Consider the following 55,873-nt stretch of genomic DNA (forward strand, 5'->3'; position numbering starts at 1 on the left):
GGCTTCCTCCTGAGGTCCACGGTGTGTGTCATCACCCTGACGGAAGCCGACCGAACGATGTGACCAGTTCGGCTCAGAGCCGCTCGACGACGTACTCGATGCACGCAGTCAGCGCCGAGATGTCGTCCGGCTCGATGGCCGGGAACATCGCGATCCGCAGCTGGTTGCGCCCGAGCTTGCGGTAGGGCTCGGTGTCGACGACACCGTTGGCGCGCAGCACCTGCGCCAGTCGCGCCGCATCGACCGACTTGTCGAAGTCGATCGTCCCGACAACCAGTGACCGCTCGCTCGGCTCGGTGACGAACGGCGTGGCGTACGACGTCCGCTCGGCCCACGAGTAGAGCCGGCTGCTGCTCTCGGTCGTCCGCGACACCGTCCACGGCAGGCCGCCCTGGTCGTTCATCCAGCGCAGCTGGTCGGCCAGCATGGCGAGTGTCGCTACAGCAGGGGTGTTGAGCGTCTGGTCCTGTCGGGAGTTCTCGATCGCAGTGCGCAGGTCGAAAAATGCTGGTATCCAACGAGATTCGGCCAACTGCATCGCTCGGTCGATAGCTGCGGGGGAGAAGATCGCGAGCCAGAGCCCGCCATCGGCGGCGAAGTTCTTCTGCGGTCCGAAGAAGTAGACGTCGGCCTCCGCGACATCCACCGGCAGCCCACCGGCGCCGGACGTCGCGTCGATGACGACGAGGGCATCGTCGTCGGAGCCGCGCACTCGGTGGACCTGCGCCATCGCACCTGTGGAGGTCTCGTTGTGCGGCCAGGCGTAGACGTCCACACCCGCCTCGGCACTCGCGGTCGCGATCGTGCCGGGCTCAGCTGACCGGATCGACGGCTCGGCCAGGAACGGTGCCGCGGCCGTCGCAGCGGCGAACTTGGCCGAGAACTCCCCGAAGACCAGGTGCTGGGCCTTCTCGCGGATCAGCCCGAAGGTCGCGATGTCCCAGAAGGCCGATGCCCCGCCCAGGCCGAGTACGACCTCGTAGTCCTGCGGGAGGGCGAACAGCGACGTCAGTCCCTCGCGTACCTCGCGGACGAGGCCGCGCACGGGTGCCTGCCGGTGGGAGGTGCCGAGCACGCTGCGGCCGATCGAGCCGAGCAGCTCGACCTGGGCCGGGCGGATCTTGGACGGCCCGGAGCCGAACCGGCCGTCGGCGGGCAGCAGCTCCTGGGGCAGCACGATCTCGCTCACCTGCCGCAGTGTGCCAGCGGTGCCGTACGCCGGTTCGCGCCGTCCGCTACTCGACCGGCTTCGATGCGTGGATCTGGACCGGTTGGCCGTCGGGGTCAGTGACCTCGACGTACGAGACGAACTCGTCCCGCTGGACCTGGGCGTCGCCGTAGCCAGCCTCACGAAGCCGGGACGCCAGTGCATCCAGGTCCTCCGTGGTGCCGAACGTGAGGTGTACGGCCGCTCCCGGGCCGGGCACGATCGGGGCCTCGCCGTCGTCATGGTGCAGACCGACGAGGCCATCACCGGAGTCGTACCCGGCGTACCACTCGTCGGCCGACCCCTTGAGCTGCAGACCGAGGTCGAGGAGGAAGGCGGCGTACGGACCTTGCGGGTCGGTGAAGCGGACCGGCGAGACGATGAGGCGGGAATCGGGGGCCGGTGTGGACGCGACGAATCCGTAGGTGTCATCGGAGTGCTCGTTGACGAGGAAGGTGTCGCCGAGCGGGTCGACCACCGTCATCGAGCGGCCATAGGACTCATCGACGTACGCCGCCTGGTGCCCCGCTGCGACCAGCCGCTCGGTCAAGGCGGCGACGTCGGACGACTCGAGGCTGAGACCGGTCTGTCCTTGGTTTGCGCCGATGTCGCTGTCGGCAGCCGAGTGCAGCCAGACCCGGCCGGCGCCGGCCCGGAGGTCGACCCAGCCACCGCGCTCGCCCTCGATCGCGGTGGAGAGGCCGAGCGTCTCGAGGAATCCCTTCATCGGCGGGATGCCGTCGGTGAATCGGATCGCCGCCACGGTCAGCGTGCTCATTGGTGCTCCTTGGTGTCGGCGTACTCGCTCAGCGCCTGCTCGACCAGAGCGGACAGGCTCTGGCCCTCGTCGATGGCGAGGTGCTTGATCCGCGTGATCAGGTCTCGGGGGAGGTACACGTTGAACTGCGCCTTGTCGTCGCTGGTCAGTCCCATGCTCGGATGCTAGCAACATAGAAAGCGAGCGGCCAGAGTTCTTGCGAGTTGGATCTGAACGATGGGCTACCGGTTCACCGGTTCGCCCAGGTGGCAGGCTCGTCGTATGACCGAGGTGAGCGCGCGGATCGACTACGACGGCGACGGGATCGAGGAGTCCACGCTGCCCCCGGCGCCATGGAGTGCGATCACCTCGTGGCTGGCCGATGCCCGTCAACGGCAGGCCGACTGCGGCGACGTGCCCGAGCCGGACGCACTGGCCCTGGCGACCATCGACGAGACCGGACAGCCGCACGTACGGACGGTCCTGATGCGTTATCTCGAGACCGATGGCCCGGGTTTCTACACCAACCTCGAGTCACGCAAAGGCCTTGACCTGCAAGCGAGCTCGGCTGTTGCAGCCTCCTTGACCTGGCAGGCGATGTACCGCGCGATCCGGTTCGTCGGCCGAGCCGAGCCGCTCCCGCCCGAGGTGGTGGAGCCCTACTTCGCCTCGCGGCCGTGGGGCTCACGCATCAGCGCCTGGACGTCGCTGCAGTCCCAGCCGGTCGCCAGCCGCGACGAGCTCGAGACGACCTATGCGACGTACGCCGCTCGCTGGCCGGACGACGGCAAGCCGGACGACGTACCGGTGCCGCCGTTCTGGGGTGGCTACCGCATCGTCTGCGAGGAGGTCGAGCTGTGGGGCGGCCGGAAGAACCGGCTGCACGACCGGCTGGTCTACGTCCGGGCCGCCGCGGGTGGGCTGGATGCCGCGGCGTCCTGGCGGATCGAGCGCCGCCAGCCGTAGCGCGGGGGAAGTGGGCAGATAACAGCCCGTGGGCTCCCGCCTCCTTCGAGACGGGCACGCGATGGACGAATCGCGTTCCCACGGGCTGCGGTGACTGCATGGAATTGCCACCACGTCCGACGTCGGGCCACTTCGAGGTGTCCGACAGACGATCTGCGCTAGCGCGCAGTCACCTCACGCGTCCTTGAAGAATTCACTCCTGGACCACCTCCTCTCTCGTGTACCCGCACCGTAAGTCGGACGTCCGACAGCGGGCAAGGCCTTTTTCGCGACGTGATCGCGGGAAGGCGTCCAGGGCATAGGAAAGGCCGGTTGACGCGGACAGGGGGGAACGCGCCAACCGGCCGAACGCCCGAAGGCGTCCCTGGCCCCACGAGTGGGGCCCGCGCCGTGGCTCAGGGGGGAGGTCACCACGACGCTCGTTAGGACCAACGGCGAAAGACGCCGAAGGATTCCCTGTTGACCATACCTCTCACCGGGTCGGGTCGGGGAGCGGTTGTGCACCTCGCTTTGTGAGGTAGTCGGTCATCAGCTGGATCTCGCTCTGCTGGCCGCTCACCATGGTCTTGGCCAGGTCGACGACATCGGGCTCGCGGCACACGTCCACGCAGGCCTGCGCCATCTTTACGCCCGACCGGTGGTGAATGATCATCAGCTGCAGGTAGAGGATCTCGGCGGGCTTGCCCCGCAACGCCTGCAGCTGGCGCATCTCGGCAGCTGTCGCCAGGCCGGGCATGCGGCCGTCCGGCATCAGCATCGTGCCGGGCACGGTGCCGGGATGGTTGTGCCCGGTGTTCTTCATCCAGTCCATCGGCTGTCCGCTGCGCGCCTGGGAGAGCTTCCAGGTCACCAGCCAGCCGCGCAGCTGGCCGCGCTGGTTCTCCTGGCTGGTCGCGATGTCGTACGCCAGGGTCGTCACGTCCGTCGCCGAGGTGTGGCTGCGGATGATGAGCGACATGTCGACCGCCTGCGCATGGTGCGCTTGCATGTCGCGCGCGAAGCCGGCGTCCGCGCTGCCGTCGTCTGGGAAGGACGGCTTGCCGATGAGGTAGCCGCCGAAGCCGGCAAGCACGGCGAGCAGGACGGCCCCGAGGCTCAGCAGCAGCGGGCGTCGCGCCTGGTTCATGGTCAGCGGAGCGGCGACGGGGACCTCGTCGAGCACTTCCGGGGCCTCACCCGAGGCTCCGGTGTCCGGAGAGGTGAGCTCCGGCGTACGGCTGTCGGGCTCGCTCACCCCGTCTGACCGGTGTTGGGGTCGTAGGCGCCGGAGCAGGACGCACCCTTCTCACGGGTCTGCGGTCCCTGCAGGAAGTCCTTGATGAACTTGTCGATCTTGGTGTCCTTGGCGCTGGTGACGTGCAGCTGCTTGCCCCAGGCGCTGAGCACGATCGGCGTGGACTGGGTCTTGTCCTGCGACATCAGCATGTAGTCCTGCTGGGCCTTGCCCTTGAGCAGGGCCAGGTCGACGGTCGAGAGGGCGCCCGGCTTGTAAGTGATCCAGACGGCGCCGTGCTCCATCGAGTGGACGGCGTGCTCGTTGGGGATGACCTTGTCGTAGATGCCGCAGTTGGCCCAGGCCGGGTTGTGGTCGCCGCCGACGGGCGGGTTCTGCGGGTACTTCACCTTGGTCTCGACGTGGTTGAACGTGAGCTTGGAGTAGGACTTCACCACCCCGACGTCGGCGCCGGCCGTGTTGTTGTCGTCCTTGTCGCGCTTGATCAGGAAGGCGCCCCCACCGACCAGGGCGATCACGACCAGGCCGACGATCGCTCCGATCAGGAGCCCGCCGCGGCGCTGCTCGCGGCTCTGCTTCTTCTGCATCGATGCGAGCTTGGCGCGCGCGTCGCCACGGACCGAGCTGACCTCGTCGGTCGTGGACTCGTTGTCGTCAGCCATGAAAGGGGCACTCCTGCTACAGGTGGGCGGGCCGCGCCATTATGACCCAGCGGTCTGGGCGGGCGGTCACAAGCGGTCATGCGTGCCGATGTCAGTGACTAATGGCACCCTTAGCGGGTGACTGACCTGATCGATACCACCGAGATGTACCTGCGCACGATCTTCGACCTCGAGGAGGAAGCGATCCTCCCCCTGCGGGCGAGGATCGCCGAGCGCCTGGGTCACTCCGGGCCGACTGTGTCCCAGACCGTCGCCCGCATGGAACGCGACGGTCTGCTCACGCTCGCGGGGGACCGGCACATCGAGCTCACCGACCACGGCCGAACCCTGGCGACCCGGGTGATGCGCAAGCACCGCCTGGCCGAGCGGCTGCTCGTCGACGTCATCGGGCTGGAGCTCGAATACGTCCATGACGAGGCGTGCCGCTGGGAGCACGTGATGAGCGAGCGGGTGGAGCGCAAGATCCTCGCCCTGCTCCAGGAGCACCAGCTCTCGCCCTACGGCAACCCGATCCCGGGCCTCGAAGAGCTGGGTGAGGACATCGAGATCGAGAAGTTCCGCGATGGCGTGGCCTCCCTCATCGAGGTGGCCGTGGCCGAGGATCGAGAGGTTCTCGTACGCCGGATCGGCGAGCCCGCGCAGGCCGACCACGAGGCGCTGATGGTGCTGACGGCGGCCGGCGTACAGCCTGGCGTCCGCATCACGGTGCGCAGCGAGGACGGGCGCGTCATCGCGGTGGCGACCGGTAACAGTGCGGCCGAGGGCGTGTCGCTGCCCGCGGACGTCGCCTCGCACGTGTTCGTGGCCGTTCCGTAACTGGTCTTCGGCGTGTCCCAGGCCCCGTCGGCGATCTCACCGAAGCGACGTTCCGGCCCGGAATACCGCGGAATTCTGGGGGCTCCAACCCTGTGGGTCCAACCCGTTTAGCAGAGATTCGACATTTGTCGTGACCTTAATGTGACGTGGGGCTGCGGGGTGTGTACGGTACTTCTGATCCCCCATCAGGGGGATCCCCGTGCAGGCATCGCCGAGTCCTGCCAGCTGGCACGGGAGCGCACATCCGCCAGGCAGGAGCGGGGGAACCACACCGGGCGTCGTGAGACGTCCTTGGGGTGAAGCCAGACGGCGCGCTCACGGGGATGCGCGTCAGAGGCCGGGTGATCTCCCACCCGAACCCGACAGCTCACCTCGTAGGCGTCAGGAGAGGTTCATTCTGTGATCGAGCAGACCCGTCCCCGCGGTCGTCACCGCGCCCCCAACCGCACGGCCAGCACCGCTGTCCGCGTCTCGGCTGCTGTTGCCGTCTCGGGTGGTCTCGTGGCCACCGTCGCGGCGCCTGCTGATGCCGCAACCGGTGTCGGCACGTTGGCGCCCGAGAAGGCCAGCCACGCCATTGCTGCCCCCAACACCCTCACCCTCCCGGCCGCAGGTAGCGCTGCCGGCGCGGTGTCGGTGAGCCAGGTCCGCCTCCCGGATGTCGTCGAGGCCCGTGACCTGATCAAGCGCGCGTCCCGCTCGGGTGCGCGCACGTCGCCCGTCGACAAGGGCTCTCGCCCGGTCAAGTCCAAGGTCAACCCGAGTCCTTCGCAGGGCTCAGGTGACGAGGACGGTCCGGTCATCGACGGCAGCACTCGTGAGCGCATCATCGCGATCGCGAAGCGCTACATCGGCACCCCGTACTCCTACGGCTCCGCCGGCCCGGGCTCGTTCGACTGCTCCGGTTTCACCAGCTACGTCTTCCGCCAGGTCGGCATCGACCTGCCGCGCAGCTCGCGTGCGCAGCGCGCCGCGGTGGGACGGACCGGCGACCCGCAGCCGGGCGACCTCGTGTTCTCCGGCTCGCCGGTGCACCACGTCGGCATCTACCTGGGCAACGGCATGGTCATCGACGCGCCGAAGCCGGGTGGCACCGTGCAGGTCCACAAGAACTGGGGCGAGAGCCTCAGCTACGGCAACCCGTACTGATCGGGCTGCACTCCCCGCTTGCACAGAAGGCCCTCACCGCACCGCGGTGAGGGCCTTCTGCATGTTCAGGCGGGGCGCGCGACCCGCGTTGGCGTGACGGTCAGGCCGGCATGCGGTCCGACTCGTCGTCGAACCGGCCGAGCACTTCCTCGATCAGGTCCTCCAGCGAGGTTGCGCCCACGACGCGCCCCTCGTCGGCCACCAGCGCGAGATGAGACCGGCGCGAGCGCATCGTCTGGAGCGCGTCGATCAGCGGTACGCCGGCCGGCAGCGTCTCGATGGGCAGCACCAGCTCACGCACGGTCGAGTCCGGCGCGGCGGCCAACAAGTGCCGCAGGTGCACCAGGCCGATCGGTTGTCCGCCCTCAACGACGACCAGCCGTGAGCGACCCGTCGTACGACTGCGTGCGCAGGCCTGGGCCACGGTGGCCGACCGCGGCACGGTGACCACGTCGTCCCAGTCGATCGTGACGTCCGACAGCTGAGCCTGCTCGAGTCGGAGCGCGCCGGACAGCATCGCGTGCTCCTGGTCGGGCAGCGACCCGTGCTCATGGGACTGGGCCAGCAGCATCTGCAGCTCGAGCGGTCCGTGCGCATCGGCGACGGTGTCGACCGGTTCGACCTTGGCGAGACGGACGATCGCGTTGGCCAGCGAGTTGAGTGACTGGAGGGCCCATCGTGACGCCCGGGCAAACCCGCGGAACGGCAGCGCCAGCAGGACCGCCGACCGTTCCGGGTGCGAGATCGCCCAGGACTTCGGCGCCATCTCACCGACGACCATGTGCAGGAACACCACGATGCCCACGGCCAGCACCAGCGCGATCACGCCGGCTGCGCTCTCGGGCAGGCCGGTCGCCTTGAAGAGCGGCGCCAGCAGATCCTTGACCGCCGGTTTGGCGAGCGCGCCGAGGCCGAGAGTGCACAGCGTGATGCCGAGCTGTGCGCCTGCGAGCATCAGCGTCAGCTCGCGTGAGCCGGCCACGGCCGCCTTGGCAGCGCGGCTGCCGGTGGCAGCCATGTCCTGGAGCCGATGCCGGCGGCTGGCGATCAGCGCGAACTCGGCAGCCACGAAGAAGGCGTTGAGCACGAGCAGCAGCCCAGAGATCGTGAGTGCGAGTCCGAGGCTCATCGGGACACCTCCTGGTCGGCCGTACGCCGGTCGGTCGAGTCAGCGTGCACGTCGGACTCGATCGGGCCCAGGTCGACCAGGCGGACCCACTCGGGCACATGGCGACTCACGGTTTGCACGACCAGCTGTGCCGAGCGGCGTACGGCATCGTCGTCGGCCTGCTGCACCCACGGCACGGTGACGATGTCGCCCGTCCGAGCCGTACGACCGAGCTCGGCCAGCACCAGACCTCCGACGGTGTCGTAGTCGTCGGACGTCGGCAGGGCGATGCCGGTCTCGGTGGCTACCTCGTCCAGGCGTCGGCGCGCGGGCAGGCTCCAGCCGTCGTACGACGTTGGCTCGCCTAGGGATTCGCGAGGCTCGTCTCCCTCGTCGAGGATGTCGCCGACGACCTCCTCGGCCACGTCCTCGAACGTGACGATGCCGGCAAAGCCGCCGTACTCATCGACCACGACGGCCAGCTGACGGTGCGTCTGGCGCAGCTGTTCGAGCAGCGCAGGAAGAGGGAGGCTGCTCGGCACGCGTACGGGCTCACTCATGACCTCGGTGACCGCGACCAGCGCCCGGTCAGCAGGGGCGACGTGCAGCAGCTCTTGGGTGCCCGCGACGCCCATGACGTCGTCGATCGACTCACCGGTGACCGGGAAGCGCGAGTGGCCCGTTGCGAGCAGGTCGACGAGGTCAGCGGCCATCGCGGTGGCCGGAAGCGACACGACGTCGATGCGTGGCGTCATGACCTGCTCGGCCGTGAGGTGTCGGAACGCCAGGCCCCGATCGAGGATGTGCGACAGGTCGTCGTCCAGGAGACCGCCCGCATGGGACTCACCGATGATGCGGTGCAGGTCCTCCGGGGTGGCTCCGTGAGGGAGCTCCTCGACGGGTTCGATCCCGACCGAGCGCAGCAGCTTGTTGCTGGCCACGTCGAACAGTCGGATCAGTGGTCCCGCGATCCGCAGGTAGAGCAGTGTCGAGCGGGACAGCGCGCGCGCCAGCGCGACCGGCCGGGCGATGGCGTAGTTCTTGGGAGCCAGCTCGCCGATGACCATCTGGACGACAGTGCTGAGCACGAGAGCGACGATCACCGAGAGGGACAGCGACAGTGCGTGGGGAACCCCTGTCGTACTCGTCAGCAGGTCGGCGAGACCGACGCCGAGGTAGGGCTCGGACACATATCCCACGAGCAGGGCGGTGACAGTGATGCCGAGCTGGGCGCCGGACAGGGCGAAGGACAGGCGGCCGGTGACGATGAGTGCCCGGGCGGCTGCCGCGTCGCCCTCGTCGGCGAGCTGGCTCAGCCGGCCACGGTCGACCGCGACGTAGGCGAACTCTTGAGCAACGAAGTAGGCAGTGGCAAGGGTGAGAACCAGGATGCTGGTCAGGCCGATCGCGATGTTCATCAGCGTGGGCCTGTGGAGAGCCGGGCACGACCCGGCTTGGTACTACAGCACTCTCCGGCGTCTTCTTCTGAAGGCGTCATCGCTTCATTCTACCGGCGGGCGGAGGAGTACGTTGACGCGCGATGAGTGACCACGCCCTGCCCGTCGACCCGGACGAGCCCGCTGCCGTCCCGCGGATGCCTTTGGTCCTGGCGGTGATTGCCCTCGGTGGTGGTCTCGGCGCGCTGGCCCGGGCCGGTGTCGCGGAGCTGCTGCCGCACCCGGCCGATGGACTCGACATCGCCACGCTGGTGACCAACGTGATCGGCAGCTTCTTGCTCGGAGCACTGATGGTCGTGGTGCTGGAGCAGGAGCGTGGACATCCGCTGCTGCGCCCGTTCGTCGGGGTGGGTGTGCTCGGGGGCTTTACGACGTTCTCGACGTTTGCGGTGCACCTGCGCGGTCTCGGTGGCGATCATGCCGCGATCGCCCTGGCTGAGCTGGTCGGCAACGTGCTCCTGTGCCTGGTTGCGGTGGGCGTCGGGGTCGCCGCGGTGCGCTGGTGGGCGCGGTCGTGAGCGCACTGAGCTGGCTGGCCGTCTTCGTCGGTGGCTGCGTGGGCGCGCCGGCGCGCTACCTGCTGGATGCCGTCGTACGCCGATGGGTCGCGGGGCCGTTCCCGGCCGGCACGCTTCTGGTCAACGTCCTCGGCTCGCTGGTCCTGGGTGCCGCGGCTGCGGGACTGGACGGATCGGCGTACGCGCTCGTCGGCACGGGGTTCTGCGGCGCCCTGACGACGTTCAGCACGTTCACGTTCGAGACGTGGCGGCTGGGGGAGTCGGGACGGCTGGAGCTGGCCCTGCTCAACGTCGGCGTGTCACTCGTCGCGGGCGTGCTCGCCGCGGCCCTCGGCTGGTGGCTCGTCGCCTGACGGCTGGGGTCAGCGGTCGCGGGTGAGGCGCTCAGCGACAGCTGGCCAGATGCGTACGGGCGTCATGCGAATCAGCTTGATGGGCAAGGCGATTCGCGATGGGAACGTGATCTCGAGACGTTCGCGCTCGAGGCCGTCGCAGATCGCGCGACCCGCGGAGTCCGCGTCGATGCTGAACGGCAACCGCAGCCGCGACGCGGACGACAGCCGGGTGCGTACGGCCGTGGGAGCGATGGTCGTGACGTGCAGTCCGCGCGGCTGAGCCTGCGCGCGCAGGCCCTCCAGCAGGTTGAGCATGCCGGCCTTGGTGGCGCCGTAGGCCTCGACGGTCGGGAAGCCGCGGTAGCCCGCCGGGGAGGTGATGCCGGCGATCGTGCCGGTCCGTCGGGCGAGCATGCTGGGCAGCACTGCACCGATCGCGTTGCTGGTGCCGATCAGGTTGACCTGCACGGTGTCCGCGAACGCCTGCGTGTCCCAGTCGGCGATATCCATGGAGTTCCAGGCGCCGGCGGCGATGACGACGACGTCGATGGGGCCGACGCGGTGCTCGATGGTGGACGCGCAGTCGACCATGGCGGCGTCATCGGTGACATCCGCGGGGAGCACGAGCATCGCGCCACCAGCGACATCGTCGAGCTCGGGCTTGCGGCGTGCGGTGATGGCGACGCGCGCGCCGCGCGCCTGTGCCTCGCGAGCGACCGCGGCACCGATCCCGCTTGATGCGCCGACCACCCAGACGACCTTGTGCTGCAGATCCACCGTGGACTCCCTTGCCGTGTGGCGCCAACGCTAGCCGAGTCGTCGGGGAGGTCCCACGAAGGGCGGGGCGTCGTACGGTGGCGTCGTGACGAGCGGACCTGAGCTGGTGACGGCGATCCGCGACGTCGTCCGTGCGCACGGGGACCCGGTGCGCGCTGAGGGGCAGCAGCGCTACATGAAGTCGGCCATGCCCTACCGCGGCATCACCTCACCCGAGCTCAAGGCCCTCCTGCGGCCGTTGCTGGCCGAGCGGGTCGAGGACCGGGCGGAGTGGGAGTCGGCTGTGCGCTCGCTCTTCGACGGCGCGACCCACCGCGAGGAGTGGTACGCCGCGCTCGCCCTGCTGCGTCATCGGCACTACCGCTCGTGGCGGGACAGCGAGGTCATGCCGCTCGTGCGGCACCTCATCCGGTCCGGCGCCTGGTGGGACGTGGTCGACGAGGCGTCGCACGTGGTGGCCGAGGTAGGACTGCTGGACCCCGCAGGCGAGGGTCGGCGCCTTCGGGAGTGGTCGCGTGACGACGACATGTGGGTCCGTCGGGCGGCCATCATCGGCCAGCTGGGTGCGAAGGAGCGCACTGATGTCAACCTGCTGGAGGCGGTGATCGTGCCGAACCTCGACAGCCGAGAGTTCTTCATTCGCAAGGCAATTGGCTGGGCGCTGCGTGAGTACGCCAAGACCTCGCCGGACTGGGTGCGAGCCTTTGTCGATGCTCAGGGCGAGCAGATGTCGGGTCTCACCCGTCGCGAGGCCATGAAGCACCTGTGACCACGTAGACGCCGTATCGACCGCGTTCGTCGCTAACGTCGGGCAGGTGAAGCGGCTGACGACGATCACGGTGGGCGCAGTCCTCCTGCTGGCAGCGAGTGGGTGCTCCGACAGCTCCGGCGATGCAGCGTCGAAGGCTGTGAGCCCACCGGCCACGTCGACGGCGACGAGTGCCTCGACCACCGCGGCACCGCCGCCCAAGCTGTCGATGCCACCGGTCGTCCGGCTCACGCCCCAGGCACAACCCGCCATCGACGCCTACGCGGGGTACTGGCAGAGGGCAGAGGGCGGAGACGGCGTACGCCACCCCGGTGGAGCCGGGCACGGCCTATCCGCCGGCCGCCGACTTCACGCAGTACGCCTTCCCGCCGTTCTCGTCGGCCGTGCGCGGCTTCCTCAACGACCTGTACGACGACGGACTCTCGCTGCGAGGGGCTCCGGGCAGCTCGGGTACGCCGCGGCTGGCTGTGAAGTCCGTCGACCTGGCCGCGTCGCCACCCAAGGTGGTGCTGCTGAACTGCCCGACCAAGGACGGCCGCCACCTCTTCGACGTCGACACGGGCAAGGTCTCGGCCAAGCAGCAGCCGGTCGGTTCGGTGCCGACGCCCTACCTGATCACCGTCACGATGGTCCAGAAGGACGGCCACTGGGGCGTTCAGACCAACTCGCCGGACTCCTCCAAGACCTGTACGCCGCCGACGTAGTCACCATGACAAATCGGGTTGTTCGAGTGGTCGGGGACCCGGGACGGCGGCAGGCGTCGTACCGTTGGGCCCGACCCCCGATCGACCATGAAAGGCACCACCCGTGACCCTTGCTGCAACCCTGCTCGAAGAGCAGCGCCGCCCCGCCGTTGTCGCCGACCTGGCCTCGACGATCGACGCCGAGGTGAGTGACAAGAAGGGCCTGTCCGGCGCCGCCGTCAAGGCCGCGTACGCGACCGCGAAGAAGGTCCGCTCGGACATCGCTGCCAGCGCCACCGACCGCATGCTCCCCGACTTCGCCACGGCACTGGAGCCGTTCTGGGCGGACTTCGGCGGGGCCGGCGACTTCGGCTCCTACCTGAGCGGCCGCGGCGACGAGGCCGCCGACGCTCTCCTGTCCGTGACCGACAAGCGCGCCGAGGCGACCAGCCGTGAGGCGCTGCGCAAGGGCTACAAGAGCCTGCGCGGCAAGGCGCACGACAACGTCAAGGCTGCGCTGCCCCGCATCGGCGCGGTCGTGCAGAAGCACGCTGCCTGACGCACTCTCCAACCACGAAGGCCGGCAACCCGCGCGGGTTGCCGGCCTTCGTCGTACGTGCCCGGTTCGGTGTGACTTAGGGAGCGCTCCAGCGCTCGTTAAGCCATACCGGTCAAGAGGTCAGCGGCTGCGGCCGGCGCTGCTGCGGCTGGAGAACGCCGCTGCGCCGCCGGTGCTCGGGCGGTTGCCGCCCTGCGCGCCCTGACCCGGCGTGCTGGCAGTCCGTCCACGTCCGCCACGACCACGGCCGCGTCCGCGAGTGGACTGGCCCTGGCCGTCCTCGCTCTGGACGGCCGGGCGGCCGCTGCGCGAGCGACCTTGGCCCTGTCCGCCGCTGTGTCCCTGCCCGCCGCCCTGGCCACGGCCACGGCCGCCACCGTTGCGACCGGAGCCACCGCCGTTGCGGCCGGGGCCGCCGCCACGACCGGACTGACCGGGCACCTCCAGCATGAGTCCGCCCTCGACATAGGAACGCTCACCGGGAGCGATCTCAAGAAGGAGCGGGTGGCTGGCGTTGACCCGGGTGGTGCGGGGCTTGATGCCGGCAGCCTTGGTGAGCTGGCGGACGTCCTTGACCTGGTCGTCGAGCATCATCGTGATGACGGTGCCCGAGGCGCCGGCACGCGCGGTACGACCAGCGCGGTGCAGGTACGCCTTGTGCTCGACGGGCGGGTCGGCGTGCACGACCAGCGCGACATCGTCCACGTGGATGCCGCGGGCTGCGATGTCTGTGGCGACAAGGGTGGTCGCCTTGCCGCTCTGGAACGCCTCGAGGTTGCGCTGGCGCGCGCCCTGACCGAGGTTGCCGTGCAGCTCCACGGACGGGACGCCCTGGGCGTTGAGCTGCTTCGCGAGCTTCTTGGCGCCGTACTTGGTGCGGGTGAAGACCACGGTGCGACCAGGAGCCGCCGTCAGGTCCTTGAGCACCGTAAGGCGGTCATCGGCCGTCACGTGGAAGACATGGTGATCCATCGTCGACACCGGCGACTGAGCCGAGTCTGCCTCGTGGGTCACAGGACTCGACAGGTAGCGCTTGACGATGACGTTGACGCCGCTGTCGAGCGTGGCCGAGAACAGCATCCGCTGGCCCTGCTTGGGAGTGGCATCCATCAGGCGCTTGACGCCCGGGAGGAAGCCGAGGTCGGCCATGTGGTCGGCCTCGTCCAGCACGGTGATCTCGACGGAGTCGAGGTTGCAGGCGCCCTGGTTGATGAGGTCCTGGAGCCGACCGGGGCAGGCGATCAGGACGTCGACACCGGCGCGCAGGCCGCGGACCTGCGGGTTCTGGCCGACGCCACCGAAGACGGTGAGCGTGGTGAGGCCGGCAGCCTGGGCCATCGGCGCCAGGGCTTCTGCGATCTGGGTGACCAGCTCGCGCGTCGGGGCCAGGATCATCGCGCGGGGCCGGGTCGGCTGGCGACGCTTGCCGGACGCGACCAGACGAGCGACGACGGGCAGCAGGAAGGCGTACGTCTTGCCGGAGCCGGTGCGGCCACGGCCGAGCACGTCGCGGCCGGCAAGAGAGTCAGGGAGAGTCGCGGCCTGGATGGGCGTCGGCTCGGTGATGCCGCGCTCAGCGAGCACGGAGGACAGGTTCGAGGGCACGCCGAGGCGCGCGAAAGCAGTGCTGGGCAAGTGAGATGCTCCGATGTGCGTGTGTCTCGCCCTGCGCGCTCAGCCCGCGGGTCGCAGGCGGCGGCACATGAAATGGGAGTCCACGTCAAGGGAGTCCGAGGCAAGACGGAACGGACTCCGTGGGCACAGTCTAACGGCCCAATGGCAGCGCTCCGACCACCGGGAGCGTGTCATGGCCCACATCGTCGCCGCCGGACCTGCGTACGGTGTGGGCGATGTCTCCCGTCACTCGTGCCCTCGCCGCCGGTGTCCTCCTGCTCAGCCTCGCGGCCTGCAGCGATGACCCCAAGCCCAAAGCCGTGTCGCTGACCAGCGTTGCTGCGTCGCCGAGTTCGGCGACGTCCAGCTCCTCGTCGACGGCTCCAGGCGCGCCGCTCCGTGGTGTCGTCGTCGTGGTCGACCCGGGTCACAACGGTGGCAATGCCAGCCACCCCGCCCAGGTGAACCGGCTCGTCGACTCAGGCTTCGGCGTACGAAAAGCGTGTAACACCACGGGAACTGAGACCAACGCAGGTCTGTCCGAACATGCCCAGGTCTGGGACGTCTCCAACCGACTGGCTCGGCTGCTGCGTCAGCAGGGCGCCACGGTCGTGCTGACGCGTACGTCGGACACCGGTGTCGGGCCGTGCATCGACGAGCGCGGTCGCGCGGGGGGGCGGGCGAAGGCGGACGTGATGCTCTCGATCCACGCGGACGGCAACAACTCGCCAGGTGTGCGGGGCTTCCACGCCATCCACGCGCCTCGGATGGCCGGTGGCGCGCCCGTGCAGCAGGCGTCGGCGAGGTTGGCGGTCGCGGTGCGGGACGCGTTCCACAAGGGGACGGGCATGCCGTACGCCGGTTATCTCGGCGGCGGGTCGGGGCTGGCTCCGCGGACGGACCTCGGCACGCTCAACCTGTCGACGGTGCCGAGCGCGATGATCGAGAGCGGCAACATGCGCAACACCGCGGACGCGCAGCTGCTGGGTGACCCGGCGTTCCGCGAGCGCGAGGCGGCGGCCCTGGTGACGGGCGTACGCGCCTTCCTGAAGCGGTAGACCTCCCAACACAAACGGACTTCGGTAACACGCATGCGTGTTACCGAAGTCCGTTTGTGTTGGGAGGACTAGCCGGCTACGGGTGCCGGCTCGGGCGTCCGCGCGGGCTCGGAGGGTGACTCCGAGAGGCCGATGCGGTCGTGCAGCCTGGCCAGCGGCTTGGGCGCCCACCAGGCGCGGTCACCGAGCAGCCCCATCACAGCCGGCACCAGGATCCCGCGGATCAGCGTGGCGTCGATCAGGATCGCCAGTCCAGCTCCCAGACCGAACATCTGCAGGAAGCTCACCGAGCTCGTCCCGAAGGCGAAGAAGCTCACCGACAGGATCACCGCGGCCATCGACACGATCCGCCCGCTGCGAGCAAGGCCCGAAGTGACTGCCTCCCGCAGCGGGGCCCCGGCCTCGTGCATCTCCTTGATGCGGCTCATCACGAACACCTCGTAGTCCATCGAGAGGCCGAACGTGATGCAGAACATCAGCAGCAGCATGCTCGTGTTGAGCGGCTGCGGGGTGAAGCCCAGCCAGTCCGCGAGGTGCCCGTCCTGGAAGATCCACACCATGGTGCCGAGCGTCGCCGACAGCCCAATCACGTTGAGTACCAACGCTCTCAGCGGCTGCAGCAGGCTTCCCGTGAAGAGGAACAGCAAGATGAACGTGGTGATAGCGATGATCGCTGCGGCCAGCGGGACACGCGACATGATCGCGTCCTGGCCATCGACGAGCCGTGCGGTGGAGCCACCGACCACGAAGGTCGTGCCGGCCGGCTCGGGCAGGTCACGCACCCGGGTGAGCACGTCCTTCGCCTGATCGGACTGGGCGTCGTACGACGTCACGACCGACAGGCGCTGCGCGTCCGGTCGGGCGTTGCGTGCGTCGGTCGGGGAGGTGGCGATCTTGGTGCCGTGCACGAAGGTGCCCGCACTCGAGTCGACCCGCTCGACGCCGCTCAGCCGCGACAGGTCGGTGGCGTACGACGTCACGGCCCCTGCGGACGCCGCCCCGTTGCTGACCGCGGTGATGGCGTCGGTGTCGTCGGACTGGAACTGGCCACGCAGGGCATCGCCGGCGACCCGGCTGGTCGCGCTGTTCGGGAGAACCCGGTCATCCGGCGTACCGAACGTCACGTGGGCCAGGGGAGACGCGATGAGCAGCAGGGCTGCGACGACCGGGAGCGCAGTCAGCGCAGGGCGACGCATCGCGACTCCGGCGAGGCGACCCCAGAACGGTGCGACCGTGGCGGGCGAGCCCTTGACCCAGGGCAGTCGACCGGCGTTGACGCGTGGGCCGAGCACCGTGAGCAGTGCGGGCAGGACCACGAGACCGGCCAGCATGGCGATCAGGATGACGCCGATACCGGCGTAGGCGAACGAGCGCAGGAAGAAGAGTGGGAAGAGCAGGAGAGCGCCGAGGGCCACTGCGACGGTCGAGGCGCTGAAGACGATGGTGCGTCCCGCCGTCTCGACGGTGCGGATCACCGCTTCCTCCGTCGTACGGCCGTGGCCGAGCTCTTCCCGGAATCGGCTGACCATCAAGAGCGCGTAGTCGACCGCGAGGCCGAGACCGAGGCTGGTGGTGAGGTTGATCGCGAAGATCGAGACGTCGGTCATCGAGCCGAGGATCGACAGCTCGGCGAAGGTGCCGAAGATCGCGAAGATGCCGATGCCCAGCGGCAGCAGCGCGGCGACCACGCTGCCGAACGCTAGGCCGAGGAGCACGAGCATCAACGGGATAGCGATCGACTCGGCGAAGGCAAGGTCCTGGGTGACCTGCGAGGTGACGTCGAGGTTGACGCCGCTCTCGCCACCGATCTCGACCTGGAGGCCGCTGCGGTTGCCTCCGTAGGTGTCGGCGACGTCCTGAGCGACCTCGGCCTGATGGTCGAAGTCACCCGGAATCGACGCTACGACAATGGCTTTCGTGCCATCGGCTGACTTCATCGACGGCGATCCGGTGGTCCAGTACGACGCCACGTTGCTCAGGTCGCGGTCCTGGGCAAGTTGCCCCGTGAGCTGGCGCCCTTGGGCGGCGACCTGGTCGACGGGACGTTTGGCATCCACGACGAGGACGAGGTCGGCATCGTCACCGAACCGGTCCGTGACGATGCTCGAGGCCTTGGTGGAGTCGGCGCCCGGGTCGTCGAACCCGCCGCCCTGGAGCTTGCTGAAGGCGCCGACGCCGAGGACGGCGGCGGCAATGAGGACGACCACCGTGGCCGCGAGGACGAGCCGCGCCCGTCTGACGACGAACTGTGCGAGATAGCGAAGCATGACCGGACTCCCGATGTGTGCAGGCGTTAACTTGATGGGTGTTAACTTGCCATCGATGTGTACGGGTGTCAACATCCTTTTCATGAACACCCGAGCCCCCTATCACCACGGAGATCTGCGCAACGCCCTGATCGATGCGGCAGCCCAGCTGGCTGCAGGGGGCGGGCCGGAGGCGGTCACCGTGCGCGCGGCGGCACGGCACGTCGGGGTGACGCCGACGGCGGCGTACCGGCACTTCGCAGGTCATGACGACCTCTTGCTGGCCGCGAAGGAGGAGTCGGTGACCCGGCTCGGGGCCGCGATGCGACGGCGGGTCGACGACCTCGGGCCGGTCGACGAGACGGAGGCGTCAGTGCGCGCCCGCCTCAATGCGATGGGGCGCGGCTACATCGACTTCGCCCTGGGCGAGCCGGGGCTCTACCGGACGGCATTCGGGCAGGAGTCCCATCCGATGGATGAGGACAAGGAGGTGAAGCTCGCCGACGCCAACCACCCGTACAGCATGTTGGTGGGCGTCCTCGCCGACCTGGTCAAGCTCGGCGTCGTCCGCGAGGAGGATCTCGAGGGCACCTGCAACAGCGCGTGGGCGTTCGCGCACGGCCTGTCCCTGCTACTGATCGACGGCCCGTTCACCGGTCTCGGCGAGGATGAGAAGGCGCACATCGTCGAGGACACGCTGCGGGTCTTCGGGCAGACGATCATCCCGCCGGCCGCACCACCGTCGATCGAATCTCCCTGAAGGTCAACGGGTTTCGACTCGACGTCCGCTCGCGCTCCGGTCGGCTCAACCGGCGGGGTTGCTGGCTCAGCCGGTGCGGTTGAGCTTCTTGGCGAGCCGGCGCTGCTGGACCCGCCCCATCTTGTGCACGGCAGGCAGCGCCGCGAGCGCGAACGCCGGCGAGGCCGACCCCACTCGCGCCAGACCACCGCGCCACGACGGAGCACTCGTGATGGGGCGCGGCTTGTCGACCACGCGCTCCACGAGGTCGGCGACCTGGCTCGGCTGCAGCAGCGTTCCGGAGAACGACATGGCGGCCTCGTCCTCCTCGAGCCGGTCGTACAGCATCGGCGTCCACATGCCGTCCGGGCAGATGACGCTGATGTGGATGTCCTTCAGGCCGGCGCGGCGAAGGTCGGCCAGCGTCGAGCCGCTCAGCCCGACCACAGCGTGCTTCGACGCCGCGTAGACCGCCTCGCCCGGCACGGCTGACAGCCCGGCGAGCGAGGCGATGTTGACGATGTGCCCGCGCTTCGTGGGCCGCATCTGCTCCAGGGCCGCACCAACGCCGTGCAGTGTGCCGATGGCATTGACCTCCAGGACCTGCTCCCAGACATCCATCGGGCGGTCCCACATCGGACCGGTGATCAGGATGCCCGCATTGTTGACCCACAGGTCGAGGCGGCCGGCGCGCTCCACGGCTTGCTCTGCTGCCGTGCGGCACCCCTCGTAGTCGCGGACGTCGAGCGCGCTCGCCCACGCTCGCTCGCCGGCGAGATCGACAGTCTCCTTCGCCAGCCTGAGGTCACGGTCGGTGACGTGCACGGCGTACCCGCGCCTGGCCAGCCGCAGCGCGATCTCCCGGCCCAGGCCCTGCCCGGCACCGGTGACGACCGCCCCGCCCAAGGCGCTCACGCGGTCGCCGACGAGCGGTCCGTCGTACGCGCCGCCTGGGCTCTCGCAGCTCCTTGCTTGCGCTCGCGCTGCAGGTCCCAGAGGTAGTGGTCGAAGTCGACCTCCATGGTGTGGCGGGCGGAGGAGTAGAAGCGCTTCTTGTTGGCCTCGTGGTCGTGCACCATCTGCTGGCGGATCTCGGTGTCGGACGGCGGAGCGTACGTGCCGCGCAGCTGCTCGGTGATCCAGACGCTCTGCGCCTCGGCGAGCGGCATGACTGCACCGACCGGCTGGAGCAGGCCGAGGAAGTAGAGGCCGGGCAGGTCGGGGTGGACCGTGCGCTTCCACAGCGGCAGGTCGTTGTCCTTGACCGAGAGCACGTCGGGGTCCAGGAAGGGGAAGGACACGCGGTAGCCGGTGGCCCAGACGATCAGGTCCGCCGGCACGCTGCTGCCGTCCACGAAGACGACTCGATCGCCGTCCAGTCGCTCGATGCCGGGCTTGGGCGTGAGGCGACCGGACTTCAGGGCGCCACGGATGCCTTCGGACTGCACCGGGTGCGACTGTCCGGGCTTGTGCTTGGGCTGGGGCAGGCCGAGCTTGGCGACGTTGCCCGAGGCGAAGGCGCCGACGGCGAGCTTGGCGCTGGTCGCCCACCACGGCAGCCAGGACGGCAGCGCGACCTGGTCGGACGGGCGGCCGAAGAGGAACTTGCGCAGCACCCACTGGCCGCGCCGCTGCGAGATGGTCGCGGTGCGCGCCTTCTCGGTGGCGGCGACAGCAATGTCCATGGCGGAGTTGCCCGCGCCGACCACGACCACGTCGTGGCCCACGAGCTGGTCGCCGTTGCGGTAGTCGTGAGAGTGAATCTGCTTGCCGTTGAACGTTCCTGGGTACGCCGGCTCCGGCCAACGCGCATCCCAGTGGTGGCCGTTGGCGACGAGCACCGCGTCGAAGTCCTCGGTGCGCTGGCCCTCTGGCCCGGTCACCGTCACGAGCCACGTGCCGTCGCCGTTGCGGGTCACGTGATCGACGGACGTCGAGAAGGTGATGCGGTCGCCGAAGCCGAAGTGGTCGACGTACTGCGTGAAGTAGTCGGCGACCTGGTGGTGCTTGGCGTACGCGGGGTAGTCGGCCGGCATGGGGAAGTCGGAGTACGCCATCCGCGGGCAGGAGGTGTTGATCTCCAGGGTCTCGTAACAGGCGGACTGCCCGTTGGGGTTGTCGTAGACCCAGTTGCCGCCGACGACCGTGCCGCGCTCGTAGCACTCGAACGGGATGCCGGCCTCGTGCAGCGCCTTGGCTGCCGCGATACCGCTCGACCCGGCACCGATCACGCAGGCTCGGGGGAGCGAGGGGTCGGGGGCGACCGGCGTCTGCGGTGCGGGTGCCCGATGCTTGTTCTTGACCATGTACGCCACAAGCGACATGGTGACATTGAAAATCTCGCGTTTCAATCGTTTGGAGGAGATTGGGTGGCCCAGACCACATCGCGAGCGGGGCGTCCGTGGCGCGGAGTCGCGCCGCAGGACCGCGACGCACAGCGACGAGCTCGCCTCATCGACGCCGGCCTGGAGGTCTTCGGGACGACCGGCTATCAGGCGAGCACCGTCAGCGGCCTGTGCGCGGCGGCCGGGGTATCGACGCGATCGTTCTACGAGCTGTTCAGCCATCGCAGCGCGCTGCTCGAGGCGGTCTACGTGCAGATCTGCGACGACGTCCAGACACGGATCGTCGGGCTGGGCGCGCCGGGAGACGACGTCAGCGCCTGGATTCGCGCAGCGGTCGAGCAGGTTCTGGGCCCACTCCTGAAGGACGTCCGCACGATCCGGATCATCGAGGTCGAGATGGTCGGGGTCAGCGCGGAGCTGGAGGAGACCCGCCGACGTACGACGAAGTCCATCGCCGAGGCGTTGAGCCTGGTCCAGGTGGCGCTGAGCGGCGAGGGCAGCCTGACGCTGGCGCGGCGTGCGCTGCTCGGGGTCTTCCTCGAGGGCGGGATGTCCGAGGCGCTCGTGGCGTTCGCACGTGACGAGCTGGCAGGACCGGTCACGGCGGAAGACTTCCTCGACGAGCTCAGCACGATCGTGGAGCACCTGCTCGCGGTCTGAGTGGACGTTCAGCCGCCCGGGCTCAGCACCCAGCGCTCGTAGTCGCTGGTCGTGACGTTGCTGCCGCAGATGATGGTGGCCACCCGACGGCCGGCGAACCGTTCGCGGTCCTCGAGGATGGTGGCCAGACCGAGCGCGGCTGAGGGCTCGACGACGAGGCCAGCGTGCTCGTACAGCATCCGCATGCCGGTCTTGATGCTCTGCTCGCTGACGAGCGCGACGTCATCGACCACCACGAGGAGGTCTTCGAGCACCTCAGGGATGGGGCAACGTCCTGCGACCCCATCGGCGATGGTGTCGATCGTGTCGGTCTCCACGACCCGCCTCTGTCGCCAGGACAGCGCCATGGCCGGCGCCCCCTCGGGCTGGACAGCGATCACCCCGACGTCGGGCGCGAGGGACTTCAGGACGTGTCCGACGCCGCTGGCCAGCGCACCGCCGCCGAGCGCGATCAGGACCGAGTCGAGCTCCGATCCGCTGTCCAGCAGCTCGAGGCCGATCGTCCCTGCGCCTTCGCAGGTCCCGAGGTCCTCGCTGTCCTCGACGAGATGCGCGTCGTCCTCCTGAGCAATCGTGCGCGCGACCACACGGGCGTCCTCGATGTCATCGCCCACGAGCCGAACGGTCGCGCCGAGAGCCCGGATGCGTTCAATCTTCAGGGGATTCGCGGTCCGCGCCGCGACCACCGTGACCGGGATGCCTCGCCGCGCACCGCTGTACGCCAGCGCCTGGCCGAGGTTGCCCGCGCTCGCGCAGACGACGGCGGGCCGACCTTCGTGCTCGGCCAACCGTGACAGGACGGTCTCCGTACCGCGGCCCTTGAAGCAGCGCACCGGATTGAGCGTCTCGATCTTGAGGGAGATCGAGCAGCCGAGCTCTTCGCCCAACGAGATGCAGTCGTACAGAGGAGAGTCGAGGAACACCGGATCGATCGCCGTCCGTGCTCGACGGATGCGGTCGAGATCAAGGCGCACCATGAGCGCCGATCGTAGGTCCCGCGCCTTATGCTGCCACCGCCCGGTCGCGGCGCAGCCAGAGCACGACCAGCATGATGGCGAGGCCGACCAGCGCGGCGACGTGGAAACCAGCGGTGAACGCCTCGCGGACGTGGTGCAGCAGCGCATCGTTGCTGCCGGCCTGCCGCAATCCGTCGACCCACGTCCCGTCGGCGTGGCCCGTGCTGGATCGGCGCGATAGGCGATGCTGCCGATGGTGCCCAGGACGACCAGGCCCATGGCGATACCGATCTCGTTCGCCGTCTGAGCCAGCGACGCAGCCGAGCCGGCGCGCTCCGCCGGCGCGCGCGAGATGACCGCGTTCATCAGGTACGGGAAGACCGCGCCGATCCCGGCGGTGGTGAGCAGGCTGGCGGCGGCGAAGACGGGCAGACCTCCGCGTCCCGTGGGCAGGACTATGTACAGCGCGAATCCCACGGTGAGCACCAGCAACGACACCAGAGCGACGCGGTCGGGGCGCAGCCGCTGGCCGAGCCACGGACCCAGGTTCGTCGCGACGATCATGGCCACCATCTGAGGCAGCATCCACAGGGCTGCGTGGAACGGCGAGAGGCCTTGCACGGCCTGCAGGTAGTACGCGACGAACAGCGACGTCCCGCCCATCAGCAGCGCGGTGAGGAAGAGCACGGTGAGGGTGCGCGCGACGCCCGGCGCTCGCAGCAGGCCCAGGTCGAGGAGCGGATCGACGAGCCGGCCCTGTCGGCGTACGAACCCGACGCCGGCGCCAAGACCGACGACAGCCGCGCCCATCGCGAGCGGCGTCCAGCCGTTGTTGACGACGGCCTTCAGGGCGTAGACCACGAGCAGGATCGAGCCGAGACACAGTGCGGCGCTCGCGAGGTCGGGACGAGCGGAGCCGGGCGACCGGTACTCCGGCAGCAGGCGGGGTGCGCCCAGCACCGTCACGACCATGACCGGTACGCCGATCAGGAACACCGAGCCCCACCACCAGTGCTCGATCATGATCCCGCCGAGCAGCGGTGCGGCGGCCATACCGGTGAGGAAGCACGTCATGTACGCGCCCAGGGCGGACACGCTCTGCTTCGGGTCCGGAAAGATCTGTCCGATGAGGGCCATCGAGGCCGGCATGATCGCTGCGCCGGCGACGCCCATCACGGCTCGGGTGGCGATGATCATCCACGGCTCGCTGGAGAACGCGGCGAGCGCTGAGGCGCACGCGAACACCGCGGCGCACCAGACGATCAGGCGGCGTCTGCCGATCCGGTCGCCCAGCGCGCCCATCGCGATCATCGTCCCGCCGACCATGAGGCCGTAGATGTCGTTCATCCAGAGCAGCTCGTTCGGCGAGGGATGCAGATCGGCGCTCATCCGGGGCAGCGCGACGGACAGCACACTGATGTCGATGGCGATCAGCAGGGAGGGCAGTGCGAGCAGGGCCAGCGCGAGGCGCGGCCGTCGGTGCGGGGTTGCCGGAGTGGCGGGGGTGGTCTCGGTCGTGGTCACGACGGGTCTCCTTGGTGAGTGCGGTTGAAGATCAGGCGGGTGACGTCGGCGCCGTCGATGAGGGTGACCGCGCCCTCGGTGGCACCGAGCTCGGTCGCGTGCGCCCCGGCCCAGCGCGCGACGTCCAAGGCGTCGTTACCGGTCGCGGTCGGCGGCAGGGCGAGGACGACGCGCTGAGCTCGCTGGCACAGCAGCCGCGCCGCGCTCGGGTCGAGCAGCGCCACGAGGATCCGCTGTGCGCCTCGGGTGGCTCCGGGCCAGAACACGCGCGTCGTGATCCGGCCGTGTCGGACGCGGAGTCGGAGCGTTGCTGTGGTGGTCATGGATCGATGCTCTGGGAGGTTCGGCAACAACGGAATGACCGGTTCTGCATGGCCTGCTGTCAGCGGATGCATAACCATCTGCGGGGCCGCCTGCCGTCATCGGTGTGAGACTGATCGGCATGGGCGATGCCACCGTGCTGGCCATTCAGCCGGCACCTGATGCGATCGAGCTGCGACACCTGCGGGCCTTCGTGGCCGTTGCCGAGGAGCTGAACTTCAGCCGTGCCGCGGCCCGTCTCTATGTCAGCCAACCGGCCCTGAGCCGGCAGATCAGCGCGCTGGAGCGGCTCGTCGGCTGCGCGCTGCTGCGCCGGTCGACCCACGGGGTGGAGCTGACGCTGGCCGGCGACGCGCTGCTGAGCCGCGCCGGTCGACTGATCAGCGACCTCGATCACGCCGTCGCCGCGACGCGCTCCGTCGGCGGTGAGCTGGCCGAGCAGCTGACTCGGCTCTGGGCGACGTTCGTCGACGTCAACGCCACCGACGGCAACATCCGCGGTGTGCGCGCCGCGGTCGAGGAGCTGCACGCGAAGTTCCCGCCACCGAGCGAGGTGCAGATCGCGCCGACCACCGTGGGCGGCGTACCTGCGCTGCGGTCCATCCCGCCGGATGGGACCGGGGCGCCGATGCTGTTCCTGCACGGCGGCGGTCACATCGCCGGATCGGCGTACGGCTACCGGCATCTCGCGGGGGCCCTTGCGATGGTGGCCCGTCGGCCCGTGCTCACCCCCGACTTCCGGCTCGCGCCGGAGCACCCCTTCCCGGCGGCCCTCGACGACGCCACGAACGCGTACCTCGCGTTGCTCGACGACGAGGCCGTCGACACCGACGACCTCGTGGTGGCCGGTGACTCCTCCGGGGGTGGTCTGCTGATGAGCCTGCTGCTCGCCCTGCGCGGCAGCGGGCGCCCGCTACCGCAGCGCGCGTTGCTCATGTGTCCCTGGCTGGATCTGACAGGTGCCGGCCAGGAGCATCAGGCGACGGACGCTCCGCCCATCGTGACGCCCGAGCAGGTCGCGTGGCTGGCCGGGATGTACGCCGCCGGTCGCCCTGACGATCCGCTGCTCAGTCCGTTGACCGCGGACCTGTCGGGCCTGCCGCCGCTGCTCGTCCAGGGCGGCACCGGCGACAACTTGGTGCACGACGCCAAGCTCTTGGTCCAACGCGCGGTCGAGGCCGGAGTCGATGCCTCACTGGACCTCTACCCGGTGCCGACCCACGACTTCCATCTGTTCTGGACGTTCCTGCCGGAGGCCGTGGACGCCCTGCAGCGAGCGGGCGAGTTCCTCGGTGCAGATGCGGGCCGGGCCCGAGCAGACGCCGGCTGACGGTGTCGCGTGCGCCTCACGCGAGGAAGGCGGCGAGCAGCTCTCCCGTGAGCGCTGGGCTCTCGAGCATCGGCGTGTGGCCGATGCCGGGCAACAGCTCGAGCCGAGCCCCCGCGATGGTCCGGTAGTCCTCGGCCGCACTTGAGCGCCAGCGACGGTCATCCACACCGAAGATGACCAGCGTCGGGACATCGAGATCTGCCAGACGCAACGGGACACTGCGCTCGCCGACGTAGGCGAGCCCCGCCTTCGGTGTCTGTGAAAACGCTTGGTACGTCATCGCTTTCACGTCCGCAACGATCTGATCGGAGAGATCGATGTCGCCGGAGACCGCCCCGGTCAAGCCCTCGCGGATGCTGCTGTCCGACCGCAGGCGCCAGGCCAGCGGTCCGATGCCACGGAGTGCCACCAGCCGGCTCGCACGACCCTGTGCTCGGAAGGCGTCGGGGTGCGGTCCGGTGTCGATGAGAGCGAGGCGGGTGACGAGGTCGGGCCGCTGCTCGGCGAGCGCCGTCGCCACCTGCCCACCGGTGGAGTGGCCGACGACGGCACAGGTCTCGACGCCGAGCGCGTCCGCGACCGCAGCAATACGCCGTGCTTGATCAGCGATGCCGTAGCCGGTGGTCGAGCTGGTCGACCGGCCGTGCCCGAGCAGATCGACCCGGACCACGCGACGGTCAGCCGCGAGCGCTGGGACGAGAGGTTCCCACCAGAGGGTCGAGCCGGCGTACCCATGGATCAGGACGACGACAGAGGCGTCCGACGGCCCGTCCTCGACGACGTACATCTCGCCGCCGTCGACCGGGACGTGCTGGCCGGTCGGCATCGGTCAGGAACGGCCGGGGATCAGTCCGCGGCCGGTGAACACGCGCCCGCAGACCTCGAGCATGCGTAGACCCGAGCGCAGGTGGCTGACCGAGCTCAGCACGGTGCGTACGGTGCTCGTCGAGGGCGCCGGCAGCGGCAGCCCCTCGAACCGGTCGCCCAGCCAGCCGAGGACCGTCGGGCCGGAGAAGATGTGCAGCGTGAAGTGCTCGCTCAGCCCATCGCGCAGGTAGGTGACCTGAGCACCTCGGCGCACGAATCCCTCGACCATCTGGTCGATTCCGGCGACCGGGACGATCTGGTCGCGGACCGCTTGGAGGATGAGCAGCGGCATCGCCGGTGTGCCCATGCCGGGCCGGATGTCGGCGAAGATCTCTTGCATCTCGGGCAGATCAAGGAACGCCTCGACGGGGATGTCGAGGTGCTTGCCGAAGTCGGTGAACGCGAGCTTGGTGACTGCCTGAGCCGTCGACATCTCGGTGGCGCGGTCGATGAGCTCGCGACCTTCGTCGTTGACGTGGGTGTCGACGATCGCTCGCATCGACGGATAGATCCGCACCAGGCTCGCGATCACCAGGCCCGCGAGACCGGCGAACATGTGGCCGTTCGCGCGTCGGAACACGCCCTCCGGGTCACCCACGGGTGAGCCCAGGACGGCGCCGGCGATGTTGAGCTCGGGCGCGTAGTCGTCGGCCATCTCGGCCGCCCACGACGTGCCCCAACCACCACCGGAGTAGCCCCAGAGCGCGACGGGAGACTGCTCCGTCAAGCCGAAGTCGTTGTGCTGCAACGCTGCTCGGATGCCGTCGAGCGCGCAGCTGCCGGACTCGCGGGGGGCACCCCAGTCGCCGTGCTGCCCCTCGTGGTCGGGGACGGAGACCGCCCAACCCTTGGCGAGCGCGTTGGCGATCAGCAAAAGCTCGAGCTGGACGACCTCGCCGGTGATCGGCGCGCCACGTTGCAGTGTGTACGAGGGGAAGGCCTCGCGGGCGAGCGCGTCGATGGCGCACTGGTAGGAGACCAGCGGGCGGTCCTGCTGCGGCTCGGCGCCGTCGGCGAGGAGCACGGTCGTGACCGTCGTGGTGGGCGCCCGGTGCATGTCCTCGGTGCGGTAGAGCAGCTGGACGGCCTTGGCTCGCAGCGGCACCAGGCCGAGGAAGGCGATGCCCACGTCACGGCTGCGCAAGATGCTGCCGTGGGGCGCCGCCTGCCAGCCGAGAGGGGCGTCGTAGAAGGGATCGTTCTCGGGTTCGGCGGGCCGTCCGGGCTCACGCTCCCAGTGCTCGACCGGGGCGGTCCACGTCGACTCGATGGCCGCACTGCCCATGTTCGCGCTCCCTTGCACGTCGCAGGCATCGTTACCTACGGCTTAGTAACCTAACCGCTCGATGCCTTCGGGGGTACAACCCTCGGATGTCAGATGTCCTTTCGTGATGTCGGACCGGACAGCGGCGCCCGCGGTTCCGCCTCAACCTGCATCTCTGGTCTGGTCACGACTGAGGCCAGGCATCGGCGGGGCGTGGTGGGGCAGGGGAGTGCTGGCGGCCGACGGTCGCAGTCCATCGCTGATGACCTGGAGGTAGCGCTCCCACAGGTCGGGGTCCTCGGTGTCGCCGAGGCCGGGCAGGGGCGCCCGGACTGCCGCCACGATCAGGGGCGGCAGGTCGGTCGCCGCGATGTCCGTACGCAGGACGCCGGCTGCGTGGGCGCGCGCCACGATGCCCTCGAGCAGCTCCAGGGCCCGCACCTGTAGTGCGTCGTTGTCCGGCAGCTCGACGACGTGCTCGGCGATGAGCAGCTCGGTCACGGCCCGGTCCGCTGCGACCACCGACCCGAACTCGTGCAGCGCCGTACGAAGGGCTACCTCGGGATCCTCGATGTCGGCGGCGGCCTCGATAGCCTCGATCACCGTCTGGATGCGGTCTGCGAGCACCGCGGTCAGCAACCTGGTGCGATCCGGGAAGTGCCGGTACAGCGTGCCCGAGCCCACGCCAGCAGTGCGCGCGATCTCGTCCATGCTGACGGCCGTGCCCCGCTGCGCGAGCAGTGTGCGCGTCGCGACGAGCAGGCGGTCGCGGTTGCGTCGCGCGTCCGCCCGCAGTGGCTGCTCGGAGGCCATGGAACGAGGTTAACAAGTGAAGCGGCGAGGCCGTCTCCAATCGGGGACCGTGTCCCCGTTTGCTGCTAACCTGGACATTGCCGGCGATCGGCGAGGTCAGCCTCGCCGCGCGCCGGACCAGGCGACCGGCAATGGAGGCGGCGATGGATCGGATTGTGGTGGGCATCCTGGGGGACGAGAGCCCCGCCGACCTCCACGCCCTGATCCGCGCACGGGAGATCGCCCTCTCGTCGGGCGCCGGCGTCACGGTGCTGCGGCTGCGGATGATGCCGGGCTGGGCCCTCTTGCTGTCATCGGCCTGGCCCATGGCGTGCGCCGCGACGAGCACCAACGAGAACCAGGCCGTGACCCGCGCGTACCACCTCGCACGGCAGCAGCTCGACGGCAAGGGCATCCGCTGGGAGACGAAGTTCGCCTCGCCGGTCAACGTGCGCGGCCTCATCAGGTATGCGACGTCGGTGGGCGCCGACCTGATCGTGCAGCCCGGCACGACCGAGCTGCCCTCTCGCCGCGACCACTCGAACGACCCCCGGCCGCCGGTTCTCGAAGTGCTCTGAGCGGGCTGGTCAGGCGAGGCCGTTGCGGAACGCGTAGCTGACGGCCTGGGCTCGATGGGTCACACCCAGCTTCGCGAAGACCCGGTTGACGTGCGTCTTGACGGTTCCTTCGCTGATGACCAGACGTTCGGCGATCTCAGGGTTGGCCAGGCCCTCGGCGATCAGGCGCAGCACCTCGCTCTCGCGCGTCGTCAGAGGCTCGATGAGTACGTCGGGCGTGCCGGCCGCCGGCATCTTCGCCACGGCGTCGATGAGATGGCGCTGCACGGCGAGGTCGAGGGTCGGCTGATCGTCGATCGCGCGGCGCAGTGCTTCCAGGATCTGTACGCCGCCCGCGTCCTTGGTCAGATAGCCGACCGCTCCCGCACGCAGTGCGTCCAGGACGGACCGGTCGTCGGAGTAGGTCGTGAGGATGACCACGGGCAGGCCCGGCCAGCGTTCGGCGATCGCGCGCGTCGCCTCGACGCCGTCGCAGCGCGGCATCCGCAGGTCCATCAGCACCACCTCCGGCGCGTGCCTCTCAACCAGCTCGAGCGCCTCGACACCGTCGGCCGCTTCCGCGACGACCTCGACCTCGAGCAGCTCCAGAACCATGCGCAATCCCTCGCGGACGACACGTTGGTCGTCCGCGAGCAGGACCCGAATCTGCTTGTCGCTCATACGTTCTCCGTCGTCGGCAGCTCGAGGGCGACCCGGAAGCCGACCGCCGTCGTACCCGCGCTCAGCGTGCCGCCGATCAGCTCGGCGCGCTCACGCATGCCGGACAACCCGTATCCGCCGCCCGTGTTGTCCGGTCGCTGGGGGCGACGGCTGGAGACGTCCTCGACCACCAGGCGTACGACCGCGACCGCATAGGTGAAGGTCATGTCGACGCGCTCGGCGGCCGCGTGCTTCGCGACATTGGTGAGGGCCTCCTGGGCGACGCGGTAGATCGCGAGCCGAGCCCCGGGCGGTAACGACCGCGGCTCGCCCGTCGTCGTGAAGGCGCACGAGATCCCGTGCGTGTCGCTGAATCGCGTTGCCAGCGTTGACAACTCGTCCGGGCCGGGCATGACTTCGTCGCGCAGAAGGCCGATGGCGTGACGCGCTTCCTCGAGACCGCCGCGCGCCATGGTCTGGGCGCGCTCGACCGCGGCGACGATGCGAGGGTCGGTGTCCTGGCGCTCGGCGAGGAGGCGCGCACCCTCGAGCTGGAGGGTCAGGCCGGACAGGGAGTGGGCGAGGATGTCGTGCATCTCGCGGGCGAGGCGACTGCGCTCGGCCAGCTCGGCGGCGCGTACGTCATCGTCCCGTCGGTCCTCGAGCTCACGGATCAGCTGTGCCGTCCGCTCGTTGGCAGCGGTGAGCTGACCCGCGAGGACGAGCACGCCGAAGAACGACACGATCGTCAGTACGGTCAGCAGTACCGCGCTGAGTGAGCCGTCCCAGGAGCCGGCGGCGATCGCGATCGCGACCACGCCGATCAGGACGACGGACACGACCAGGCGTTGCCGCAGCAGCAGGATGAGGAACGAGACGCCGAAGAAGACGCCTGCGACGCTGGCGCCCTCCGGCTGAAGCCACATCAGCACGAACGCGGTCGCGATGACCGCGACCACCAGGCCCCACTCCAACGGATCCCGCCGCGGCGCACGGAGCACGACACCGAGCCCGCTGAGCACGAACGTCAGCAGGACCAGGAGCACCGCCGGTGAAGAGGTCGGGGACGGCTCGGCCGTGAAGCTCACGCTGGTGACGATGCCGATGACGACCAGCGGCACGACGCGCAGCATCCGCGTGAGCTGCTGCGAGGGCCGGCCCTGCTCCGTCACATCGAGGGTCACTTCTCGACGGTAATCCTGACCGGCGCGTACAGCGTCCACCCAGGGGTACAGATCGTGCTCGGTCCCTGGGCCATGCCAAGTCCCACCTGTGCGGCGATGTGGGCGAGGGCGTACGCCGGAGACGCTGGGCTGGTCATGTTCGACCTAGCTCTCGAGAAAGCAGGAGCGATGTCTGTTCCCATCTTCTGGTCCATCAGGATCTTCATCAGCGTGTTCGCCGCCGTGAGCGCAGCGACGCTGGTCGTTGCGTACGTCCTGCGCGACCACGCGGACGAGGTCACCTCGACCGTGTGGATCCGTGGGTCCTTGGTGCTGCTCAGCAGCCTGGCCCTGCTGTGGTTCGCCTCACGCGCGGCGGCGGGTCATGAGCGGTCGTTCGTACGCCTGCGTCTCATCTCGGTGGTCGTGCTCGTCGCGCTCGTGGTCATGGCCGCGCTGCCCGGCGTGCTGCCGACCTGGATGCGGGTCGAGCACGTCATCGGCGCCGCGCTGATGCTCGCCGTCGTCATCCGCGTTGCTGAGGTCCAGCGCCGCGGGGGAGTCGTGGCTAAGCGACCGGCCTCGGCACCACGCACGCAGGGGACGTGATGTCGGTCGGCACTCCCTGGCTCGGCACGCCGCGTTCCGACAGGCGATGCGCCTGGACCTGGTTGCCGTAGAGCCCGGCCACGACCATGAGGTCGTCCGCGACAGAGAAGTGCCGAGGATGTGCCGCCGTCGGGACCTCGGCGAGCATCGCGAGCTCGTCTGACGAGGTGTCGAAGACCGTCACCGTGTCTGGGCCGCGGTTCGAGACGTACGCCAGCCGGCGCGCCTCGTCGATGTGCAGGTGGGCCACGTCGTTGGGTCCCGGACGGTCTGAGGCAGGACGCTGCTCGACCACGCGGAACTCGCCGGGGTGTTCCTCGTGCAGGCGCAAGAGCATCCCGGACAGCTCACCCACCACCCAAGCCTCAGCAGTGTCGATCGCGCGCACGAGCTGTCGCGGTCCGGTCCCGGCGGGGAGGGGCGAGATGGCGACCGGCTCGAGCCGTCCGCCTGCCAGCCGGTAGGTGCTGATCTCGTCGCCGCCCAGGTCGACGACACTGATCAGCTCTGAGTCGACGTGCGGTACGACGTGGTGGGCGTGGCTGGAGGTCTGTCGGGGATGGGGGCCAGAGCTCTCGAGCTGAAGTGTCTGAACGAGCTCCTGGGCCACGCCGTTCTCGTCGAGTTCAATGAGGCCGACAGCGCCGTCGCGATAGTTCGCCACCACCAGGTGGACGCCGTCCGGGGTCAGCGCCAGATGGCACGGCCCGGAGCCGCCGCTTGCGACAGACCCGAGCGTCCTCAGCCGAGGACCGTTGTCCTCGTCGCGCGCCTCGAGCGTCGCCACCTGCCCCTCGTCGCCCTCGCAGGCGACGTACAGCCGTTGACCGTCGGGTGACCAGGAGACCCAGCTGGGTGCCAGCAACGACGTGGAGGCGACAGCCGCGCCGAGGCGGCCCTCGGTGTCGAGGGTGTGCAGGGAGACCGTGCCTTGGCCGTCGGGTTGTGGAGTGCTCCCCACGGCCAGTGGTCGAGAGGACGCGGCGTCGGATGCAAGGGATTCAGACACAGCACTCAGAGTACTTGCTAGTTTGTAACCACTAAACGTTTAATCATCAGTAGGAGCGAAGTGACTCAGCCGAACGTCGTCCTGATCTGCGTCGATGAGTGGCGCGGCGACTGTCTCTCCGCGGCTGGACATCCAGCCGTACAGACGCCGTACCTCGATGACCTGGCAGCGGGCGGCACCCTGTTCAGTCGGGCGTACTCCGCCACCCCGACGTGCGTGCCTGCACGGGTCGCGCTGTTCACGGGGCAGTCGCAGGAGGTGCATGGGCGGGTGGGCTACACCGAGGGTGTGCCGTTCGAGCAGGCGCATCCGGTGACCGTGCAGGGTGAGTTCCGCAAGGCCGGCTACCAGACCCAGGCGATCGGCAAGATGCATGTGTGGCCCGAGCGGTCGCGTACCGGCTTCGACGACGTACGCCTGCACGACGGCTTCCTCCACCAGGCCCGCTCGAGCCACCGGCGACAGTTCGAGTTCTTCGACGACTACATCCCGTGGCTGCGCCGCCAGCCCGGCTCGTCTCCGACCGCCGACTACTTCGATCACGGCGTGAACTGCAACTCGGTGGTCGCCCGCCCCTGGGACAAGCCGGAGCAGCTGCACCCGACGAGCTGGATCGGGACGGAGGCCACCGAGTTCCTCTATCGGCGCGACCCGACGAAGCCCTTCTTCCTCTACCTGTCCTTCCACCGACCGCACCCGCCGTACGACCCGCCGGCCTGGGCGTTCGACATGTATATGGACCTACCGCCGTACGAGCCGGTGGTCGGCGACTGGGAGCAGCACTACGACGCGCATCGCCGCGACGGGGCGCACGACGCGTTCGTCGGGCACCTCGACCCGAGGGTCGTTCATCGGGCACGCGCCGGCTACTACGGGCTCATGACCCAGATCGATCACCAGGTCAACCGCTTCCGCGAGACGCTGTACGACTTCGGCCTGGCGGACAACACGGTCGTCGCCTTCACCTCCGATCACGGCGAGATGATGGGCGACCACCACATGTTCCGTAAGGGATTCGGCTATGAGGGCTCCGCGAACGTGCCGTTGATCATCGGTGGCGACACCGGTCGCGCGGCGCACGCCGACCGGGTGGTCGACGAGGTCGTCGAGCTGCGCGACATCATGCCGACCCTGCTCGACCTCGCCGGGATCCCGATCCCGCCGGAGTGCGACGGCCGCAGCCTCAAGCCGTTCCTCGACGGTGAGACGGTCACCGACTGGCGCCCCTACCTGCACGGCGAGCACGTCCTGCTCGGACAGTCGCTGCAGTGGGTGACCGACGGCAAGATCAAGTACTGCTGGGCCTCCGCGGAAGGCACCGAGGAGCTGTTCGACCTGGTTGCCGACCCAGAGGAGCGGCACAACCTCGCGACCTCCGCCGATCATCAAGACCTGCTGCACACCTGGCGCGGCCGACTGATCGAGAGTCTCGATGGTCGTGAGGAGGGCTACGTCCAGGGTGGGGATCTGGTGGCTGGCTGCACCCCGGTCAGCATCCTGCGGCACACCCGCGAGCGGATCGCGGCCGAGGCGAGCTGAGCGGGATGACCTCACCACCCACGATTCGTACGGTCGCGGAGCACGCCGGCGTCTCGGTGGCCACCGTTTCGCAGGTCTTGAGCGGCCGGGCCGGCGCGACCATCCGAGTCGGCGAGCAGACCCGAGAGCGAGTGCTCGCATCGGTCGAGAAGCTGGGTTACGTCCCGAACCAGGCGGCCCGCGGGATGCGGCGAGGGCGTACCGACCAGGTCTGCCTGGTGCTGCACCAGCTGGACACGCCCTGGTCGCGCGCCATGACCCAAGCCGTCGCGGACGCCGTGAGCCCGCACGGCTACAGCACGGTGATCCTCGCCGATGGTGACTGGGAGCGCTATCTCATGCGGCAGGGCGCTGACGCTGCGTTCATCGACGCGGTGGGGCCTGGCGATGCCGATCGGCTGCGTACGCTCGCCGCCCGCGGGGTCTCGATCGTCGCCTACGGCAACGGGATTCGGCCCGAAGGCTTCGACGTCGTACGGACCGAGGGGCGGGCGGCGTGCGAGGAGGCTGTCGCGATGCTGGCGAGCCGGCACGCCCGGATCGCACTACTGCGCAACGGAGGGTCGGCCTCGCTTCGGACGGTGGCGTTCCGGCACACGATGAGGAAGCACGGGCTCACGGTCGACCGCGACCTGGTGCGCGTGACCCACTCGTCCCGAGACATCGCCTATCGGGAGGCGATCAGCCTGCTGCAGATGGCCGATCGTCCGACCGCGATCTTCGCCACCTCCGACCTCGCCGCGATGAGCGCGCTCGCTGCGGCGCACCGCCTCGGCGTCCGGGTGCCGGACGACCTCGAGATCATCGGCGTCGGCAACAGCCCTGAAGGCGAGGCGGCCGACCCGCCACTGACCAGCGTCGGCGCGGACGCGATCTTCACGGACATCGCCCAGATGCTGCTCGAACGGCTCCAGAGCCGGTCCCCGATCACGGGCCGGACGCTGACCTCGACGTGGACCGTCCACCGACGCGGTACGACCCGATAGTTCTTGCCGATCCTTCGCACTACCTCATTTGTGGAAGGTGCGGAAGGAAAGTAAAAGACATACAGAGATGTTGTGCCCTCGGGCAGATTCGAACTGCCGACACCCGCTTTAGGAGAGCGGTGCTCTATCCCCTGAGCTACGAGGGCGGACCGGCGTCTGCCGGACCAGTCGGCAAGCCTACGTGATGCGAGCCGACGTGTCTGACCGCCTCGGGGCGGACTGAACGACCTTGTGAACAAGAACGTGCAATTTCGTGAAACTTTCATAGCCAGGGAGGGCGGAAGGCACCGGTATTGTGCGAACACCATGGGCAGACACAGCGAACATGACGTCGTTCCTCAGGGTGGATCAAGCCGTCGGTCGCTCCTCGCGATCGGCCTTGTTTTATTGCTCGCGCTCGGCGCGCTCGGGTTCGTCAAGTATCTGACCGGTCGGGGGACCGAGGATGCCACGGCGGACGCGAGCCCCAAGGCGTGCGGCAAGACCACCTCCGTCAAAGTGGCGACCACCCCGGAATTCAACGGGCAGGTCGAGGCCGCCGTGCGCGCCCTCGGCGACCCGGCCAAGACGTGCACGAAGTACGACGTCACGAGCGAGCCCGCATCGCAGACCTCCGCCTCGATCCAGCAGAACTCCAACGTCCCCGACGTCTGGATCGCTGACAGCCCGATGCTGATCGATCAGGTCACGGCGGTGCGCGGCCAGGCGGCGGTGACGGTGGGCCCGACCCTCGCGTCGAGCCCCGTGGTGGTGGCCGTGCCCCCGCGTCTCAAGACCAATCCGATGGCCACCGGCCACCCGAGCTGGGTCAAGGTGATCGATGGCACGCTCCCGTTGGCCGTCGACTCCACCAAGTCGACTGCCTCGTTGGTCGCGATCACCACGGCCAGCCAGTTCGTCGCGACTCCCGCGGACAAGCAGTCCCTCGTGCAGTCCTTCGTGGGTCTCAGCCGTACGCCTCCGACGGCGGCAGCGGTCGACCTCACTGCCAAGGACTCGCGGGCCGTCCCGGTCAGTGAGCAGCAGCTGGTCGAGCTGAACAAGAAGGCCTCGGAGCCCGCCACCGCGCTGGTGCCGTCCGAGGGTGCCGGTCAGCTCGTCTACTCGTGGGTGGTGCCGGCCAAGTCGCAGACTGCTCCGACCGCCGCGCTCGAGGCCCTCCAGCAGCAGCTGGTCTCACCGACCATCAAGAAGTCCCTCACGGACGCCGGCTTCCGGGTGACGGGATTGTCCGCCCCGGCCGGCACCGGCGTACCGGCAGACGTGAAGCTCGTGGCCACGCCCTCCAAGGATCAGGCGACGGACGCGCAAAAGCTGTGGACCAACGTCCGCAAGGACTCCCGGATGCTCATCGTCCTCGACGCGTCAGGCTCGATGACGACGCCGGTGCCAGGCGTCGGTAAGCGCGTCGACATCGCGGTCGGCTTCTCGCTCAAGAGCTTCGACACCATGCCGCAGGGCAGCGAGGTCGGACTCTGGGCGTTCTCGACCGACCTCAACGGCAAGGGCACGGACTACAAGAAACTGGCCGATCCCGCCCGCCTCGACGTCAAGGCCAACAAGGACAAGCTGCGCGCGGCAGCGGGACAGGTGCCCGACCTCGTCAAGCGCAACGGCGACACCGGGCTCTACGACTCGATCGCTGCGGCCTATGAGCAGATGTCGATCACCTACGACCCCAACTACGTCAACTCGGTCATCGTCATGACCGACGGCAAGAACGACGACCCGGGCGGCGGGCTCACCCTGGCCCAGCTGACCAGCAAGCTGCGCGGGCTGTACGACCCCAAGAAGCCGGTCAAGATCATCACCATCGCCATGGGCGGAGACTCCGACCCGAAGGAGCTGCAGCAGCTTGCGCAGCTCACGAGGGGTCTGTCCTACGTCGCCAAGACGCCGGCGGAGATGAAGTCGGTCTTCCTGGACGCGTACGCCCACCGGCACGACTCGAGCGGCTAGGGCTACACCTTCGCGGGCAGCGTGCGGACGAAGTCGAGGCTGCGCTCGACCCACTCACGCAGCTCGTCGTCGGACTCGAGCCGGGACTCACCGACCCGCAGCCAGCCGTTCAACGCCTTGCCGCGCATCTCGAACGGCTCGACGTCGACCTCGGTCAGGAGGCCCTCGGCAACGTCAGCGTCGAGCCGCACCATCAGGCCGCCTGTGCGACTCACGGTGACCGACATGTGCCCGTTGACCAGGAACGCCAGCCCTCCGAACATCCGCTTGTCGGTGACATCCAGCTCGTCCACGAGCAGGTCACGGATGCGCTGAGCCAGCCCTTCGTCGTACGTCATGCCCTCATCTTGGCGCGCAGCGCCGCACCTCGGTCTCGATACGCCTCCGCTAGCGCTCCGGCTACTCGACCAGCGGTGGGGTGGTCAGCGGCGCCCGGAGGCCCACTCGCGTGAGACACCCTCCTCGGCCTCGATCGCCTTGATGATCTCCGGCGAGCCCATCTTCTCGATCGTGCGGCCGATGATCGGGATCTTCGCCTTCAGCGCAGCATCGAGGGTGTAGCGGGAGCCGGTGCCGTCCGGGACGATCGTGCTGGTGCCCTTCATGGTGATCGGCTGGCCCTTGAACTGGACGTGCAGGGCGGCGCGTCGGCCGCCATCGGCCTGGCGCGGGCCCCAGGCGAACGTCTCGAACACATCGACCTTGTCACCCACGATCTTCTTGACCAGCGCAGGCACTCCACCTGACGGCATCTGCCGCTGGATGGTGACGACATGCCCACCGTCCTTCTCCGTCACCCGGTTCTCGAACGACAGCGCACCCGCGGCCTCGCACTTCTCGTCCAGGTATGCGACCTGGGTGACATTGGCGTAGGTCTGGTCCGCCGTCGAAGGCACGATCCAGGTGATGGTGATCTGCATGCCGACAAACCTACGCACGAGTACAAGCCGTGTGTGAACGGCGCCGGGGGCCATCGGTAGCGTGCGGACATGACCGGTACCGTGCTCCGACCCGCCCAGGACACCGACGCAGCCGCGGTTGCCGAGATCTGGCGTGAGGGCTGGGTCGACGGTCACTCCGGACACGTGCCCGACGAGCTGGTGGCGTTCCGCACGGAAGACTCGTTTCGCACGAGAGCCGTTGAACGAGTAGGGGATACGACCGTCGCCGAGACCGACGGCGCAGTCGCCGGTTTCATCATGGTGCTCGCGGACGAGGTCGAGCAGGTCTACGTCCGCCGCACCGCCCGGGGGAGCGGCGTCGCCGGAGATCTCCTGGCCGAAGGCGTACGGCAGGTCGGAGCAGCCGGGTACGACCGTGCCTGGCTGGCCGTGGCGACCGGCAACTCCCGCGCGCGACGGTTCTACGAGCGGGAGGGCTGGCAGGACGAGGGTGCGTTCGATCACCCCGTCGAAGGTCCGGACGGGACGATCGACGTGCCGTGCCACCGATGCACGATGGCCACCTCTAGGTAGCGGCCGCTCACTCCTGCGGGGCGGCTGCCTCACCGGACTGCGCGGCGACGAGGCCGTGCGGTGTCACCGCCGTGATGTCGGCCGCCTTCTTGGCGCCGGTGCGCAGGTCGACCTGCTCGCCGAGGTAGCGGATCAGGACCGACAGCAGGGCGACGGTCGGGACGGCCAGGAACGCGCCGATGATGCCGTTGCCGTGCGACCCGACCGCGATACCGAGCAGGACGAGTGCGGGGTGCAGGTTCATCGAGCGCGACTGGAGCGCGGGCTGCAGCACGTGGCCCTCGAGCTGCTGGACCGCGATCACGATGCCGAGCACGATCAGCGCCGTCACCCAGGACTTGGTCACCAGCGCGACCAGCACGGCGAGCGCCCCCGCGACCGTGGCACCGACGATCGGGATGAAGCCACCCAGGAACGTCAGCACCGCCAGCGGCAGTGCGAGCGGCACCCGCAGGATCACCAGACCACCGCCGATCAGAACGGCATCGACGGCGGACACGATCGCCTGGGTGCGGATGAAGCCGCCGAGCGTGTTCCACATGCGGGACAGCAGCTCGGTGAGATGGGCGCCCGGGCCCTCACCGACCACTCCGCGCAGCCAGGGCAGGAACCGCGGGCCGTCCTTGATGAAGAAGAAGGACAGGATCAGTGAGAGCACGAGCGTGACGATCAGGCTGCCCGCGGTCGACACCCCGCTGAAGACGCCGCCGGCGATCGAGGAGCCGCTCTCGCGCAGCTTGTCCGTGATGGCCGCGACGCCGTCGTCGATCTGATCGGGACGGACGTTGAGCGGCGGACCCTGGGCCCAGTCGCGGACCTCGTTGACGCCGGCGATTGCCTTGTTGGCCAGGTCCTCGGACTGGTCGACGACCGACGGCACGATGGCCGCGATGATGCCGCCGATGATCGCGAAGGCGCCGAGGATCGAGCAGGCGGCCGCCAGCGCCGGAGGGAAACCCCGCTGCCGCAGCCACCGGGTCGGCGGCCACAGCACCGTGGACAGGACGAGCGCGAGGATGATCGGCAGGATCGCCACCCACAGCGGTGCGAGGGCACGCTGGAGCAGGTAAAGAGCGAGCAGGATCACGATCGTTCGCAAGGCCCAGCCGGCGCTCCAGCGGAAGCCTCCGCCGATCACATCACCCCGACTTACGGCGCTGGGCGGGGCCGCTGGAGCGGGTGTTTCGTCCGGGTCCAGACGACGGGCCATGTGAACTCTCCTGGAACTGTGGATGCGCGAGGGATTCCTCGGGATGAGTGTGTCGCAGGTACCGTGTATACCCATGGGTAAGCACAACGTGGACGCGCCGACGTCTTCTCGGCGGCGTGTCGCGATTGCTGGCGGCGCCGCCATTGCGCTGGTTGCAGGCGGTTTCGGCGTCAGCAAGGCCGTCTCCTTCATGGGCAAGGACGACGGCTCGTGCGCGACCCCCGCCAGCGTCCGCGTGGTCACCACTCCTGAGATGTACAACACGGTGCTCTCGGCTGCTGAGACGGTCGAGTCCGAGGGTGCCACCTGCGCCTCGTACGACGTCGCCGCCCAGGGTTCTGGTGAGACGGCCAAGGCGATCTCGAGCAACGCGGGCGTGCCCGATGTCTGGATCCCGGACAGCACGATCTGGGCGGACAACATCAACGCCAAGCTCGGCGCCGGCTGGGTGACCCCGGGAGAGACGATCGCGACCAGCCCGGTCGTGCTCGGCGTACCCCCGAGCCTGCACGACAACCCCGACCTGCAGAAGCCGCAGACCTGGGCGAGCGTGCTGGCCACCCAGATCCCACTGACGATGATCGACCCCGACACCTCCTCGCCCACGCTGACCTCAGTGGTTGCGGCCAACCAAGCGGTCTCGGGGCCGGGCCAGAAGGAGAACAAGCAGGACCTGCTGCGCTCCTACCTGCGCCTCAGCCGCTCGCTCAGCACCGAGGAGTCGCTGCAGAGCAAGGCCAAGGGCAGCAAGGACGTCGCGCGCGCCTACCCCCTCAGTGAGCAGCAGCTGACGGCGTACAACAAGCAGAACAACGCCCAGCAGCTCACGCCGTTGATCCCGACGGAGGGCGCCGCGGAGCTCAACTACACCTGGGTGACCCCGGTCCATGGCACCCAGGCGCCGCAGGCAGCGCTCGATGCGCTGCACGAGCAGCTGGTCTCGGCCGAAGGCAAGAAGGCGCTCAGCGCCGCAGGCTTCCGCGTGCCGGGCGCACCGCTGCCGACCGACACCGGCATCCCGGCTGGGGTCAAGATCGTCAAGCGGGCGTCGGCGACCGCGAACCAGAGCGCGCAGCTGGCATGGGAAAACCTCAGCAAGGACGCCCGGATGCTCGTCGTCCTCGACGTGTCCGGCTCGATGCTCGCCGAGGCCCAGCCCAAGGAGACCCGCATCGACCTGCTGGTCAAGATGTGCACCCAGGCGCTGGACGCGCTGCCGCAGACCACCTCGATCGGTGGCTGGGCGTTCTCGACCGACCTCGATGGGAAGGGCAAGGACTACAAGGAGCTCGTCCCGACGATCGAGCCGATCGACGGGAGCAAGCAGGGCCTCGCCCACAAGTCCCAGCTCAAGAAGGCCCTGCAGACCGGTCCGGAGCTGGCCCGGCGCAACGGTGACACCGGCCTCTACGACACGGTGGCGGCGGCGTACCAGCACGTGCACGACACCTACGACCCGCGCTACGTCAACTCGGTCGTCGTGATGACCGACGGGGCCAACGACGACCCAAACGGCGGTCTCAACCTCCAGCAGGTGCTGACCAAGCTGCGCGGCCAGTACGACCCCAAGAAGCCGGTCAAGATCGTCACCATCGGTATCGGCGACAAGACCGACCCGAAGGCGCTCAAGGACATTGCGGCCGCGACCGACGGCCTGTCCTACACGACCAAGACGCCCGACGAGATCACCGGTGTCTTCGTGGACGCGTTCCTGCGACGCGGGCAGTGAGCCTGCCGGGCGCAAGCCTTCCTGGCCAGTAGCCTCACGAGGGTGACGGCTGACCAGACCCCTGGGACTGCGGCCGATGATCGCCTGACCCGGGTCGCTGCGGCCACCCGCATCTGGAGCAAGCACCTGGTCGACCTCGGCGGACGCAACACCTTGCTGTGGTATCGCGACCTGCCCACCGGCACCCTCGACATCGGCTCCGCACACCCCGCGGGTGTGGCCAAGCTGCTCGCCGGTCATCCCGTACGTCTCTCCGAGCTCGTGCGGGAGGACGGCGCGTACGCCGATGCGTTGCGTCGGGCGCGCACCATCCGTGCCAAGACGGTCGAGCTGGCTCAGGAGCGGGGCGTGTCGGCCGGCTTCCTCGCGATGGGGATGGCGACCTGGGACGTGCCTTCGTCGTACAGCCGGGTCCCGAAGGCGCCGGTGTTCCTGCGCCGGCTCTCCCTGCGACCGGTCGTCGGGGCCTCCAGCGACCTGGTCGTCACCGTGGGTGACGAGGTCGAGGTCAACGAGGTCCTGCTGTCCTACCTCGAGTCCGAGTGCGGCATCGGTATCGACCCGGTGAAGTTCGGCAACCTCGCCCATGACGGCGACCGCATCGACCCGCAGCCGGCGTACGACGCGCTGGTCAAGGTCTGTGAGCCGGAGGTCCCGGGCTTCCGGATCGCCTCATCGCTGGTGCTCGGGACCTTCTCGTACGCCAAGCTCCCGATGGTCACCGACCTCACCGCCCAGGGTGACGCCCTGGCAGCCCACGACGTCATCGCGGCCCTGGCCGGCGACCCGGACGCGATCGAGGCCGTGCGGGCCGAGGCGCCCGAGCGCATCGGCGAGAGCATCCTCGACGACGAACGCCTGGTCCTGGACGCCGACACCTCGCAGCAGGCGGTCATCGAGGCCGTCAGCGCCGGCTCGCACCTGGTCGTGAAGGGTCCGCCTGGCACGGGCAAGAGCCAGACCATCGCCAACCTCATCGCCACGCTCGCCGCCCGCGGTCAGCGGGTGCTGTTCGTCGCCGAGAAGCGGGCCGCCATCGACGCCGTCGTCGGTCGGCTGCAGCGACGTGGCCTGGACGAGCTGGTGCTCGACGCGCACGACGGCCGCCCCCACCGCGCCACGCTTGCACAGTCGCTGACGGACACGCTCGACCGAGTGGTGGCCACGGCGGGAGGCACTGGCCCCGCTGTGGACCCGCGGCTCGTCGACCGTCGGGACCGCCTCATCGACCACCGCCGTGCCATGCACGACTCCCGCCTGCCGTGGGGCGTCACCGTCGATGAGGCGCAGACCGCGATCCTGCAGCTCGCGTCACTGCCGCACCCGCCGCGCTCCCACGTGCGACTGATCGGCTCCGACCTGCACGGCATCACGGCTCGCCGCCGCGATGAGCTGTCGCAGGATCTCGAGGACGTGTCGGCGGTGGGCGCCTGGGCCACGGAGGGGGAGCCGGACCCGTGGTTCGGCGCGCGCATCGTCGGCAAGGACCAGACTGACCGCACCCGCGCGTTGGTGATCCAGCTGGCCACCCACGGGATGGCCGAGCATCGCGCCCGCCTCGACGGGCTCGCCGACCAGGTCGGACTGACGCCGCCCCGCACCATCCTGGAGGCCGACGACCAGCTCGAGCTGATGAGCAGGGTCTTCCGGACGCTCGAGACCTTCAAGGTGGACCTGTTCGAGGCGCCGGTGGACGAGCTGGTGGCCGCGACCGGCTCCCGTGCGTACCGCAACGAGCACGGCATCGAGCTCGGCCAGATCGATCGGCGCCGACTGCGGAGCCAGGCGCGCTCGCTGCTGCGCCCCGGCCGTCCGCCCGCCGACGTGCACGGCGTCCTCGTGCGGGCCGCGGCTCAGCGGCGGCAGTGGCGTGAGGCGAGCGGTCCCGGCTCGCGGCCGAGCGCACCGATCGAGGTGCCCGACGTGCAGCGAGCCCACGAGCGTTTTCGCGACCAGCTCGACTGGCTCGCCTCGCGACTCGAAGGCACTGCCGAGGGCAACGATCTCATCCACGCCGACTTCGACGACCTGCACGACCGGTTGCTACGGCTCGCCGACACGTGCGACCGGCTCGCCGTCGTACCCCAGGTCATCAGCCGGGTCGACCGGCTGCGCGCCAACGGCCTCGGCCCGGTCGTGGACGACTTCGCGCGGCGGGGACTGGACGCCGAGCGGGTGCCTGAGGAGTTCGCGTTCGTGTGGTGGAGCTCGGTGCTCGCCGAGATCGCCGACCGCGACACAACCTATGGCGCACACGACGGGCATCAGCTGCGCCGGATCGAGCAGGAGTACGCCGACAACGACCGCGCGCACATCGATGCCGGTGTCGCTCGGGTCCAGGACGCGGTCGACGCGCAGATCCGACGCGTGATGACGGACCTGCCCGAGCAGGCCGACATCGTGCGCGTAGAAGCCGACCGCGCCCGCGGCCACCTCTCGTTGCGTGACCTGCTCGCCCAGGCGCCCGAGCTGATGACCTCGGTGCGCCCCTGCTGGGCGATGTCACCGCTCGTGGTGGCCTCCGTCGTACCGCCCGGTCTGTGGTTCGACGTCGTCGTGTTCGACGAGGCGTCACAGGTGCCGCCGGCGCAGGCGATCTCAGCGATCTCGCGCGCGAGTCAGGTTGTCGTTGCTGGGGATCCGCGTCAGCTGCCGCCGACGCCGTTCTACATCACGGACACTGAGGGCGACACCGCGCCGACCGATCTGCAGGCCGAGGGTGTCGTGTCCGTGCTCGATCTGCTGTCCACGATGCTGCCGACGCAGGAGCTGACCTGGCACTACCGCTCGCACGACGAGCGGCTGATCGCGTTCGCCAACGCGCAGATCTATCGCGGCGGGCTGGTGACGTTCCCGGGCACAGCGACGGACGGCGTCGTACGCCTTGATGTCGTCAGCGGTCGCGGAGACGGCGAGACGTCGACCGTCGAGGTGGACCGGGTCGTGGAGGTGATCCTCGATCACGCGCGCCGCCGGCCCGAGGAGTCGCTCGGTGTCATCACCCTCGGCGTGCGGCACGCGCAGCGGGTCGAGGATGCCGTACGCCGGGCGTTCGCCGAGTCGGCCGACCTCGCCGACTTCATCGCCGACCACGACAAGACCGAGCCGTTCTTCATCAAGCCGCTCGAGCGCGTACAGGGTGACGAGCGGGACGCCGTGGTGCTGTCGATCGGGTTCGGGCGGCAGCCCAATGGTCGGGTGCCTCACAAGTTCGGGCCGCTCAACCTCGAAGGCGGCGAGCGGCGGCTCAACGTCGCGATCACCCGTGCGCGGCGGCGGATGACGGTCGTGTCGTCGTTCTCCGGCGACGAGCTCGAGGTGCCCAAGCTGCGCGCTCGCGGGGCTCAGATGTTGCGCGACTTCCTGCTCTACGCATCCTCGGGTGGCGCGGCGCGTCGGGTGGTCGGCGAGTCTGGCGCCGGCGAGCACGGCCGGTCGAGTGGCCGGACCGCCGGCGGAGGCGTGTCGAGACCCGCTGACCGGCCGAAGCCCACCATCGTGGCCGGCCGCAGACGGCTCACCGCCTCGACCGGGAGCGTGCTCGACCGACCGTTCCTGCCCGAGACGCCGCGGCGGCCGGAGACGCCCGTCGTGGCCGAGCTCGCGCGCCGGCTGCGGGACAAGGGTCTGGTCGTGCACACCAGCCACGGCATCTCGACGCACCCGCTCGACCTGGCCATCGAGGACCCCCTCCGTCCGGGCGAGATGCTCGTGGCGGTCGAGACCGACGGCCCGGTCTATGCCGGAACTCCCGGCGTCCGAGAGCGGGACCGGCTGCGGCTGGAACAGCTTCAGCGGCTCGGCTGGGCGCACGAGCGGGTGTGGGCGGTCGACGTCTTCCGGGACCCGGCACGTGATGTGGCGCGCATCCTCGGCACGGTGCAGTTGGCGTCGCAGCAGCGGGCCGAGCGGCGCCGCCGTCTTGCGGAGGAGGCGCAGCCGCCGCAAGCCCGTCCGGTCGTCGAGACCGAGGACGACGAGCCCGACGACGTCGACGAGGTCGACGACGACGTCGCCGCAGACGCAGCCGCAGACGATGTGACTGACGTGGCCTACGGTGACGATGCGGATGCCCCTGAAGGCGACACGGACGTCGCCGGGGACGACCAGGACGAGGATCCGGGGGACGACGAGCAGGACGATGACGGTCCCGCGGACGACGAAGAGGACGGCGAGGAGCCCGCTGACGAGCAGGACGACGCGGAGCCTGCGGACGCGGATGACATTGCTAGCGAAGAGGATTCGTCTGACGAGGAGTCCGAGTCGGCGCCGCACGAGGAGCGCGGCGCGTGACTGAGGAGGAGCCACCCGGCCTTCCCGATGACCAGGATCCAGTGATGTCGGGCGACGGGACCGAGAGCGCGGACAGGCGGCGCCGTCAAAGCCGCCGGGCGACGCGGAAGGCTACGGGTGGTGTCGATCAGGTCGGCGGCCGACCGGATCAGACCGACGACGATCTCGACCCGGACGAGTCGAACGACCAGAGGAAGGACTCGCCGCAGGACCGCTGGCTGCACGAGCAGCGCCCACCCCACTGGGAGTGACCCGCGCATCGCGCCAGTCCGGGTCCGGCCCACGTTCTGGCGCAGCTAGCCTCGCGGGCCCTTGTTTCCGATCGCAAAGTGTCTCGCGTCTTCGCAGATGTCTCCTCTCGTGGAGAGGCATCTGCGAAGACGCGAGGCACTTTGCAGCTGGGAACCTGGTCCGAACGTCTCCGCGACCGACCTGTCTCCGACCAACGCAACGGATCCGATGGCCGACCGTGCGGCGGGCCCGCGCGGCGCGATGGGGTGTGGAGCTTCTTCACGACTACCCATGCATGCTTGAAGGGGCAGGACCTTGATCAGTCCTGCCCCTTCTTGTGCTCGGCTCGAGGTCCGAGCCGAGAGGTAATCAGCCGCGCGCGCGCAGCTCGTCGCGGATCTCCGTGAGCACATCTACCTCAGTCTTGCCCTGGTCCTCGTTGTCCATACCCAGACGGGTACGCGCGAGCTGGTAGGGCTTGACGACGAAGAAGTAGACCACCGCTGCGAGGATCAAGAAGGCGACCAGCTCGGTCAGCAAGGCGCCGACATGAACATCGCCGGGCGTCCAGTTCGAGAAGTTGGGCGTGCCACCGGCCTTGCCGATCAGGTCCATGATGACCGTCACGAACGCCTTGACGACAAGCCCGAACGCAGCAGCCATGACGAACGCCACAGCAAGCTCGACCAAGTTGCCTCGGAGAATGAAGTCCTTGAAGCCCTTCATGGGGTTCAGTCCTTTGCTTGAGGGGAAATGAATCGGCCCTCAACCTAGCCGAATGACCATGCATCAGGAACGATCCGGACGGGCCAGGCGTTGCGTTCTATTTCACAGTGATCTTGGGGCGCGACGCACTGTTTTCTTGTTCTTGGCCCGGCTGTCACTCACTTCTCCTGGCTGTGTCCACAGATTCTGGAGTTGCTCATGTGGTCGGGCGTAGGGCCAGCAGAACGGCCGTCCCGGGGGACTGGCTGCCGGCCTGGGCCATCGCCAGTGCACCCGCCACCGAACGGTCCACGGCCAGGAGTACGCCGGGCGGCTGGGCGGCCTGAGCCGCGGACAGCCGGCCGCCATCGGCCTGCACGGCGGCGACCGTGCCGACCACGCGAAGGTCGCGTCCCACCTGGCGCCCTGAGGCTGCGGCCCAGGCGTCGACGCGATCGCCCACCCGCACCGTCGAGATCAGCGACTGGTCGCTGATCGGCACGCTCACCACGACCTGGTCGGCTGCGACGGGCGGCAGCGTGTGGGCGCTCCGCAGTCGAGTCGATGTCACCGGCTCGCCTGGACTGAGCGGGGTCACCACCGTCTGCCCGACCAGACGCGCGAGGGGCGGACCAGCAGGCAGCGACGCGCGTAGCGGCCACCGCGTGGTCTCGAGATCGGCCGCGACCAGACGTTGGCCGGCCGGTATGGCGTGCGCAGCCACCACGACGGCTTTCGTGGGCTCGTCAGCAGGACGCACCGCGCCGATCACACCGACGGAGGCCACCGCGACGAGCAGACCGGATGCAGCGCGCCGCCCGCGGGCGCGACGCCAGGCCGACTCACGGCTGTCGCCCTGCCAGGTGTCCGGAAGGAGCCGCTCCCATCGAGGGCGTGCCACCGGACCGGTCGCCTTGTCGTTCACGGCAGCTCGAGCGGCAACGTCAGGCCGTCGAGCGAACGACGGCAGGCGCACGTCGCCTCGTCGTCGGACTCCGGGTCGGGCAGCTGCGAGATCGCCTGCTGCAGAACGGTTTTCAGACCCTCGATGTTGTCGGCGAAGACCCGCAGCACCTCCTCGTGGGTGACGTGCTCGCCCACCTCGACGCCGGCGTCGTGGTCGGTCACCAGGCAGACGCAGGTGAAGCACATCGCCAGCTCGCGAGCGATGGACGCCTCGGGCATGCCGGTCATGCCGACCACGCTCCAGCCGGCTGCCTGGTGCCACTGAGACTCAGCCCGGGAGGAGAAGCGCGGCCCGTTGACGACCACGAGCGTGCCGCCGTCCACCGGTTCGGATCCGCCATTGGACGCGGCCGCGGTCAGGACGGTCTCGCGCCCGCGCGGGCAGTAGGGATCGGCAAAGGCGACGTGAACGACCGGCCCGACGGCGTTGCTGGCCCCTTGCTCGGGCTCCTCCTCCGACGCGGTTCGCAGGCTCCCCGCGGTCGGCATCGTCGCTCCGTCGTACACCGTGTGCTCCCGACCCCAGGTGCGGTCGACGACCTGGTCGGGGACGACGAGGGTGCCTGGACCGAGCTCGGGACGGAGCGAGCCGACGGCGCAGGGCGCGAGGACCTGGCGGACGCCGAGGGATCGCAGCGCCCAGAGGTTGGCGCGGTAGTTGACCCGGTGGGGTGGGAAGCGGTGGCCCTGGCCGTGCCGGGCCAGGAAGGCCACTCGCCGGCCGTCGAGGTCACCGACCGCGACCGCATCACTGGGCTCGCCGAACGGTGTCTCGACCGTCACGTGCTCGACGCCGTCGAGGAAGGAGTAGAAGCCGGATCCGCCGATCACGCCGATGTCGGCACGAGGTGTCTGGGTCATGGCCGCAGGCTAACCAGCGACGGATGGCATGCGGCAGGCCGCCGGTCAGGTCTGTGGACCGCCGGCCGCCTACGAGGAGGGGTGTGGACCGCCGAGGCTCAGGCGGCGCCGGAGGTGCTGCTCGAGGAGGTCGACTTCGAGTCGCTGGAGGAGCTGGACGACGTCTTGGTGTCGGATGACGAGGACGAGGACGAGGACGAGGACGAGGAGCTGGACTCCGAGGACGACTTCTTGTCCGACGAGACGCTCGTCGTGGACGAGGACGACTTGCCCTTGCTGTCGCTACGGCTGTCGTTGCGGTAGAAACCAGAGCCCTTGAACACCACGCCGACCGAGCCCCACACCTTGCGCAGCGCGCCCGAGCACTCAGGGCACTCGGTCAGGGCGTCGTCGCTGAAGGACTGGAACACCTCGAACTGGTGACCGCACTGCGTGCAGGCATAGGGGTACGTGGGCATGTGTCGTCGACCTCTGTGATCCGGTGAACGGGTTGGCACTCTCAATGCTCGACTGCCAAGTGTACGGGCAGTTGTGGACGCTCCCAACCAGCCGCCCAGGTCGTGGGCCGCCGTCAGTCGCCGGGAGAGTCCTCGCTCGTCGTACGCCAGCCGGCCAAGCGGCCCTCGCGCGAGATGTCGCGGATGCGCCGGATCGTCTGCCGTCGGACGGGTTCGGTCGCCACGACCAGCAGCGCGTCGCCCCGCCGCAGGACAGTGCTCGAGGTGGGTACGAAGCCCTCGCCCTCGCGGACCACGAGCGTCACGTTGGCGCCCGGGGGCAGGCGGAGCTCGAAGATCTCGACACCGTGGAGACGGGACTCCTCACCCACCGTGACCTGGACGACCTCGGCACCGAGCTCTTCGAGCGGAGTCGCCTCGATGTCGAGGTCGACGGCGTGCGCAGGCTCGGTGATGCCGAGCTTCTTGGTGATCCAGGGCAGCGTCGGCGCCTGCACGATCGTGAAGATGATCACGAGCACGAAGACCAGGTCGAACAGCCAATCGGTGTCCGGAGTGTCCAGGGTCAGGGGCACCGTGGCCAGCACGACAGGCACGGCTCCGCGCAGCCCCGCCCACGACAGGAACGCCTGCTCCCGCCAGGGCACCTTGAACCACGCCATGCTCGCGACCACCGAGAGGGGGCGGGCGACGAGCAGCAGCACGAGTCCGACCACGATCGCTGGCACGATCTGGTCGCCGAGCCGCTCAGGAGAGGCCAGCAGCCCGAGCATCACGAACAGCCCAATCTGGGCGAGCCAGCCGAGCGCCTGCCCGAACCCACGCACCGCCGACCGGTGCGGGAGGTGCTGGTTGCCGAGGACGAGCGCGCAGACGTACACGGCGATGAAGCCGCTGGTGTGCGCGAAGTCGGCGACGGCGTACGCGAGCACGGTCACCCCGACGACCGCGATCGAGAAGAGACCGGACGAGCCGGCCGCGCTCCAGCGCAGCACGCGACCCAGCAGGAAGCCGAGTGCCACCCCGATGAGCGCTCCACCGACCAGCTCGGCGACCGCCTCGACGCCGACGAACCACCAGGAGTGGTTGCTGCCGTGGGGACTCGACCGCTCGGCGAGCGCCACCACGAGCAGGACGACAGGGGCGTCGTTGAAGCCCGACTCGGCCTCGAGCACACCGCTCAGCCGACGGGGAAGCGGCACGACCCGCAGCACGGAGAACACCGCCGCCGCGTCGGTCGACGAGACGATCGCGCCGAGCAGCAGCGCGACCGTCCAGGACAGGTCGTCGAGCAAGGTGTGCGCGGCGACCGCCACGACCGCGACCGAGACGACCACACCGAGCGTGGACAGCACGGCCGCAGGGGCGACCGACTGCTTGATCGATGGCCAGGACGTCGTCAGCCCGCCCTCGGCGAGGATCAGCACGAGCGCGCTGTAGCCGAGCACCTGCGCGATCGCCGAGTTGTCGAACTTGATGCCGGCACCGGACTCGCCGAGCGCGAGCCCGATGGCGAGGTAGATCAGGAGCGTCGGCAGACCCGAGCGGTTGGCCAGTCGCACCGCGGCCACGGAGACGAGCAGGACGGTCGCGCCGATGAGGAGCCAGAGGGTCAGGCTGTCGGTCAGCTGCGGCGTCGCGGAGAGCAGGGGCGTGACGGGCAGCACAGCGGACACGTCAGGCTCCCATCCGTACGGGGGTCGGTGCCATAGTCTCGCAGGCGTGACGAGGAGCCCCGTGGTGCGCCGCCTCGTGCTGTGGACCTCAGCGAGCCTTGTGGTCGGTCTGGTGATCGCCGCGGTGCTCGGTGTCGGACTCGTACGGCGGTCGTTCCCGCAGGTCGGTGGCGAGCTCCACGTGCGCGGTCTCTCGAGCTCGGTCGAGGTCGTTCGGGACGCCCGCGGCGTGCCCCACATCTATGCCGACACCAGCGAAGACCTTTTCCGCGCACAGGGATTCGTCACTGCCCAGGACCGCTTCTTCCAGATGGACGTCGTACGCCGGGCCGCCAGTGGGCGCCTCGCGGCGTTGGTGGGCAAGGCCGGTCTCGACTCGGACAAGATCACCCGCACCCTCGGGTGGCGGCGGGTCGCCGAGCAGGAGATGGACCAGCTGCAGCCCGACACGCAGCGCTACCTGCGGGCGTACACGGAGGGGGTCAACTCCTACCTCGAACACGCGGGCACACCATCGCGAATTGCGTTGGAGTACGTCGTGATCGGGCTCAGCGTGCCGGGTCACGCCGTGGAGCCCTGGACGCCCGTCGACTCACTGGTCTACCTCAAGGCGCTCGCCTGGGACCTCAAGGGCAACTACGACACTGAGCTGATGCGCGCACGCCTCTCGGCCACGCTGCCGCCGCAGCAGGTGGCGAGTCTGTTCCCGGCGTACGACGCGAAGGCGCACCCGCCGATCCTGTCGAGCGCGGATTGGTCACTGCCGCAACAGCCCCCGACGACGGGACCCGACCGGCCGACCAACGCATCGCAGCTCGTGTCCACACGATCCGACCCGGCGGTGACCACAGCGCTCGCTGCCGCCGGCAAGGTCCTTGACGCGGTCCCGACCGTCGCGGGCAAGGGCGAGGGACTCGGCTCCAACTCGTGGGTCGTGTCCGGTCGCTTCACCACGACGGGCAAGCCGATGCTCGCCAACGACCCGCACCTCGGTGTCGGGCTGCCGAGCATCTGGTACCAGACCGGCCTGCACTGCCGGACCGTGTCCAGCGCCTGCCCGTACGACGTGAGCGGCTTCACGATGCCCGGCCTCCCCGGCATCGTGATCGGGCACAACGACGAGATCGCTTGGGGTTTCACCAATCTCGACCCTGACGTGACGGACCTCTACCTCGAGAAGGTGACCGGGACGTCGTACGAGCGCGACGGCCGCCAGGTCCCGCTCAGGACTCGAAGCGAGCGCATCTCGGTCGCCGGTGGCAAGCCCGTGGACATCACCGTGCGCGAGACCGTGCACGGGCCGCTGCTGTCCGACGTGGACGACGACGTCGCTGCCGGGGGCGCCGGCGGCAAGCTGCCAGGCGCTGGTAAGCAGAAATACGACGTCGCCCTGGCCTGGACGGCATTGCGGCCCGGTCGCACGGCGGACTCCTTGCTCGCGCTCGGCAAGGCGCGCAACTGGACCGAGTTCCGAGCAGCAGCAAGGAATTTCGCGGCACCATCGCAAAATCTGGTGTACGCCGACCGGTCCGGCAACATCGGCTACCAGGCTCCGGGAGTCGTACCGATCAGGCGCTCGTCGGTGGCCGGAGCGCCGCCGGGGTTCTGGCCGGCACCCGGCTGGAACTCGGCGTACGACTGGACGGGCACGGTGCCGTACGACCAGCTGCCCAGCAGTCTGAACCCGCCCGAAGGCATGATCGTCACCGCCAACAACGCGGTCACGGCATCGACCCGGCCCTACCTCACGAGCGAGTGGGCGCCGGGCTATCGCAGCAACCGGATCCTGGAGCGTCTGCAGGCTGCGACTCGTGACGGCGGCAAGATCTCGGTCGAGACGATGAGCGAGATCCAGACGGACAGCACCAACCCGTTCGCGAAGCAGCTGGTCAAGCAGCTGCTCGCGGTCGACCTGGGCAACGACGCGTTCACCAAGGACGGCCGCAACCTGCTGAAGACCTGGGACTTCACGACACCCGCGAGCGGCAAGCAGTCAGCAGCCGCGGCCTACTACAACGCGGTGTGGCGGGCGCTGCTGTCCGCGACCTTCGACGAGCTGCCCGAGGATCTCGCGCCGACGGGAGGCGCCCGCGACCAAGCCGTGGTCGAGGGGCTGCTGCGCAAGCCGACGGACGCCTGGTGGGACGACCGGCGGACCCCTGGAGTCATCGAGCGCCGCGACGCGATCCTGCGCAAAGCACTGGTCGAGGCGCGCCTCAGCCTCACGCGCGAGATGGGCAAGGATCCGAGTCGCTGGACCTGGGGCCACGCCCACCAGCTCGAGCTGAAGCACCTCGTGCTCGGCGAGGACGCCCCGAAGATCGTCCGCGCCGCGGTCAACGAGGGCCCCTGGGGTGTCGACGGCGGCCAGGGCATCGTCAACGCGACGGCCTGGGACGCGACGGAGGGCTACGGCGTACAGACCGCGCCCTCGATGCGGATGGTCGTCGATCTGGACAATCTCGATGCCTCCCGCTGGGTGCTGCTGGGCGGTTCGTCCGGACATCCGTTCCACGGGCACTACGACGACCAGACCAGCGCCTGGCGGGCCGGCCGCAGCTATCCGTGGCCGAGCTCGACCGAGGCTGTCCACGACGATCGCAAGCACACGCTCACGCTGTCCGGCGGCTGAGCCTCAGAGGCGGGCCAACCCTCCCGCGGGCGTGACCACCGCGTCGACAGCCTGGTCGTGCGGGTCGGACGGTACGACGTCGGCCAGCTCGTCGTCGTACACCACTGCCACCACCAACGCGCCCGGCGCGCGGCGCGCCAACGCTCGGTCATAGCTCCCGCCGCCCTGGCCCAGCCGCAGCCCGTCGCGAGCGATGGCCAGGGCCGGTACGACGATCACGCCGGCGCCCGCGATCGCGTCCGTCCCGAGGGTCTGGGTCTCGTCGTCGCCGCTGCGCCAGTCCAGGTCCTTGTCCGGCAGCAGCACGGGGAGCAGAACCTCGTGGCCCGCCTCGCGCAGTGCCGCGATCAGCGCCTCCGTCGGCGGCTCGGTCGCCAGCGACTCGTACGCCGCAACCGGCGCTTCAGGGCTGATCACGCTGATGATCGCGTCACGGATCGCCTCGCCATCGGCCCGACGGTCGGCCGCCGACTGCGCGTCGCGGCGCGCTCGCCGCCCAGCGCGGATCGCCCGCCTGGCCCGCACCTTGTCGTCCGGCAACGTCCGCATGCCGCCGAGTCTCCCAAGCCGTTGGGTGATGTGGCTACGGAGGCGGAGGGAGGAGGGTCCTCGGAGGAGCATGGCGGGCCTGGCGGGAGGCCGAGCTTGCGAGGCCGGATGGTTTGCGACGCAGAGGACCCTCCTCCCGCAGCCGGGGTGACCGGCGTACGGAAGCCTTGGTCTCGATACGGCTCGCGCCATGGCGCTCGCCTACTCGACCAGCGGTGCTCGCCTACTCGACCAGCGGTGTAGATGTGGCTCCACCAAACGGACGGAGCGACCCGTCAGTACCCTGGCGGCCATGACGACGACCCCTCGACCCCGACGAGTCCGCAAGGCAGTGATCCCTGCGGCCGGACTGGGCACCAGGTTCCTGCCGGCCACGAAGGCGATCCCCAAGGAGATGCTGCCGGTGGTGGACAAGCCGGCCATCCAGTACGTCGTAGAGGAAGCCGTCCGTGCCGGGCTCAACGATGTCCTGACCATCACGGGTCGCAACAAGGCTGCGCTGGAGGACCACTTCGACCGGCACTGGGAGCTGGAGCAGGCGCTGGAGCGCAAGGGCGATGAGATGCGCCTGCGTCGGGTGCACAAGTCCGCCAACCTCGGTGAGGTGCACTTCGTCCGGCAGGGCGAGCCGCGCGGTCTCGGGCACGCGGTGCTGTGTGCGCGCTCGCACGTCGGCGACGAGCCGTTCGCGGTGCTGCTCGGTGACGACCTGATCGATGAGCAGGAAAACCTCCTCGAGCGGATGATCGACGCGCAGGAGAGCCACGGCGGCAGCGTCATCGCGCTGATGGAGGTGCCGGAGGACCAGATCCACCTCTACGGCTGCGCCGCCGTCGAGCCGGTCGAGGGTGCCGGCGAGGATGTCGTACGCGTGACGGCGCTGGTTGAGAAGCCCGCCGTCGGCGAGGCGCCCAGCAATCTCGCGATCATCGGTCGCTACGTGCTCGACCCGTCGATCTTCGGGATCCTCGAGCACACCGCGCCGGGCCGCGGCAACGAGATCCAGCTGACCGACGCGCTGCAGGAAGCCATCACGTCCGACGGCGAGGGTTCGGGTGTCATCGGTGTCGTGTTCAAGGGGCGTCGCTACGACACGGGCGACCGTCTGGACTACCTGAAGGCGATGGTTCGTCTGGCGGTGCGGCACCGCGAGCTCGGGCCTGACTTCCGCGGCTGGTTGCTGGAGTGGGCGCGCACGGACGAGGCCCTCGGTCGTACTAACGACGCCGAGCTGTCCGAGGAGCACCACTGAGCCTGATCAGCCTCGAGCAGCACCGGGACCGCATCCTCTCGGCGGTACGACCCCTCGCGCCGACGTCGATCGCGGTGGGCGAGAGCCTGGGGCTGGTGCTCGCCGAGTCCGTGGTCGGTCTGGTGGACCTGCCGGGCTTCACCAACTCCGCGATGGACGGTTACGCCGTCGTTGCCGCGGATCTGGTTGATGCTGCTGAGGACTCGCCGGTCCAGCTGCCGGTTCTCGGAGACATCCCGGCGGGTGACATCGAGCCGCACGACCTCGCTGCTGGCTCGTGCTGGCGGATCATGACGGGTGCGCCGTTGCCCGCCGGAGCGGACGCGGTTGTCCCCGTCGAGCAGACCGATGGCCGCACTGATGAGGTGGCCATCCGGGTCTCGCCTCACCCTGGAGCGGCCGTCCGCAACGTCGGCGAGGACGTGGCCGCCGGCGATCGTGTCCTGGAGTCCGGCGTACGCCTCCTCCCGCACCACGTGGCCGTCTGCGCCGCCGCGGGAGTGGCTTCTGTGGACGTCATCCCTGCGCCTCGGGTCGCGGTGATCACGACCGGTGACGAGCTCGTGCCCGTCGGAACACCGTTGCTGCACGGGCAGATTCACGACAGCAACGGCCCCATGCTTGCCGCCGCCGTGCGCGCC

Annotated in this window: 54 protein-coding genes, 1 tRNA gene, 1 pseudogene and 1 riboswitch (1 of these 57 cut by a window edge); of the genes and pseudogenes, 25 read left to right on the plus strand and 31 right to left on the minus strand. The window is 69.2% G+C overall.

What is annotated here, in order from left to right; translation table 11 throughout:
- Window positions 1-73: 73 nt before the first annotated feature.
- From serC to VV02_RS08105, 3 genes are read right to left on the minus strand one after another with little or no spacing between them, the layout of a single operon-like run.
- Complete coding sequence (gene serC / locus VV02_RS08095; RefSeq protein WP_052590909.1) at window positions 74-1,189, minus strand: phosphoserine transaminase; 1,116 nt, start codon at window positions 1,187-1,189, stop codon at window positions 74-76.
- A 46-nt stretch (window positions 1,190-1,235) separates the two neighbouring features.
- Window positions 1,236-1,985 (minus strand): VOC family protein, encoded by a 750-nt coding sequence (locus VV02_RS27080; protein ID WP_052590910.1) that lies wholly within the window; start codon window positions 1,983-1,985, stop codon window positions 1,236-1,238.
- On the minus strand, window positions 1,982-2,140 hold the full coding sequence (locus tag VV02_RS08105; protein ID WP_052590911.1) for a ribbon-helix-helix domain-containing protein: 159 nt from the start codon (window positions 2,138-2,140) through the stop codon (window positions 1,982-1,984). Before VV02_RS08105 ends, VV02_RS27080 begins: the two co-directional genes overlap by 4 nt.
- Window positions 2,141-2,246: 106 nt before the next feature.
- Here VV02_RS08105 and pdxH point away from each other — a divergent pair, with 106 nt between their 5' ends.
- Window positions 2,247-2,930 (plus strand): pyridoxamine 5'-phosphate oxidase, encoded by a 684-nt coding sequence (gene pdxH, locus VV02_RS08110; RefSeq protein WP_052590912.1) that lies wholly within the window; start codon window positions 2,247-2,249, stop codon window positions 2,928-2,930.
- Between the two features lie 472 nt (window positions 2,931-3,402).
- Here pdxH and VV02_RS08115 read toward each other — a convergent pair whose 3' ends face one another.
- Together VV02_RS08115 and VV02_RS08120 are read right to left on the minus strand one after the other, a co-directional pair.
- Entirely contained in the window at window positions 3,403-4,164 is a 762-nt protein-coding gene (locus VV02_RS08115) for a DUF305 domain-containing protein (protein ID WP_245633021.1), read from the minus strand.
- Window positions 4,161-4,826, minus strand: coding sequence for a thioredoxin-like domain-containing protein (locus tag VV02_RS08120; RefSeq protein ID WP_052590913.1), 666 nt, complete (start codon window positions 4,824-4,826; stop codon window positions 4,161-4,163). Before VV02_RS08120 ends, VV02_RS08115 begins: the two co-directional genes overlap by 4 nt.
- A gap of 117 nt (window positions 4,827-4,943) precedes the next feature.
- Here VV02_RS08120 and VV02_RS08125 point away from each other — a divergent pair, with 117 nt between their 5' ends.
- Window positions 4,944-5,642, plus strand: a complete 699-nt coding sequence (locus VV02_RS08125; protein WP_052590914.1) for an iron-dependent transcriptional repressor DtxR — start codon at window positions 4,944-4,946, stop codon at window positions 5,640-5,642.
- 199 nt (window positions 5,643-5,841) lie between these two features.
- Window positions 5,842-6,037: riboswitch (cyclic di-AMP (ydaO/yuaA leader) on the plus strand.
- A 4-nt stretch (window positions 6,038-6,041) separates the two neighbouring features.
- The gene (locus VV02_RS08130) at window positions 6,042-6,791 is read left to right on the plus strand and encodes a C40 family peptidase (RefSeq protein ID WP_052590915.1); all 750 of its coding nucleotides are present in this window, start codon (window positions 6,042-6,044) and stop codon (window positions 6,789-6,791) included.
- Window positions 6,792-6,891: 100 nt separating this feature from the next.
- Here the strand turns inward: VV02_RS08130 and VV02_RS08135 are convergent, their stop codons facing one another.
- Both VV02_RS08135 and VV02_RS08140 read right to left on the minus strand, forming a co-directional pair.
- A complete protein-coding gene (locus VV02_RS08135) occupies window positions 6,892-7,920 on the minus strand; it encodes a hemolysin family protein (protein WP_052590916.1) in 1,029 nt (342 codons plus the stop codon).
- Window positions 7,917-9,317 carry a hemolysin family protein gene (locus VV02_RS08140; protein ID WP_052590917.1) on the minus strand — a complete coding sequence of 467 codons (1,401 nt, stop codon included), beginning with the start codon at window positions 9,315-9,317 and terminating at the stop codon, window positions 7,917-7,919. The genes VV02_RS08135 and VV02_RS08140 overlap by 4 nt, the downstream gene beginning before the upstream one ends.
- Before the next feature lie 122 nt (window positions 9,318-9,439).
- Here VV02_RS08140 and VV02_RS08145 point away from each other — a divergent pair, with 122 nt between their 5' ends.
- Both VV02_RS08145 and crcB read left to right on the plus strand, forming a co-directional pair.
- A complete protein-coding gene (locus tag VV02_RS08145) occupies window positions 9,440-9,874 on the plus strand; it encodes a fluoride efflux transporter FluC (protein ID WP_083450001.1) in 435 nt (144 codons plus the stop codon).
- The gene (gene crcB / locus VV02_RS08150; protein WP_245633022.1) at window positions 9,871-10,227 is read left to right on the plus strand and encodes a fluoride efflux transporter CrcB; all 357 of its coding nucleotides are present in this window, start codon (window positions 9,871-9,873) and stop codon (window positions 10,225-10,227) included. The genes VV02_RS08145 and crcB overlap by 4 nt, the downstream gene beginning before the upstream one ends.
- A 9-nt stretch (window positions 10,228-10,236) precedes the next feature.
- Here crcB and VV02_RS08155 read toward each other — a convergent pair whose 3' ends face one another.
- Complete coding sequence (locus VV02_RS08155) at window positions 10,237-10,986, minus strand: SDR family NAD(P)-dependent oxidoreductase (RefSeq protein WP_052590918.1); 750 nt, start codon at window positions 10,984-10,986, stop codon at window positions 10,237-10,239.
- An 85-nt stretch (window positions 10,987-11,071) separates the two neighbouring features.
- On the opposite strand from VV02_RS08155, the gene VV02_RS08160 reads away from it, so the two are divergent.
- The 3 genes from VV02_RS08160 to VV02_RS08170 all read left to right on the plus strand — a co-directional run bounded on the left by VV02_RS08160 (window position 11,072) and on the right by VV02_RS08170 (window position 12,997).
- Window positions 11,072-11,755: a DNA alkylation repair protein gene (locus VV02_RS08160; RefSeq protein ID WP_052590919.1), complete on the plus strand. Its 684-nt coding sequence runs from the start codon at window positions 11,072-11,074 to the stop codon at window positions 11,753-11,755.
- A gap of 311 nt (window positions 11,756-12,066) precedes the next feature.
- Window positions 12,067-12,459, plus strand: coding sequence for a hypothetical protein (locus VV02_RS08165; protein ID WP_052590920.1), 393 nt, complete (start codon window positions 12,067-12,069; stop codon window positions 12,457-12,459).
- 103 nt (window positions 12,460-12,562) lie between these two features.
- Window positions 12,563-12,997, plus strand: coding sequence for a DUF6918 family protein (locus VV02_RS08170; RefSeq protein WP_052590921.1), 435 nt, complete (start codon window positions 12,563-12,565; stop codon window positions 12,995-12,997).
- 120 nt (window positions 12,998-13,117) lie between these two features.
- Here the strand turns inward: VV02_RS08170 and VV02_RS08175 are convergent, their stop codons facing one another.
- Complete coding sequence (locus tag VV02_RS08175) at window positions 13,118-14,632, minus strand: DEAD/DEAH box helicase (RefSeq protein ID WP_052590922.1); 1,515 nt, start codon at window positions 14,630-14,632, stop codon at window positions 13,118-13,120.
- 215 nt (window positions 14,633-14,847) lie between these two features.
- Between VV02_RS08175 and VV02_RS08180 the strand changes: the two genes are divergently transcribed.
- Window positions 14,848-15,669, plus strand: coding sequence for an N-acetylmuramoyl-L-alanine amidase (locus VV02_RS08180; protein WP_052590923.1), 822 nt, complete (start codon window positions 14,848-14,850; stop codon window positions 15,667-15,669).
- A 68-nt stretch (window positions 15,670-15,737) separates the two neighbouring features.
- Here the strand turns inward: VV02_RS08180 and VV02_RS08185 are convergent, their stop codons facing one another.
- Window positions 15,738-17,936 (minus strand): MMPL family transporter, encoded by a 2,199-nt coding sequence (locus VV02_RS08185; protein ID WP_052590924.1) that lies wholly within the window; start codon window positions 17,934-17,936, stop codon window positions 15,738-15,740.
- Window positions 17,937-18,018: 82 nt separating this feature from the next.
- On the opposite strand from VV02_RS08185, the gene VV02_RS08190 reads away from it, so the two are divergent.
- The gene (locus VV02_RS08190) at window positions 18,019-18,675 is read left to right on the plus strand and encodes a TetR/AcrR family transcriptional regulator (protein WP_052590925.1); all 657 of its coding nucleotides are present in this window, start codon (window positions 18,019-18,021) and stop codon (window positions 18,673-18,675) included.
- 66 nt (window positions 18,676-18,741) lie between these two features.
- Here the strand turns inward: VV02_RS08190 and VV02_RS08195 are convergent, their stop codons facing one another.
- Window positions 18,742-19,569, minus strand: a complete 828-nt coding sequence (locus VV02_RS08195; protein WP_052590926.1) for an SDR family oxidoreductase — start codon at window positions 19,567-19,569, stop codon at window positions 18,742-18,744.
- A complete protein-coding gene (locus VV02_RS08200) occupies window positions 19,566-20,978 on the minus strand; it encodes a flavin-containing monooxygenase (protein ID WP_245633023.1) in 1,413 nt (470 codons plus the stop codon). Before VV02_RS08200 ends, VV02_RS08195 begins: the two co-directional genes overlap by 4 nt.
- Before the next feature lie 45 nt (window positions 20,979-21,023).
- Here VV02_RS08200 and VV02_RS08205 point away from each other — a divergent pair, with 45 nt between their 5' ends.
- Complete coding sequence (locus VV02_RS08205) at window positions 21,024-21,659, plus strand: TetR/AcrR family transcriptional regulator (RefSeq protein WP_052590927.1); 636 nt, start codon at window positions 21,024-21,026, stop codon at window positions 21,657-21,659.
- An 8-nt stretch (window positions 21,660-21,667) separates the two neighbouring features.
- On the opposite strand, the gene VV02_RS25925 is transcribed toward VV02_RS08205, so the two are convergent.
- Together VV02_RS25925 and VV02_RS08215 are read right to left on the minus strand one after the other, a co-directional pair.
- Window positions 21,668-24,139 carry a pyridoxal-phosphate dependent enzyme gene (locus tag VV02_RS25925; protein WP_083450004.1) on the minus strand — a complete coding sequence of 824 codons (2,472 nt, stop codon included), beginning with the start codon at window positions 24,137-24,139 and terminating at the stop codon, window positions 21,668-21,670.
- Window positions 24,136-24,462 carry a hypothetical protein gene (locus tag VV02_RS08215; protein ID WP_052590928.1) on the minus strand — a complete coding sequence of 109 codons (327 nt, stop codon included), beginning with the start codon at window positions 24,460-24,462 and terminating at the stop codon, window positions 24,136-24,138. Before VV02_RS08215 ends, VV02_RS25925 begins: the two co-directional genes overlap by 4 nt.
- 119 nt (window positions 24,463-24,581) lie before the next feature.
- Here VV02_RS08215 and VV02_RS27310 point away from each other — a divergent pair, with 119 nt between their 5' ends.
- A complete protein-coding gene (locus VV02_RS27310; protein WP_052590929.1) occupies window positions 24,582-25,790 on the plus strand; it encodes an alpha/beta hydrolase fold domain-containing protein in 1,209 nt (402 codons plus the stop codon).
- Window positions 25,791-25,806: 16 nt separating this feature from the next.
- Here VV02_RS27310 and VV02_RS08225 read toward each other — a convergent pair whose 3' ends face one another.
- The 3 genes from VV02_RS08225 to VV02_RS08235 all read right to left on the minus strand — a co-directional run bounded on the left by VV02_RS08225 (window position 25,807) and on the right by VV02_RS08235 (window position 28,734).
- Window positions 25,807-26,616: an alpha/beta fold hydrolase gene (locus VV02_RS08225; protein ID WP_218917380.1), complete on the minus strand. Its 810-nt coding sequence runs from the start codon at window positions 26,614-26,616 to the stop codon at window positions 25,807-25,809.
- Between the two features lie 3 nt (window positions 26,617-26,619).
- Window positions 26,620-27,942, minus strand: coding sequence for a lipase family protein (locus VV02_RS08230; RefSeq protein ID WP_052590930.1), 1,323 nt, complete (start codon window positions 27,940-27,942; stop codon window positions 26,620-26,622).
- 141 nt (window positions 27,943-28,083) lie between these two features.
- A complete protein-coding gene (locus VV02_RS08235; protein WP_052590931.1) occupies window positions 28,084-28,734 on the minus strand; it encodes a TetR/AcrR family transcriptional regulator in 651 nt (216 codons plus the stop codon).
- A gap of 143 nt (window positions 28,735-28,877) precedes the next feature.
- Here VV02_RS08235 and VV02_RS08240 point away from each other — a divergent pair, with 143 nt between their 5' ends.
- The gene (locus VV02_RS08240) at window positions 28,878-29,291 is read left to right on the plus strand and encodes a universal stress protein (RefSeq protein ID WP_157063331.1); all 414 of its coding nucleotides are present in this window, start codon (window positions 28,878-28,880) and stop codon (window positions 29,289-29,291) included.
- 9 nt (window positions 29,292-29,300) lie between these two features.
- Here the strand turns inward: VV02_RS08240 and VV02_RS08245 are convergent, their stop codons facing one another.
- From VV02_RS08245 to VV02_RS26370, 3 genes are read right to left on the minus strand one after another with little or no spacing between them, the layout of a single operon-like run.
- The gene (locus VV02_RS08245; RefSeq protein ID WP_052590933.1) at window positions 29,301-29,951 is read right to left on the minus strand and encodes a response regulator transcription factor; all 651 of its coding nucleotides are present in this window, start codon (window positions 29,949-29,951) and stop codon (window positions 29,301-29,303) included.
- Window positions 29,948-31,114, minus strand: coding sequence for a sensor histidine kinase (locus VV02_RS08250; RefSeq protein WP_052590934.1), 1,167 nt, complete (start codon window positions 31,112-31,114; stop codon window positions 29,948-29,950). Before VV02_RS08250 ends, VV02_RS08245 begins: the two co-directional genes overlap by 4 nt.
- Entirely contained in the window at window positions 31,111-31,251 is a 141-nt protein-coding gene (locus VV02_RS26370) for a hypothetical protein (protein WP_157063332.1), read from the minus strand. Before VV02_RS26370 ends, VV02_RS08250 begins: the two co-directional genes overlap by 4 nt.
- Before the next feature lie 31 nt (window positions 31,252-31,282).
- Between VV02_RS26370 and VV02_RS08255 the strand changes: the two genes are divergently transcribed.
- Entirely contained in the window at window positions 31,283-31,702 is a 420-nt protein-coding gene (locus tag VV02_RS08255; protein ID WP_052590935.1) for a hypothetical protein, read from the plus strand.
- Here the strand turns inward: VV02_RS08255 and VV02_RS08260 are convergent.
- Window positions 31,662-32,711, minus strand: a complete 1,050-nt coding sequence (locus VV02_RS08260; RefSeq protein ID WP_169787661.1) for a lactonase family protein — start codon at window positions 32,709-32,711, stop codon at window positions 31,662-31,664. The two genes, VV02_RS08255 and VV02_RS08260, sit on opposite strands and share 41 nt — an antisense overlap.
- A gap of 60 nt (window positions 32,712-32,771) precedes the next feature.
- Between VV02_RS08260 and VV02_RS08265 the strand changes: the two genes are divergently transcribed.
- Window positions 32,772-34,250: an arylsulfatase gene (locus tag VV02_RS08265; protein WP_052590937.1), complete on the plus strand. Its 1,479-nt coding sequence runs from the start codon at window positions 32,772-32,774 to the stop codon at window positions 34,248-34,250.
- Between the two features lie 5 nt (window positions 34,251-34,255).
- The gene (locus tag VV02_RS08270) at window positions 34,256-35,236 is read left to right on the plus strand and encodes a LacI family DNA-binding transcriptional regulator (RefSeq protein ID WP_052590938.1); all 981 of its coding nucleotides are present in this window, start codon (window positions 34,256-34,258) and stop codon (window positions 35,234-35,236) included.
- Between the two features lie 73 nt (window positions 35,237-35,309).
- Here the strand turns inward: VV02_RS08270 and VV02_RS08275 are convergent.
- Window positions 35,310-35,382, minus strand: a tRNA-Arg gene (locus VV02_RS08275).
- Window positions 35,383-35,542: 160 nt separating this feature from the next.
- On the opposite strand from VV02_RS08275, the gene VV02_RS08280 reads away from it, so the two are divergent.
- A complete protein-coding gene (locus VV02_RS08280; RefSeq protein ID WP_083450006.1) occupies window positions 35,543-37,195 on the plus strand; it encodes a VWA domain-containing protein in 1,653 nt (550 codons plus the stop codon).
- A 2-nt stretch (window positions 37,196-37,197) separates the two neighbouring features.
- Here VV02_RS08280 and VV02_RS08285 read toward each other — a convergent pair whose 3' ends face one another.
- Both VV02_RS08285 and VV02_RS08290 read right to left on the minus strand, forming a co-directional pair.
- Window positions 37,198-37,533: a TfoX/Sxy family protein gene (locus VV02_RS08285; RefSeq protein ID WP_052590940.1), complete on the minus strand. Its 336-nt coding sequence runs from the start codon at window positions 37,531-37,533 to the stop codon at window positions 37,198-37,200.
- 84 nt (window positions 37,534-37,617) lie between these two features.
- The gene (locus VV02_RS08290; protein ID WP_052590941.1) at window positions 37,618-38,115 is read right to left on the minus strand and encodes a DUF2505 domain-containing protein; all 498 of its coding nucleotides are present in this window, start codon (window positions 38,113-38,115) and stop codon (window positions 37,618-37,620) included.
- A 69-nt stretch (window positions 38,116-38,184) separates the two neighbouring features.
- On the opposite strand from VV02_RS08290, the gene VV02_RS08295 reads away from it, so the two are divergent.
- Window positions 38,185-38,670, plus strand: a complete 486-nt coding sequence (locus tag VV02_RS08295; protein ID WP_052590942.1) for a GNAT family N-acetyltransferase — start codon at window positions 38,185-38,187, stop codon at window positions 38,668-38,670.
- A gap of 7 nt (window positions 38,671-38,677) precedes the next feature.
- Here VV02_RS08295 and VV02_RS08300 read toward each other — a convergent pair whose 3' ends face one another.
- Entirely contained in the window at window positions 38,678-39,880 is a 1,203-nt protein-coding gene (locus tag VV02_RS08300) for an AI-2E family transporter (RefSeq protein WP_083450008.1), read from the minus strand.
- A gap of 73 nt (window positions 39,881-39,953) precedes the next feature.
- On the opposite strand from VV02_RS08300, the gene VV02_RS08305 reads away from it, so the two are divergent.
- The 3 genes from VV02_RS08305 to VV02_RS08315 are packed head-to-tail and all read left to right on the plus strand — an operon-like array spanning window position 39,954 to window position 46,153.
- Window positions 39,954-41,609: a VWA domain-containing protein gene (locus VV02_RS08305; RefSeq protein ID WP_052590943.1), complete on the plus strand. Its 1,656-nt coding sequence runs from the start codon at window positions 39,954-39,956 to the stop codon at window positions 41,607-41,609.
- 42 nt (window positions 41,610-41,651) lie between these two features.
- Entirely contained in the window at window positions 41,652-45,902 is a 4,251-nt protein-coding gene (locus VV02_RS08310; RefSeq protein ID WP_083450010.1) for an AAA domain-containing protein, read from the plus strand.
- Window positions 45,899-46,153: a hypothetical protein gene (locus VV02_RS08315; RefSeq protein WP_052590944.1), complete on the plus strand. Its 255-nt coding sequence runs from the start codon at window positions 45,899-45,901 to the stop codon at window positions 46,151-46,153. Before VV02_RS08310 ends, VV02_RS08315 begins: the two co-directional genes overlap by 4 nt.
- Before the next feature lie 349 nt (window positions 46,154-46,502).
- Here VV02_RS08315 and VV02_RS08320 read toward each other — a convergent pair whose 3' ends face one another.
- The 3 genes from VV02_RS08320 to VV02_RS08330 all read right to left on the minus strand — a co-directional run bounded on the left by VV02_RS08320 (window position 46,503) and on the right by VV02_RS08330 (window position 48,665).
- On the minus strand, window positions 46,503-46,859 hold the full coding sequence (locus tag VV02_RS08320) for an MscL family protein (RefSeq protein ID WP_052590945.1): 357 nt from the start codon (window positions 46,857-46,859) through the stop codon (window positions 46,503-46,505).
- Window positions 46,860-47,055: 196 nt separating this feature from the next.
- Window positions 47,056-47,763: an SAF domain-containing protein gene (locus VV02_RS08325; protein WP_169787662.1), complete on the minus strand. Its 708-nt coding sequence runs from the start codon at window positions 47,761-47,763 to the stop codon at window positions 47,056-47,058.
- Window positions 47,760-48,665 (minus strand): S-methyl-5'-thioadenosine phosphorylase, encoded by a 906-nt coding sequence (locus VV02_RS08330; protein ID WP_052590947.1) that lies wholly within the window; start codon window positions 48,663-48,665, stop codon window positions 47,760-47,762. The genes VV02_RS08325 and VV02_RS08330 overlap by 4 nt, the downstream gene beginning before the upstream one ends.
- A gap of 81 nt (window positions 48,666-48,746) precedes the next feature.
- Here VV02_RS08330 and VV02_RS27400 point away from each other — a divergent pair, with 81 nt between their 5' ends.
- Complete coding sequence (locus VV02_RS27400) at window positions 48,747-48,968, plus strand: hypothetical protein (RefSeq protein ID WP_052590948.1); 222 nt, start codon at window positions 48,747-48,749, stop codon at window positions 48,966-48,968.
- Window positions 48,969-48,982: 14 nt separating this feature from the next.
- On the opposite strand, the pseudogene VV02_RS27405 reads toward VV02_RS27400, so the two are convergent.
- Together VV02_RS27405 and VV02_RS08340 are read right to left on the minus strand one after the other, a co-directional pair.
- A pseudogene (locus VV02_RS27405) lies at window positions 48,983-49,123 on the minus strand (FmdB family zinc ribbon protein); the annotation flags it as partial.
- Window positions 49,124-49,236: 113 nt separating this feature from the next.
- Window positions 49,237-50,799 (minus strand): potassium/proton antiporter, encoded by a 1,563-nt coding sequence (locus VV02_RS08340; RefSeq protein WP_342667824.1) that lies wholly within the window; start codon window positions 50,797-50,799, stop codon window positions 49,237-49,239.
- Window positions 50,800-50,845: 46 nt separating this feature from the next.
- On the opposite strand from VV02_RS08340, the gene VV02_RS08345 reads away from it, so the two are divergent.
- Window positions 50,846-53,431, plus strand: coding sequence for a penicillin acylase family protein (locus tag VV02_RS08345; protein WP_052590949.1), 2,586 nt, complete (start codon window positions 50,846-50,848; stop codon window positions 53,429-53,431).
- Window positions 53,432-53,434: 3 nt separating this feature from the next.
- On the opposite strand, the gene VV02_RS08350 is transcribed toward VV02_RS08345, so the two are convergent.
- On the minus strand, window positions 53,435-53,980 hold the full coding sequence (locus tag VV02_RS08350; protein ID WP_083450013.1) for a 5-formyltetrahydrofolate cyclo-ligase: 546 nt from the start codon (window positions 53,978-53,980) through the stop codon (window positions 53,435-53,437).
- A 292-nt stretch (window positions 53,981-54,272) separates the two neighbouring features.
- Here VV02_RS08350 and galU point away from each other — a divergent pair, with 292 nt between their 5' ends.
- Window positions 54,273-55,232 (plus strand): UTP--glucose-1-phosphate uridylyltransferase GalU, encoded by a 960-nt coding sequence (galU, locus tag VV02_RS08355; RefSeq protein ID WP_052590950.1) that lies wholly within the window; start codon window positions 54,273-54,275, stop codon window positions 55,230-55,232.
- 5 nt (window positions 55,233-55,237) lie between these two features.
- A protein-coding gene (locus tag VV02_RS08360) for a molybdopterin molybdotransferase MoeA (protein WP_281177336.1) crosses the window boundary here: on the plus strand, window positions 55,238-55,873 show its 5' portion. It continues 591 nt past the right edge of the window; 636 of the gene's 1,227 nt are visible here — the first part of the coding sequence; it begins with the start codon at window positions 55,238-55,240; its stop codon lies beyond the right edge, outside the window.

Source organism: Luteipulveratus mongoliensis (assembly GCF_001190945.1).
GTDB classification, from domain to species: domain Bacteria; phylum Actinomycetota; class Actinomycetes; order Actinomycetales; family Dermatophilaceae; genus Luteipulveratus; species Luteipulveratus mongoliensis.

Excerpts from the sequence above, each read along its gene's own strand:
- VV02_RS08245 (WP_052590933.1), bottom strand. The coding sequence starts at position 29,951 with ATGAGCGACAAGCAGATTCGGGTCCTGCTCGCGGACGACCAACGTGTC.
- VV02_RS08270 (WP_052590938.1), top strand. The coding sequence starts at position 34,256 with ATGACCTCACCACCCACGATTCGTACGGTCGCGGAGCACGCCGGCGTC.
- VV02_RS08235 (WP_052590931.1), bottom strand. The coding sequence starts at position 28,734 with ATGGCCTCCGAGCAGCCACTGCGGGCGGACGCGCGACGCAACCGCGAC.
- VV02_RS27080 (WP_052590910.1), bottom strand. The coding sequence starts at position 1,985 with ATGAGCACGCTGACCGTGGCGGCGATCCGATTCACCGACGGCATCCCG.
- pdxH (WP_052590912.1), top strand. The coding sequence starts at position 2,247 with ATGACCGAGGTGAGCGCGCGGATCGACTACGACGGCGACGGGATCGAG.
- VV02_RS08285 (WP_052590940.1), bottom strand. The coding sequence starts at position 37,533 with ATGACGTACGACGAAGGGCTGGCTCAGCGCATCCGTGACCTGCTCGTG.
- VV02_RS08280 (WP_083450006.1), top strand. The coding sequence starts at position 35,543 with ATGGGCAGACACAGCGAACATGACGTCGTTCCTCAGGGTGGATCAAGC.
- VV02_RS08215 (WP_052590928.1), bottom strand. The coding sequence starts at position 24,462 with ATGACCACCACAGCAACGCTCCGACTCCGCGTCCGACACGGCCGGATC.
- VV02_RS08145 (WP_083450001.1), top strand. The coding sequence starts at position 9,440 with ATGAGTGACCACGCCCTGCCCGTCGACCCGGACGAGCCCGCTGCCGTC.
- VV02_RS08255 (WP_052590935.1), top strand. The coding sequence starts at position 31,283 with ATGTCTGTTCCCATCTTCTGGTCCATCAGGATCTTCATCAGCGTGTTC.
- VV02_RS08320 (WP_052590945.1), bottom strand. The coding sequence starts at position 46,859 with ATGAAGGGCTTCAAGGACTTCATTCTCCGAGGCAACTTGGTCGAGCTT.
- VV02_RS08190 (WP_052590925.1), top strand. The coding sequence starts at position 18,019 with ATGAACACCCGAGCCCCCTATCACCACGGAGATCTGCGCAACGCCCTG.
- VV02_RS08200 (WP_245633023.1), bottom strand. The coding sequence starts at position 20,978 with ATGTCGCTTGTGGCGTACATGGTCAAGAACAAGCATCGGGCACCCGCA.
- VV02_RS08180 (WP_052590923.1), top strand. The coding sequence starts at position 14,848 with ATGTCTCCCGTCACTCGTGCCCTCGCCGCCGGTGTCCTCCTGCTCAGC.
- VV02_RS08300 (WP_083450008.1), bottom strand. The coding sequence starts at position 39,880 with ATGGCCCGTCGTCTGGACCCGGACGAAACACCCGCTCCAGCGGCCCCG.
- VV02_RS08105 (WP_052590911.1), bottom strand. The coding sequence starts at position 2,140 with ATGGGACTGACCAGCGACGACAAGGCGCAGTTCAACGTGTACCTCCCC.
- VV02_RS08295 (WP_052590942.1), top strand. The coding sequence starts at position 38,185 with ATGACCGGTACCGTGCTCCGACCCGCCCAGGACACCGACGCAGCCGCG.
- VV02_RS08225 (WP_218917380.1), bottom strand. The coding sequence starts at position 26,616 with ATGCCGACCGGCCAGCACGTCCCGGTCGACGGCGGCGAGATGTACGTC.
- VV02_RS08140 (WP_052590917.1), bottom strand. The coding sequence starts at position 9,317 with ATGAACATCGCGATCGGCCTGACCAGCATCCTGGTTCTCACCCTTGCC.
- VV02_RS08185 (WP_052590924.1), bottom strand. The coding sequence starts at position 17,936 with ATGCTTCGCTATCTCGCACAGTTCGTCGTCAGACGGGCGCGGCTCGTC.
- VV02_RS08135 (WP_052590916.1), bottom strand. The coding sequence starts at position 7,920 with ATGAGCCTCGGACTCGCACTCACGATCTCTGGGCTGCTGCTCGTGCTC.
- VV02_RS08120 (WP_052590913.1), bottom strand. The coding sequence starts at position 4,826 with ATGGCTGACGACAACGAGTCCACGACCGACGAGGTCAGCTCGGTCCGT.
- VV02_RS08305 (WP_052590943.1), top strand. The coding sequence starts at position 39,954 with ATGGGTAAGCACAACGTGGACGCGCCGACGTCTTCTCGGCGGCGTGTC.
- VV02_RS08330 (WP_052590947.1), bottom strand. The coding sequence starts at position 48,665 with ATGACCCAGACACCTCGTGCCGACATCGGCGTGATCGGCGGATCCGGC.
- VV02_RS26370 (WP_157063332.1), bottom strand. The coding sequence starts at position 31,251 with ATGACCAGCCCAGCGTCTCCGGCGTACGCCCTCGCCCACATCGCCGCA.
- VV02_RS08290 (WP_052590941.1), bottom strand. The coding sequence starts at position 38,115 with ATGCAGATCACCATCACCTGGATCGTGCCTTCGACGGCGGACCAGACC.
- VV02_RS27310 (WP_052590929.1), top strand. The coding sequence starts at position 24,582 with ATGGGCGATGCCACCGTGCTGGCCATTCAGCCGGCACCTGATGCGATC.
- VV02_RS08240 (WP_157063331.1), top strand. The coding sequence starts at position 28,878 with ATGGATCGGATTGTGGTGGGCATCCTGGGGGACGAGAGCCCCGCCGAC.
- galU (WP_052590950.1), top strand. The coding sequence starts at position 54,273 with ATGACGACGACCCCTCGACCCCGACGAGTCCGCAAGGCAGTGATCCCT.
- VV02_RS08230 (WP_052590930.1), bottom strand. The coding sequence starts at position 27,942 with ATGGGCAGTGCGGCCATCGAGTCGACGTGGACCGCCCCGGTCGAGCAC.
- VV02_RS08350 (WP_083450013.1), bottom strand. The coding sequence starts at position 53,980 with ATGCGGACGTTGCCGGACGACAAGGTGCGGGCCAGGCGGGCGATCCGC.